The sequence below is a fragment of the Nonomuraea antimicrobica genome, assembly GCF_039536965.1.
GTDB lineage: Bacteria > Actinomycetota > Actinomycetes > Streptosporangiales > Streptosporangiaceae > Nonomuraea > Nonomuraea antimicrobica.
In genome coordinates this window covers 1-57,671 of sequence record NZ_BAAAZP010000232.1, presented here as the reverse complement: position 1 = coordinate 57,671, position 57,671 = coordinate 1, and the positions used below count along the sequence as shown (strand labels likewise).

Genomic DNA, 57,671 nt, shown 5'->3' with positions numbered 1-57,671 from the left:
CCGCTCACGATGACGGTGCAGCCCGAGCCCGTCCACGCCAGGGCGAGCGCGATCGCGCCCACCGCCGCCAGCCGCCTAGTCCTCGTCATGCCCGACCCCATGTCCGGCGCCGTGCCCGGCCCCATGTGCCGCACCGTGCCCTGCACCGTGTCCTGCCCCATGTCCGGCCCCGTGTCCTGCGCCGTCTCCCGAGGCCGGCAGCAGCACGGGCGTCATGGCGGTCCGCCAGGTGCGGCGCATCTCGATCTCGGGCGGCACCAGCGACAGCGGCGAGCCCTTAAGGTCGGCCCCCGCCCTCCTCGGCAGCGTCAGCCTGAACTGCGAGCCCTCGCCCGGCTGCCCCCACGCCTGCAGCCAGCCGCCGTGCAGCGTGGCGTCCTCGCGCGAGATGGCCAGCCCGAGCCCGGTGCCGCCGATGGTCCTGGCCCGTGACGGGTCGGCCCGCCAGAACCGGTCGAACACCATCGTCTCCTCGCCCGGCTTGAGCCCGATGCCGTGGTCGCGTACGGCGACCGCCACGGCGTCGCGGTCGACGCCGACGGTGACCACGACCTCCCTGCCCTCGCCGTGCTCGATGGCGTTGAACAGCAGGTTGCGCAGGATGCGCTCGACCCTGCGGTTGTCGACCTCCACCATGCACGGCTCGTGCGGGATCCTGATGTCGAAGCGGGTCGTGTGCCGCTCGGCCAGCGCGGCGGAGTCGGCGATGGCGCGGTCCACGACGTCGCGCATGTCCACCGAGTCGATGTCGAGCGTGGCGGCGCCGGCGTCGTAGCGGCTGATCTCCAGCAGGTCGGCCAGCATCGACTCGAACCGTTCGAGCTGGGCCTGCATCAACTCGGCCGAGCGGGCGGCCATGGGGTCGAAGTCCTCGCGGGCGTCGTAGAGCAGGTCGGCGGCCATGCGCACGGTGGTCAGCGGCGTGCGCAGCTCGTGGGAGACGTCGGAGACGAACTGCCGCTGGACCTGGGAGAGCTCCTCCAGTTGGTGGATCTTCAGCGCGAGGTTGGCGGCCATCTCGTTGAACGAGTTCGCCAGGCGGGCCAGGTCGTCCTCGCCGCGCACCTTGAGCCGTTCGTCCAGCTTGCCGGAGGCCAGGCGCTCGGCGGCCTGGCGCGCGAGCCGTACGGGGGTCACGACCTGCCGGGCGACCAGGTACGCGATGGCGGCCAGCAGCAGCACGAGCCCGAGGCCGACCACGACGATGGCCAGCCTGACGTTGGTCAGCAGGTCCTCTTCGTCGTTGAACGGGAAGAAGTGGTAGACCTCGTAGTCCTGGCCGGTGGCGGGCACGTGGACGACGCCCCCGACCACGTACGTGAGGCTGGCCTGGCCCTCGCCGGGAAACCTGATCGACTGCGTGAACCCGATCGCCTTGTCGAACTTGGACTCGCGGATGTTGCGCCGCAGGTTGAGCTGCAGCGCCGTCGGGATGTTCCCTGGCACCACGCTGCCCGACGCCCGCGACTCACCGGGGGTGTTCAGGTTGAGCACCAGCACGTCGTAGCGCTTCTCCGAGCCGCCCTGACCCGAGCCGGTGACGGTGCCCATCACCTCGTCGAGCCGGTTGGCGGCGCCCTTCTTGCCGCCCTCGGCCGCCAGGGTCTGCTCGTCGGCCTCGGGGGTCAGCGCGTCGGCGATCTGCAGCCGGTCGGCGAGCGCTTCGCTGGCGGAGGACGACTGGCTCTTCTCGACGACCGACTTGCTGATCTGGCCGAACAGGAACGTGCCGAGCACCACCACCACGATCACCGAGATCACCAGCGTGCTGGTGACCACCTGGAGCTGGAGCGAGCGCCGCCACACGCTGCGCGCCCTGCGCACCGCACGCCGCGCCCTCCGGCGGACGCCACCGAGAATCTGGCGGAACGTCCGTCGGCGGAAGCTCTTCTTCGTCGGGGGCATGGCGGGGCGGCGCGGGGGTCAGGCTGGGCCGGCTTTGTAGCCCACGCCCCGGACCGTGACGACGATCTCGGGGTGCTCGGGGTCCTTCTCGATCTTGGCCCGGAGCCGCTGCACGTGGACGTTGACCAGCCGCGTGTCGGCGGCGTGGCGGTAGCCCCACACCTGCTCGAGCAGGACCTCGCGGGTGAACACCTGGCGCGGCTTGCGGGCCAGCGCGACCAGCAGGTCGAACTCCAGCGGCGTGAGGTTGATGGTCTCGTCGCCGCGCTTGACCGAGTGCCCGGCCACGTCGATGGTGATGTCGCCGATCTGCAGGATCTCGGGGGTCGGCTCGTCGGTACGGCGCAGCCGCGCCCGCACCCTGGCCACCAGTTCCTTCGGCTTGAACGGCTTGACGATGTAGTCGTCGGCCCCCGACTCGAGACCGAGGACGACGTCGATCGTGTCGCTCTTCGCCGTGAGCATGACGATGGGGACCCCCGACTCGGCCCTGATCCTGCGCGCGACGTCGATGCCGTCGGCCCCCGGCAGCATCAGGTCGAGCAGGACCAGGTCCGGGCGTGTATCCCGGAACGCGTCGAGGGCCTTGTCGCCGTCGGAGACAAATGACGGCTCGAAGCCTTCTCCCCGCAGCACGATCCCCAGCATCTCGGCGAGAGCGGCGTCGTCGTCGACGACCAGCACGCGACCTTTCATGGCCCCTCATTCGTTCTACGCATTGTGGGACATACCCGCACGATCGCTGAAGGTTACCCTTGGTTGACCCATGGGTGTGACGTGAGCCCTGCAAAAGGCGAATTTTAGGTCCGCCCCCCGCGACCGCAATATCAGTCTGCGGTAACAGAGCAACTTTCGGCCATCCCTGGAGAGGAACCTTGCCCTGATTCGTCGGCGAATGTGGGCAAGATGCGACGGCGAATCCCCTCTGTGACACCAATGACCCGTTCAGCGTGCCAGGATTGGGGACATGTCAGACGGTCACGGTCCCCCGCCCGAGACGCCATCAGGCTGGTCGGCCGAGCAGCCCCCGCCCTACAGCGCCCCGCCGGCCTCTCCGTGGACCGCGCCAGGCTCGGAGCAACAGGTGCCTTACGGGCAGCCCTACGGCCGGCCCCCGCAGCAGCAGACCCCCCACGGGCCCGGGCCCCAAACACCATACCCGCCCCATCCACAACAACCGCCACCCGCGCAGCCCGGCCTCGGCCCGGGATACGGGCCGGGGTATGGCTACACGCCGCACCCGCCCGCGCTGCGGCCGGGCATCATCCCGCTGCGGCCCCTCGCCCTCGGCGACCTGCTCGACGGCACGATCAAGCTGATCCGCTCCAACCCCAAGGCCGTGCTCGGGCTCTCGGCCGTGGCCGCCCTGCTCGCCGCGATACCGCTGGCCGTGGGCCAGGCGTTCATGCTCGACTCCGTGGGCGGCGCGCTCGCCGACCCCGAGAGCGCGGCGGCCGCCGAGCAGGAGCTCTCCAGCATGTACGGCGTCATCGGCCAGTACGGCCCCACGCTGATCTCCTACGTGGTGCAGTTCGTCGTCGTGACCCTGCTGACCGGCGTGCTCACCCGCATACTCGGCCGGGCCGTCTTCGGCGGCAACCTGACCGCGGGCGAGGCCTGGGGCCTGGTCAAGGGCCGCATGCCGGCGCTCTTCGGCGTGGTGGGCCTGATGGCCGTCATCATGCTGGTGCCGCTGCTCGTCTTCGCGCTGCTCATGTTCGCGATCGCGGCCAGCGCGTCGGCCGACTCGGTCGGCATGGTCATTGGGCTGACGCTGCTGTTCATCGTCGCGTACTTCGCCTACTACCTGTTCTTCCGCACCCGCTTCGCCTTCGCCTCGTCGGTCGTGGTGCTGGAGGGCCGGGGCCCGCTCGACGCCATGCGGCGCTCGTGGCACCTGGTGACCGGCGACTTCTGGCGGGTGCTCGGCATCCTGCTGCTGACGTCGCTGCTCGTCGGGCTCGTGGCCGGGCTGCTGACAGTGCCGTTCACGCTGGCGGGGACCATGTTCGGCATGTTCGGCGCGGGCGCGCTGTCCACGACGATCGTGTCGGCCGTGCTGATCGCGATCGGCGGCACGCTCGGGGCGATGCTCACCTACCCGTTCGAGGCGGGCGTCGCCGGCCTGCTGTACGCCGACCGCCGGATGCGCAGCGAGGCGTTCGACCTGGTGCTGCAGACGGCGGCCATCGAGCAGCAGCGCCAGGGCTGGGTGCACGCCTCGGCCGACGAGCTGTGGCACCCGTCCAACTCGGCCAGGCCGTGAGCCCTGTCGACAGAGGGGAGGCCGCGGGCGAGGCCGCGAGAGAGCTCCTCAAAGCCGAATACCAGCGCGAACCACTGCTCGACCTGATCTACCGCCGGGTCACGCAGTTCCTCGGCGACCTCACGGACGCGGCCGTGGGCGGCGGCAGGACGGGCGGGATCATCGCCTCCATCCTCATCGTCGCGATCCTGCTCGGCGTGATCGGGCTGGTCGCGTGGCGGTTGCGCCGGACGGCGCGCAAGAAGGCGCTGCGGGTCGGCGGGCTGTTCGGGGCGCGGGCCATGACCGCGGCCGAGCACCGGCAGGCCGCGGAACGGCTGGCCAGGGAAGGGCAATGGACCCCGGCCGTCCAGGAACGGCTGCGGGCCATCGCGCGTGACCTGGAGGAGCGGGCGCTCGTCGACGGCATGCCGGGGCGCACGGCGCACGAGTTGGCGGCCGAGGCGGCGGTGGCGCTGCCCGCCTTCGCCGGGGAACTGTCGGCGGCGGCCCGGTCGTTCGACGACGTGACGTACGGCGGGGTGACGGGCACGAGGGAGGCGTACGAGGCGATGACGTCTCTCGACGAACGCCTGCGCCAGGCCCGCCCGGCCCCGCTCGTCCCGGCCGGAGGTGCGCAGGCATGAGCGTCGCCACGCGACCGGAGGCCGGGCCGGGCGAGTCCTACTCCACCTCGCCCACCGCCCGCTCCGCCTGGCGTTCCAGTCGCATGATCGTGCTGCTGGGCGTCCTCGTCGTGCTCGTCGCCGTCGTGGGGGTCCTCATCGGCCGCGACCCGGCCCCGGCCCGCCCGCTCGACCCCGACGACACCTCGCTCGCGGGCTCCAAGGCCCTGGCCGAGCTGCTGCGCGACCGGGGCGTCACCGTCGACCGGGTCGACTCCGCCGAGGCCGCCGCCGCCAAGGCCGCCACGGGCGACCGGCTACTGCTGATCACCGACACCATGTACGTCGACGAGTTCGCCCTGGCCAGGATCCCCGGCGACCGCCTGATCGTCGGCGGCCTCGTCGACCTGAGCCTGCTCGCCCCCGGTGTCCGCGAAGACGCCATCTCGGCCCGTACCCGCTCGCGCGAGCCCGAATGCGGGCTGCCCGCCGCGACCGCCGCGGGCAGCGCGTACCTGGGCGGGGCCACGCTGCTCGGCGCGTCGGGCTCGACCGGCTGCTACCCGGCGGGCGAGGGGCACGCGCTGGTCACCTTCCCGTACGGCGGTGGCGTCATCACGGTGGTCGGCGACGGCGGCTTCATGACCAACCAGCGCCTGGCCGAGGACGGCAACGCGGCGCTGGCGCTCAACCTCATCGGCACCGGCAAGCCCGTCACCTGGCTGGTACGCCCCGACGACCCGCCCGCCCTCGACCTCCCCGGCGAGAGCGGCCGGTCGATGTACGACCTCATGCCCGACAGCATCCGCTGGGCCGTCTATATGTCGATCATCGCCGTGGCCGCCGCCGCGTTCTGGCGGGGCCGGCGCCTCGGGCCCGTGGTGGCGGAGCGGCTGCCCGTCATCGTCCGGGCCTCCGAGACGGTCGAGGGGCGCGGCCGCCTCTACCGGGCCAGGCGGGCCCGTGACCGCGCGGCCGACTCGCTGCGCGCCGGCACGATCGACCGGCTGACCCCGAGACTCGGGCTCGCCTCCGGCGCGGGCGGACACGAGATCGTCGCGGCGCTCGCCGCCCGTACCGGGCAGGACGCGCACCAGGTGGGGGCCGCCCTCTACGGCCCGCCGCCGGGTGACGACGCGGGGCTCGTCAAGCTGGCCGGATATCTGGACTTCATCGAAAGGCAGGTCAATGAACGTTGAGGAGACCTTCCGCGTCCCGGCCTCGGCCGACTCGGCCAGGGAGGCGCTCGCCGCGCTGCGGACCGAGGTGTCCAAGGCCGTGGTCGGGCAGGACGCGGTGGTCACGGGGCTGGTCATCGCGCTGCTCTGCAGGGGGCACGTGCTGCTCGAAGGCGTGCCGGGCGTGGCCAAGACGCTGATGGCCCGTACGCTGGCGGCGGCGCTGGCGCTCGACTTCAAGCGCGTGCAGTTCACCCCCGACCTGATGCCGGGCGACGTGACGGGATCGTTGATCTACGACACGAAGACCGCGGAGTTCGAGTTCCGCGAGGGCCCGGTGTTCACGAACCTGCTGCTCGCCGACGAGATCAACCGCACCCCGCCGAAGACGCAGGCGGCGCTGCTGGAGGCCATGGAGGAGCGTCAGGTCAGCGTGGAGGGCTCGGCCCGCGAGCTGCCCGACCCGTTCGTGGTGTGCGCGACCCAGAACCCCGTCGAGTACGAGGGCACCTACCAGCTCCCCGAGGCCCAGCTCGACCGGTTCCTGCTCAAGCTGACCGTGCCGCTGCCCCCGCGCGAGCAGGAGATCTCCGTGCTCGACCGGCACGCCCGCGGCTTCGACCCGCGCGACCTGACGGAGATCAAGGCCGTCGCCTCGGCCGGTGACCTGGCGGCGGGCCGCCAGGCGGTCGCCACGGTGCACGTGGCGCCCGAGGTGCTCGGCTACATCGTGGACGTGGCCCGCGCCACCAGGAACTCGCCGTCGCTCCAGCTCGGCGTCTCCCCGCGCGGCGCGACCGCGCTGCTGGCCGCCTCGCGGGCGTGGGCGTGGCTGTCCGGGCGCCCGTACGTCACGCCCGACGACGTGAAGGCGCTGGCCAGGCCCGCGCTGCGGCACCGCGTCCAGCTCCGGCCCGAGGCCGAGCTGGAGGGTGCGACCGCCGACGGCCTCCTCGACGGCATCCTGGCCTCGGTCCCGGTCCCGCGCTGATGCCCGTGACGCGACGCACAGGACGGGTGGACCGATGGCTCTGACGGGACGCGCCGGGCTCGTCGCGGCGGTCGGGATCGTGGCGGTGCTGCTCGCGCCGCAGCCCGCCGCCGCGCTGGCCGGGGTATGCCTGCTGCTGGCCGCCGGGATCGTCGTGGACCTGGTCTTCGCCGGTGCCGTACGCCCGCTGCGCCTGCACCGCTCCGGCGACACGCTGATCCGGCTCGGCCAGCAGGCCACCGTGGAGCTGCTGGTCGAGAACCCGGGCGGCCGGCGCGTACGCGGCGTGCTCAGGGACGCCTGGCCGCCGTCCGCGGGCGTGGATCCGCGGGTCGCCGCGCTCGACGTGCCCGCCGGTGAGCGCCGCAAGATCGTCCTCACGCTCACGCCGACCAGGCGCGGCGACCGCTCCTCCGTGGGCGTCACCGTGCGCTCGGTCGGGCCGCTCGGCCTGGCCGCCCGCCAGGGCGCGCATCAGGCGCCGTGGACGGTCCGGGTGCTGCCGCCGTTCCTGTCGCGCAAGCACCTGCCCGCCAAGCTGGCCCGGCTCAGAGAGCTCGACGGGCAGCACCCGGCGCTGGTGCGCGGTCAGGGCACCGAGTTCGACTCCCTGCGCGAGTACGTGGTGGGCGACGACGTGCGCTCCATCGACTGGCGGGCCTCCGCGCGCCGCAACGACGTGGTCGTCCGCACCTGGCGGCCCGAACGCGACCGCCGCGTGCTGATCGTGCTCGACACCGGCCGCACGTCTGCGGGGCGGGTGGGCGCCGCGCCGATCCCCCTGGCCGGGGCCGCGCCGGGTGGCGGCGGGCTGCTCGTGCGGCCCGATCTCCGCCCGGCGCCGGGCTGGCCGCGCCTCGACTGGTCGATGGACGCCGCGCTGCTGCTGGCCGCGCTGGCCGCCAGAGCCGGTGACCAGGTGGACTTCCTGGCCTACGACCGGGGCGTACGCGCCTGGGTGGGCGGGGCGTCCCGGACGGAGCTGTTGTCGTCGCTGGTCAACGTGATGGCACCGATCGAGGCGGAGCTGGTCGAGGCCGACTCGCAGGGCATGGTGGCGGCCATCCTGTCGCGGGCCAAACGGCGTTGCCTGGTGGTGCTGCTCACCGACCTGAACCCGGCGGCCATGGACGAGGGGCTCATGCCGGTGCTGCCGCAGCTCTCCTCGCGGCACCTGGTGCTGGTGGCCGGGGTGTCCGACCCGAGCGTGGCGGCCATGGCGGGCATGCGGGGGTCGGTCGAGGAGGTGTACGACGCCGCGGCGGCCGAGCAGGCCCAGCTCGGGCGCAGGCGCATCACGGCCAGGCTGCGGCGGCACGGGGTCGAGGTCGTGGACGCGCCCCCGGACGACATCGCCCCGGCGCTGGCGGACGCGTATTTGGCGTTGAAGGCCCAGGGACGCCTCTAGGCGGTCGGGGCGACGTCGGGGGCGCGCTCGATGTCGCCGGTCTCGTTCCTGAGCAGGGCACGGCGGCCGAAGACGATCACGTACGCGAGGAAGGCCACCTCGGCGAGCACCCCGATGCCCACCCGCGCCCACGTGGGCAGCCCCGACGGCGTCACGAACGCCTCGATCAGCCCCGACACGAACAGCACCACGACCAGGCCCAGCGCCACGCTCATCACCGCCCGGCCCTGCTCGGCCAGCACGTCGAGCCGCCTGCGCGGGCCGGGGGCGATGACCGTCCAGCCCAGGCGCATGCCCACGGCCGCGGCCAGGAACACGGCGGTCAGCTCCAGCAGGCCGTGCGGGAGGATCAGGCCGAAGAAGATGTCCAGCTTGTCCCTGGAGGCCATCAGGCCGGCGGAGACGGCGACGTTCTCGGCGTTGGCGTAGAGCGCGTACGGGATGGGCAGCCCCAGGAGCACCGCGTAAATGATCATCTGGGCGGCGATCCACGCGTTGTTCGTCCAGACGCGGCCGGCGAAGGAGGCGGCCGGGTGCTCGGAGTAGTAGTCGGCGAAATCCTCATTGACGAGTTGCGTGATCTGGTCCGGGCTCGCGATCGACGCCTGGACCTCCGGATTGGCCGCCACCCACGCCGCGATCACCCACGAGACCGCCACGAACGCCACCGAGGCGGCCAGCCACCACCACCTCGCCCGGTAGGCCACCACGGGGAAGGACACCGTGAAGAAGCGCGTCAGCTCCCGCCAGGCGGGCGTGTGCGCGCCGGTCACCGCGGACCTGGCCCTGGCCACCAGCGCCGACAGCCGCCCGACGAGCATCGCGTCCGTGGACGACGACCGGACGATGGACAGATGCGTGGCCACCCGCTGGTAGAGCTCCACCAACTCGTCCACCTCGGTGCCCGTCAGCGACGAACGGCGCTTGACCAGGTGGTCGAGCCGGTCCCAGACCGGGCGGTGTGCTGTGACGAACGCATCGATGTCCACCCGAACATTCTGGCCGCTCAATCAGGGGAACATAGCCGTTAGGCTCCACATATGTCAGAGGTTGTGACCGGCGATGCCGTCGTCCTCGATGTACGGGTGGCGCAGGTGCCCACCCGCGCGCTGGCGACCGTCATCGACCTGGCCGTGCAGTTCACGGTGCTGGTGGGGGCCTACCTGCTGTTAGGCGCGTTCGCCCCCGTCACCGACTTCGCCATGTTCGCCACCGTCATGCTCGTGCTGATGGTGCTGGTGATGGTGGGCTATCCGGTGATGTTCGAGACCTTCAGCAGGGGGCGCAGCCTCGGCAAGCTGGCGCTCGGGCTGCGGGTGGTCGGCGACGACGGGAGCCCTGAGCGCTTCCGCCAGGCGTTGTTCCGCGGGCTGGCGGGGGTGCTGGAGTTCTGGCTGCTGTCGGGCGCTCCGGCGCTGATCTCGTCGCTGGTCTCGCAGCGCGGCAAGCGACTCGGCGACGTGTTCGCGGGCACCATCGTGATCTCCGAACGGGCGCCGCGCGACAGGGCAAACGCGATCATGATGCCGCCGCAGCTCGTGGGCTGGGCGGCCACGCTGGAGCTCTCCCAGCTTCCCGACGAGGTGGCGCAGGCCGCCAGACAATATCTGTCGCGTTGGCACGACCTGTCACCCCAGGTGCAGTACGAGATGGGCGTGCGCATCGCGACCCAGATGGCGGCCTACGTGTCGCCCGCCGCCCCCGCCGGGGTCCCTGCCCACGCGTACCTCAGCGCCGTCCTGGCCGAGCGGCGGCGGCGGGAGCAGGCGCGTTTCGCCCAGCGGATGGGAAAGGCGGACGTGCGGCAGCCCGTGCAGAGCGTGCCTCCTCCGCGGGGGCCCGCCTACCCGCTTCCCCCGCCGAATGTCCCGCAGGGGGCGCCGTACGCGCCGCCGCCTCCCTACGTGCCCCCGGCGCCCGCGCCGGAGCCGCCGAGGGCGACTCCGGGCGGGTTCGCGCCACCGCAGTAGAGCCTCGGTAGAGCGCGTTCACGGGGACGCCGTCACCTCAGTGGCGTCCCCACTCGCGGTACGACTCCTGCGTCTGCACGTTCAACCGGTCGGTACGAACGTTCCTGGCGCCGTCCGTCAGCCGATCGCTGATCTTGATGACGTCGAGGCCCTCGTTGAAGTCGGCCGCGTAGATGTAGCCGTTGTAGTAGTAGGCGGACCAGACGCCGCCGCCACCGCCCGCCGCGCGGGGACCGCGCTCGAAGAAGCCGATCTCCCTCGGGTTGGCGGCGTCGGTGAAGTCCCAGATCGACACCCCGCCCATGTACCACGCCTGCACCATGATGTCGCGGCCCTTGACCGGGATCAGCGAGCCGTTGTGGGCCACGCAGTTCTCGCTGTCGGCCTGGTACCGCGAGATCTTGAAGTAGCTCTTGAACACGAGCTGCCCGTTCACGATCTCGTAGATCGCGTCCGCCCCGCGGTTCGGCCCGGTCGCCTCGTTGCAGGTGGCCGCGCCGCCGCCGCCGAGCTCGTCGGTGAAGACGACCTTCTTGGCGTCGTTGGTGAAGGTGGCCGAGTGCCAGAACGCGAAGTTCGGGTCCGTGGTCCTGGCGGTGACCTTCGGGTTCAGCCGGTCGGAGATGTCGAACAGCACGCCGTCACCCATGCACGCGCCCGCCGCGAGGTCCTTCTCGGCGAACATGGTGATGTCGTGGCAGCCGCTGGTCGGCACCAGCAGCCCCGGCTGGGTCTCGTTGCCGCCGTCGGGGAAGACGACCGGCGTGGCGGCGACCGCGGCGGCGCCCGGGTCCCGCAGCGGCACCTTGATGATCGAGATCTTGTCGTGCGGCGGCGCGCAGTCGGGGAAGTTCGCGGCCGGCAGATACGACGACACGTAGATGTAGACGTTCTTGTTCCGGTCGCGGCCCTTGCCCGGCACCAGGGTCAGGGTGTGGGAGCCGCAGTTGGTCTCGACCGACTTGATGTACTTCGGGTTGGCCTTGTCGGAGACGTCGAAGATGCGGACGCCCTCCCACGACTCCTTGATCGCCGCGCTCTGCGAGGTGCTGTTGCACGAGTCGTCGCTGCGCGAGGAGTCCACGGCGGTGAACAGCAGGTCACCGTAGACGCTCACGTCCATCTGGCTGCCGGGGCAGACGACCGAGCTGACGGGCTTGGCCTTCTTGGGGTTGCGGATGTCGTAGATCGAGAAGCCGCCGTAGTTGCCGACGTAGGCGTAGTCGCCCTGGAAGGCGATGTCGGTGTTGATGTTGGCGGCGATCGGGGCGGGCTTGGGGATGTTCAGTACGTGGCTCACGTTGGGGCTGGTGACCACGGTGTCGGGCGGCGGGATGTCGGCGGCCAGCGCGGGCACACCCGCCAGCGCTAAGACGGCGGCCGCCGCCGCCACGATCAGAGAACGGCGCGGTGAGGACACTCGGGAGCCTCCTTGAGCAGGTTTGTCCGTTGGGAACCTGGGAAAACGGGAACGACGGGGACCCGCTCGGGGTCCCCGTCGTGTGGCCGGTCAGTATTCGTGGCCGTGCCCGCGCTCGGGGTACGACGCCTGCGTCTGCGCGTTCAGCGAGCGCATCTTGACGCCGTTGGCCTTGTTCGTCCGCGAGTCGTTGATCTTCAGCACATCGAGGCCGAGGTTGAAGTCGGAGCCGTAGATGTAGCCGTTGTAGTAGTAGGCCGACCAGAAGCCGCCGGACAGCGCCGGAGCGGTGTTGTCGGGGCCGCGCTCGAAGTAGGCGATCTCCTGCGGGTTCGCGGAGTCGGTGAAGTCGACCACCGAGATCCCGCCCTGGTACCACGCCTGCACCATGATGTCGCGGCCCTTGACCGGGATCAGCGAGCCGTTGTGGGCCACGCAGTTCTCGGTGTCGGCCTGGTGCCGGGCGATCTTGAAGTAGCCCTTGAACACGAACTGCCCGTCGACGATGTCGTAGTACGCGTTCGCGCCCTTGACGGGACCGATGGCCTCGTTGCAGGTCGCCCTGGTGCCGCCGCCCAGCTCGTCGGTGAAGATGACCTTCGTGCCCTCGTTGTTGAACGTGGCCGAGTGCCAGAAGGCGAAGTTGGCCTCGTCGCGGGCGGTCGCGGTGACCTTGGGCCGTTCGGGGTCGCGGATGTCGAGCAGAATGCCCTCACCCATGCAGGCTCCGGCGGCGATGCCCTTCTCCGGGTAGGCCGTGATGTCGTGGCAGCCCGTGGTGGCGGACTTGCCGTTCGGGTACGACCCCGGCACGCCAGGGAACCCGCCGTCGGGGAACAGGTTCGGCGTGGCCACGACCGAGGCGGCCGTCGGGTTCTTCAGCGGCACCTTGACGATGGAGATGAGGTCGTGCGGCGTCTTGCAGTCGGGGAAGGTGTCACTCGGCGAGTAGGACGAGATGTAGATGTAGACGTTCTCACGCCTGCGGTCGGGCACCAGCGTGTTGGTGTGGGAGCCGCAGTTCGTCTCGACCGACTTGATGTACTTCGGGTTGGCCTTGTCGGAGACGTCGAAGATGCGGATGCCCTCCCACGACTCCTTGACCGTGGCGCTCTGCGAGGTGCTGCTGCACGAGTCGTTGTTGCGCGAGGAGTCGACGGATCCGAACAGCAGGTTGCCGTAGACGGTCACGTCCATCTGACCACCGGGGCAGACGACCGAGCTGACCAGCGACGTCTTCTTCGGGTTCTTGATGTCGTAGATCGAGAAGCCGTAGTAGTTGCCGACGTACGCGTAGTCGCCCTGGAAGGCGATGTCGGTGTTGATGTCGGCAAGAGCCTCGGGCTTGGGCACGTTGGTGACGTGCTTGATGTTGGGGCTCATGACGATCTCGCCGGGAGCGGGGATGTCCGCAGCCTGGGCAGGAGCCACTAAGCCCGCAAGCGCGATGAGCGCCGCGCCCAGGACGAGGGCTCTGCGGGGGGTGAACACTCGGGGTCCTCCTATAAAGGGGGCATAAACCTAAGCAATCCTCACCTTTCTTCGCATTGGAGGCCAGCGTCCAACGTGTCAAATTTTGTTCCTGTTCGCCCCCTTTTCATCCGACCCCAAATCACCTAAAGTGCGCATTCTCTACCGAAGTCAGCACAGGAGGCTGAGTGCGCGCTGCACTCGTCGTCGTCATGGGCCTGGTCGTCGCCCTGTCCGGCTGCAGCTCCAGCACGACGCCGCAGGCCCCGCGGGCCGACTCGACGGCGCCCGTGATCGCGCCCGGACGTCCGGGTGAGCAGGCCAAGACGTTGTCACCGGCGGAGGCCGCCACTGCCGTGCCGTCCGCCCCGCCCAACGCCGCGGACGTCAAGTACGTCCAGGACATGGTCGTGCACCATCGGCAGGCCATGGACATGGCGCTACTCGCCCCCAACCGGGCCGAATCCGCCCAGCTCAAGACCCTGGCCGACCGGATCCAGGCGGCGCAGGGCCCGGAGATCCAGTTCATGTCCACGTGGCTGCGGGAGGAGGAGCAGAAGGTGCCCGAGCACCACGCGGCGCACGAGGGTATGCCGGGGATGGCCACGCCGGAGCAGATGGAGGCGCTGAAGGCGGCCAAGGGCAAGGACTTCGACCGGCTGTTCCTCGAACTCATGATCAACCACCACCTGGGCGCGATCAAGATGTCGGAGCAGGTGCTGACCCACGGGTCGCACATCCGGATCGAGGAACTGGCGAGCGACGTCAGCGTGACCCAGACGGCGGAGATCCGCCGCATGCAGGAACTCCAGAAGGCGCTGTAACCCGCTTCGCAGGCCGCGGGACGAGCCTCATGCCGTCCGTGACGGGGCTCGCCGCGCGGGGCGTGCCCGCGCCTGCGCGAAGGACGGCGGTCGCGTGGTCAGGAGCCGACTCTCCAGGAGTGGAGATAGTCCTCCTGCTCGGGCGTGAGCAGGTCGATGCCGATGCCCGCGGCGGCGAGCTTGAGCCTGGCCACCTCGTGGTCGATCTCCTCGGGCACGTCGTAGACCCCGGGGACGAGGTTCGCGCGCTCACCGGCGAGCCACGCCACGGCGAGGGCCTGGGCCGAGAACGACATGTCCATGACGGCCGCGGGATGCCCCTCGGCGACCGTGAGGTTGACCAGCCGGCCCTCGGCGAGCAGCAGGAGCCGCCGGCCGTCGGGCAGGACGTACTCGTCGGTGCTCGGCCTCACGCCCCGGTGCACCTCGTGGGCCAGCTCGTCCAGCGCCCGTACGTCGATCTCCACGTCGAAGTGCCCCGCGTTGGCCAGGATCGCGCCATCCTTCATGACCGAAAGGTGCTCGGCCCTGATCACGTCGCGGTTGCCCGTCACGGTGACGAACAGGTCGCCGAGCAGCGCGGCCTGCGCCATCGGGCGCACCTCGTAGCCTTGCAGGGTGGCGTCGAGCGCCTTGACGGCGTCGATCTCGGTCACGATCACCCGGGCCCCGAAGCCCTTGGCCCGCTCGGCCACGCCCCGCCCGCAGAACCCGAACCCCGCCACCACCACCGTACGCCCGGCCAGCAGGGTGTTGGTGGCCCGCATGATGCCGTCGAGCGTGGACTGGCCGGTGCCGTACCGGTTGTCGAACATGCGCTTGGTCCGCGTGTCGTTCACGGCCACGACCGGGAAGCGCAGCGCGTTCTCGGCCGCCATCTGGCGCAGCCTGATGATGCCGGTCGTGGTCTCCTCGCACCCGCCGCTCACCTGTTCGAGCAGGTCGACCCGCTCGGTGTGCAGGATGTTGACGAGGTCGCAGCCGTCGTCCAGCACGAGGTCGGGCTCGACGTCGAGCGCCTGGTGGATGTGCCGGTAGTAGGTGGCCCGGTCGACCCCGGCCCGCGCGTGCACCCCGATCCCGTACGCGCGCAGCGCCTGCGCCACGTCGTCCTGCGTGGACAGGGGGTTGGAGGCGGCCAGGGCGATCTCCGCGCCGCCCGCCTTCAGCGCGCCCATGAGCACGGCCGTCTCGGCGGTGACGTGCAGGCAGGCCGCGATCCTCAGCCCGTCGAGCGGCCGTTCGAGCGCGAACCGCTCGCCGATCGCCGTCAGGACGGGCATCGCACGGGCGGCCCAGGAGATCTGCCGTTCGCCGCTTTCACTGAGGTCCATCGCCAGCCTTCACCGAAGAGCACCGGGCAAGGGCCCCGGGAGGCGGGTGCCCGCCCCCGGAGCCGCCAGAACGATCTAGTAGCGGTAGTGGTCCGACTTGTACGGGCCCTCGACGTGGACGCCGATGTAGCCTGCCTGCTCCTTGGTCAGCTCGGTGAGCTTGACGCCCAGGGCGTCGAGGTGCAGGCGGGCGACCTTCTCGTCCAGGTGCTTGGGCAGCGTGTAGACGCCGATCGGGTATTCGGCGGTCTTGGTGAACAGCTCGATCTGCGCGATCACCTGGTTGGTGAACGAGTTGGACATGACGAAGCTGGGGTGGCCCGTCGCGCAGCCCAGGTTCATCAGGCGGCCCTCGGCCAGCACGATGATCGAGTGCCCGTCGGCGAACACCCACTCGTCGACCTGCGGCTTGATGTTGCGCTTGGCGACCCCGGGCAGCTTGGCCAGGCCGGCCATGTCGATCTCGTTGTCGAAGTGGCCGATGTTGGACACGATCGCCTGGTGCTTCATCCGCGCCATGTGGTCGGCGGTGATGATGTTGAAGTTGCCGGTGGCGGTGACGAAGATGTCGGCGATGCCGACGACCTCGTCGAGCGTGGTCACCTGGAAGCCGTCCATGGCCGCCTGGAGGGCGCAGATCGGGTCGATCTCGGTGACGATCACGCGGGCGCCCTGGCCGCGCAGCGCGTCGGCGCAGCCCTTGCCGACGTCGCCGTAACCGCAGACCACGGCCACCTTGCCGCCGATCAGCACGTCGGTGGCGCGGTTGAGGCCGTCGATGACGGAGTGGCGGCAGCCGTACTTGTTGTCGAACTTCGACTTGGTGACCGAGTCGTTGACGTTGATCGCCGGGAAGAAGAGCTGGCCGTTCTTGTGCATCTCGTAGAGGCGGTGCACACCGGTGGTGGTCTCCTCGGTGACGCCCTTGACGCTCTCGGCGATCTTGGTCCACTTCTGGTCGGCGCCGACCGTGCGGGTGAGCAGGTCGACGATGACGTGCCACTCCTCCGGGTCGTCGGCGGTGGCCGGGGGCACGGCGCCGGCCTTCTCGTACTCGGCGCCCTTGTGGACGAGGAGCGTGGCGTCGCCGCCGTCGTCGAGGATCATGTTGGGGGCGGTGCCGTCGGGCCAGGTGAGCGCCTGCTCGGTGCACCACCAGTATTCCTCCAGCGTCTCGCCCTTCCAGGCGAACACCGGCACGCCGCGCGGGTCTTCGACCGTGCCGTCGGGGCCGACGACCGCCGCGGCGGCGGCGTGGTCCTGGGTGGAGAAGATGTTGCAGCTCACCCAGCGTACTTCGGCGCCGAGGGCCACCAGCGTCTCGATGAGGACGGCGGTCTGGATCGTCATGTGCAGGGAGCCCATGATCTTCGCGCCGCGAAGGGGCTGGGAGGCCGCGTATTCCTTGCGGATTGCCATGAGACCGGGCATCTCGTGCTCGGCGAGCCGGATCTCCTTGCGGCCGAAGTCGGCAAGTGAAAGGTCTGCGACCTTGAAGTCCATCGGGTTTCCCCTCGCGTCACGGATGGTTGTCGCGGACGAGTCTAGGCGGGGCTCGTACGGGGACGCATCACGCGAACGGGGAAACTGACGTAAGAATGTAAGAATGCGGATCACGGAAGCGGCCAAGCGGCTCGGCATGTCCCCGCGAATGCTCCGATACCGGGAAGCGCTCGGCCTGTTGCCGCCGGTTCGGGAGCAGGGGGCGCACCGGCGCTTCGGGCCCGAGGAGCTGGCCGCGGTGGCTCAGGGCGTGGAGCTGGAGAAACGGTTCGACGTGTCACCGGCGGAGCTGGCGTTCGCGCTGCGCATACTCAGCGAGCCCGCGGTGGCGTCGGCCGTACGCGACCTCGGGGTCCGGATCGGCCGCATCCAGGTGCCCCGCCGAGCCCTCGACTTCGAGAAGGAGAAGGCCCTGCGCCTCCTCCGCCCCAACCCCACCCCCCAGGCCACACCACGCCGCCCCCGCCCCTGATCCTCTCCCTCCAAGGACGGCACTACGGAAGGCCGCCGCCCCTCACTTCCCCTGAAAGGGCGGCACCCCGGACGGCGGGAAACCCTCCCCACAAGCGCCACCCCTCACTTCCCCGAAAAGGACGGCACCCCGGACGGCGGAAACCCTCCCCGCAAGCGCCACCCCCCGCTTCCCCCAAAAGGACGGCACCCCGGACGGTGGGAAACCGCCGGGGTGCGGGCCTGGTGCAGAGGGCGTCAGGTGGAGGCCGGTGCGCTCCTGAGCCGGTCGAGGTCGGGTTCGAGGTAGATCACCCGCGCGATCGGCACCGCCTCCCGGATGCGCCGCTCGGCCTCGTTGATCCCGTGGGCCACATCGGCCGCCGTTTCGTCGTGCTCGACCGCGATCTTCGCCGCGACCAGCAGCTCCTCCGGCCCCAGGTGCAGCGTCCGCATGTGGATGACCCGCGTCACCTCGGGCGCGTTCTCAAGGGCGGCCCGGATCTGGTCCTCCATCTCCGGCGAGGCACCCTCGCCGACGAGCAGCGACTTCGTCTCGATGGCCAGCACGATCGCGATCACCGCCAGCAGCACACCGATCATCAGGGTGCCGACGCCGTCCCAGACGCCGTCGCCGGTGACCACCGCCATCGTCACGCCGAACAGCGCGAAGATCAGACCGAGCAGGGCCCCGAGGTCCTCCAGCAGGATGACGGGCAGCTCGGGCGACTTCGACCGCCGGATGAACGCGATCCACGACTGCTTCCCGCGTACGTGGTTCGACTCCTGAATCGCCGTACGGAACGAGAACGACTCGGCGATGATCGCGAAGATCAGCACCGCGAACGCCCAGATCGGCGACTCCACCTTGTGCGGGTCGGAGATCTTGTGGATGCCCTCGTAAAGCGAGAACGCCGCACCGATCGTGAACAGCACCACCGCCACCACGAAGGCGTAGAAGTAGCGCTCGCGACCATAGCCGAACGGATGCTCCCTGGTGCTGGCCCTGGCCGCGCGCTTGCCGCCCACCAGCAGCAGCACCTGGTTGCCCGAGTCGGCGACGGAGTGGATGCCCTCCGCCAGCATCGAGGACGAGCCGGTGAAGAACGCGGCCACGAACTTGGCCACGGCGATCGCCAGGTTCGCGGTCAAGGCCGCGATGATTGCTTTGGTTCCGCCGCTCGCGCTCACCGATCTTCTCCACTCATAAAGACCACTACAAAGACCCGACACGGGATCCTATTGCGAAATTCTGGCCTTCACCTCAGTGATCGCTGACACAGGGGTCGGATCGATGTCGTATCCCAGCGCCAGATAGGTGCTGGCGAAGTCGCCGAGCCCGATGAGAGAGGCCATCCGCTCCAGCGGATGCACGCCCTCGGCCGCCAGCTCGGTGACGGGCACGTCGCGCTCGCCCGCCAGCCGGAGCGACGCCTCACGCCGCCGCGTCACCTGGGGGTGCTCCTCGACGTCGCGCAGGACGACGAGCCTGAGCGTGCGCCCGGCGGTGTCGGCGAAGATGTCGCGCTCGGCCAGCGGCCCGTCGAGCGCCGCCACCTGGTGGTGCCCGGCCTCGGGCAGCTCGCCGTGGATCGCGGGGTATTTCGCGTTCGCGTTGAGCTGGGAGGCCAGCCGGTGCGCGGCCACGGCCGCCACCGGCGACGACCCCCAGATCATCGGTACGGTCTCGGCCAGGTCCATCGCGAGCGACTTGCCGGGATTGATGAACGACTCACTCGACGGCCGGCACCGGTGGGCGATGTCCTCCAGGGACTTGGCCACCCGTTCGAACAGGTCGGCGTCGGCCTGCACCAGCCGCAGCGCGGCGGCGGCCACGATCGGGGGCACGCTCAGCAGCCACAGGTTGGCCCTGGACTGGCCGGTGACCGGCACCGGCACGTACATCGCCGACGCCTGGACGGCGACGGCCTCCAACGGGGAGTCGGGGGCACCCACGCCGAGCAGCGTGCAGCCGCGCCGCACGGCCTGCGTCGCCAGGGCGAGCGTCTCCTCGGTGGCGCCCGAGCCGGAGACGGCGATGACCAGGTCGGTGGCCCCCACCCAGCCGGGGAGCAGGTAGGAGCGCACGGTCACGATCGGCAGCGGGGAGCCGTTGCCGACCACGGCCGCCAGGATGTCACCGGCGATGCCGGCGCCGCCCATGCCCGCGACCACGATGGCCCGCGGGCGGCTGCCGGCCAGGCGGTCGACGCGCGCCTCGACGGCGTTGCGGTAGCCGGTGCGTATGTGAGCCGCGGAGGCGGCCACGGCCGGGAGCATGCCGCCAGGATCGGCCTCGCTGAGGTGACGCTGGTCGTCGAGCCGCTCCGGCTCCCAGGTCACGGCTTCCTGGCCTCGTCGACGAGCAGGACCGGAATGTCATCCCTGACCGGGTAGATCAGCCCGCAGCCGGTGCATGCCAGCTCGTCGGACTCGCTCTCGGCCCGCAGCGGCGCCTTGCACGCCGGGCAGGCCAGGATCTCCAGCAGCCAGTCGTCGATCTTCACTCTGACACCTTTCCCACGATGGCGAGAACCTCGTCGGTGATCGCCGTCATCTTGCCTTCGTCGGCCGCCTCGGCGTTCAGCCTGAGCAGCGGCTCGGTGTTGGAGGCCCGCAGGTTGAACCACCAGCCGGACCCGCTCACGGTCAGCCCGTCGAGCTCCTCGAACTCCCCGCGCCCCGCGAACGCCTCCCGCACCCGCCGCAGCGCCTCCGCCTGGTCGGACACCGCACTGTTGATCTCTCCGGAGCAGTGGTAGCGCGAGTAGCCCCCGACGACCTCCGACAGCGGCCGGTCCTGCTCTCCCAGGGCGGCCAGCACGTGCATGGCGGCCAGCATCCCCGAGTCGGCGAACCAGAAGTCTCTGAAGTAGTAGTGGGCGGAGTGCTCGCCACCGAAGACGGCCCCGGTGCGCGCCATCTCGGCCTTGATGAACGAGTGCCCCACCCGCGTGCGCACCGGTACGCCACCGTGCTCGCGCACGATCTCCGGCACGGCCATGGACGTGATCAGGTTGTGGATGACCGTCGCCCCGGGGTGTTTGGCCAGCTCGCGCACCGCCACCAGCGCCGTGACCGAGGACGGCGAGACCGACTCGCCGCGCTCGTCGATCACCCAGCACCGGTCGGCGTCGCCGTCGAAGGCCAGCCCGAGGTCGGCGCCGCTCTCGGTGACCGCCCGCTGCAGGTCGACCAGGTTCTGTGGCTCCAGGGGGTTGGCCTCGTGGTTGGGGAAGCTCCCGTCGAGCTCGAAGTAGAGGGGGACGAGGTCGATCGGCAGCCCGCCGAACACCGCGGGAACTGTGTGCCCGCCCATGCCGTTGCCCGCGTCGACGACCACCTTCAGCGGCCGGATCGCGCTCAGGTCGACCAGGGAGCGCAGGTGGTCGGCGTAGTCCGGAAGGAGGTCTTTCTCGATCAGCGAACCGCCCGACTGGGCAGCGTTCCCTGTCGTGGCCCCGACCAGCTCGGCCGCCCTGTCGCGGATCTCCGTCAGCCCCGTGTCGCCGCCGATCGGCACCGCACCGGACCTGCACATCTTCATGCCGTTGTAGCGGGCGGGATTGTGGCTGGCGGTGAACATCACCCCGGGCAGCCCCAGGCTGCCGCTGGCGTAGTAGAGCAGGTCGGTCGAGCCCAGCCCGGCGTGCACGACGTCGGCACGGCGCGAACGGGCCCCGCGAATGAACGCCTCGGCCAGCGGCGGGGACGACTCGCGCATGTCATGCGCCACCACGACCGACTCGGCCCCGGTCACCTCGACGAAGGCCGCCCCCACCGCCTCGGCGGTCGGCTCGTCGAGCTCGTCGGGAACCACGCCGCGAACGTCGTACGCTTTGAAGATCTTGGCGAGATCGCCCACTCTCCAGCTCCGCCCTAGGTCGTTTCCGCCTGACAGGACGAGCCTACCGGTCGCGGTGCTGCTGGGCCGATCTCAGAACGCGCAGGTGCCCGCGACGGCCGACCTCGACGCCTTGGCCGACCGGCTCGCCGCCACCGGACGGGCTGGGCCGCGCGGCCTCCCGCACCGCGTTGGCCAGCGCCTCTAGGTCGTCGGAACTGGGGGACGCGCCGTCCGTCGGCAGTCGCACCACCTCCCAGCCGCGGGGGGCGGTCAGTCGCTCGGCGTGTTCGGCGCACAGGTCATAGCAGTGTGGCTCCGCGTACGTCGCCAGGGGGCCGAGAACAGCGGTCGAGTCGGCGTATACGTACGTGAGCGTGAAGACGGCAGGCTGGCTGCAGGCGGTGCGGGAACAGCGGCGGACGGGGCTCACGGAGGGACCGTATCTGGTAAGAGTGCGAGACGCCACTACCTGAGCGCTCTTAACGAGCGTGTCGCCACAATTCGGACACCTGTCGCAGCCTTTCCACCCACATGCCCCAAAGTCTCCGTCCCTTCCCCCGCATCTCTCACACCGGCCTCTGCCGCATCTCCCACCCCGGCTCTCCCCGGCGCCCCACCAGCCCAATCCCGCACCGAACCATGATCTTCACCGCTTTTCGCAACCACTCGGCCAACCTTCCCTTCGAAACCCCCACATCTCTTCCCAAACCCATCGCCTTCCGTCCCGGTGCCGCTCCGCGACCACGGCCCTGCCGATCCCCCTCCCGACCTGCGTGCCGATGCCGATCCCTGGGATGACGGCGGCGGCCCCGTACACTTGCTGACGTGACTCAGAAGCGCGGTCCCAGACGGCGCGATCGCCACGGTCGCGGCCTCCGCGGCCCGCTCGCCCCCTCCCACATCCCCATGGCCAAGTCCCGCAGCGAACGCTTCGACGACCTGGTGCTCGACGCCGTCGACCGGCTCAGGCCCCGCTGGGAGAGGCAGCTCTCGGCGGTGGAGTTCGCGGTGGAGGACGTGCCGCCGCTGAGCGAGCTGGGTGACGGCCCGCGGCTCAACTCCGAGCCGATCCCCTTCGGCCGCGCCGACGCCGCCACCGGCCAGTCACCGGCCTCGATCGTCGTCTACCGCCGCCCGCTGGAGGCGCGGGCCAGAGACCGCGACACCTTGGGGGCGATGGTCCACGACACCGTGGTGGAGCAGGTGGCCACGCTGCTGGGCCTGGCCCCGGAGACCGTCGACCCGGGCTACGACGACCGCTGATCCCCCGTCACCGGTCGCCCCCATCACCGGTTGACCCGTTCTCGGCGCCGGGGCGGCGATGAGTTTCGCGGTGCCCACGTGTCCAACTGGATTGAGCAGATGGACAGGAGGCCCGAGGTGGGCGAGCGAGCGAACACCGCGATCACCGGCATCAGGACCGTCGGCGTGCCGGTCACCGACCAGGACCGCGCCGTGGCGTTCTATGTCGGCGTCCTCGGTCTGGACAAGCGTCTGGACGCCCCGGTCGAGCAGCTCGGCGGGAGGTGGATCGAGGTGGCGCCGTCGGGGGCCGCGACCACGATCGCCCTCGTGCCGACGGCCCCGGGCGCGACGGCCGGGGCCGAGACGGGGATCCGGCTCACCGTGCCGGACGCGGCGGCGCTGCACGAGGAGCTGACCGAGCGCGGGGTCGACGTGGGCGAGTTGCTGCGGTGGGAGGGCGTGCCGCCGATGTTCGCCCTCCGGGACCCGGACGGCAACGGGCTCGAGATCGTCGAATAACGGGAAGCAGAGCGCCCCGGCGGGCAGGAGGGGAGCCCGCCGGGCTCAGCCCGGGACGGCCCGGGCGGCGTCTCGCAGAGGCGGCGCCCGTTGGAGGCGGCGGTCAGAGCGGGGAGCGCCGTCCGCAGGCAGGCCGGTCGGGGGATGCGAAAAGGGTCACACGGCTCCCCGCGTGACCCCTTCCCCCCTTATACCTATACGGCCTGGCGCTTGATCCGTCTGCGCTCCCGCTCGGACAGCCCACCCCAGATGCCGAAGCGCTCATCGTGCTCGAGTGCGTATTCCAGGCACTCCGCACGGACCTCGCACGATCGGCAGACCTTCTTGGCCTCTCGGGTGGAGCCGCCCTTCTCCGGGAAGAACGCCTCCGGATCCGTCTGCGCGCACAACGCACGCTCCTGCCAGCCGAGTTCTTCAGCGTCAAGCTGATCCTGTGCGATGACCGGATCGGTCACTGCACACCTCCCTGCCGCCCGCCCGCAATGGAGCCCCCCATGGACGCCTTCCTTAGTACCCACCCACGGGAAGGCGTAACAACATGGTTGTAATTACACGCGCGTGCTGTACGTGGCGTCAAGCGGCATGCAGGTATCCGGGGAAAGACCAGATCTCGCCCCGGTGTGCTCGGCATGTGATGTTCGCACCCGGCCGAACGCCCTACGCGCATGGCATCGGCCTGGCTCGTTCAACGCTCTCAGCGGTCGGAACCGTACCAGGGCGGGATAGACAGCCGCCCGTGGCCCACCTTCTCTCTAGCCGTTCATTGCCGGTCCGTTACCTGCGTGGCTCATTGGGGGTGTATATGGCGGTCGGGTCGATCGGGTCGTCTCCGGGACGGCGCTGGTCGCCGCCGAAGCCGCTCCCTCCCCCGTACTGCGTGGGGTCGAGCCGCATCGTCGAATCGCCCTGCACGTCGGGCCAGCCCGGCGCGGCCTGGTGGGTGGGCTGGTACTGGCCCTGCTGGGGCTCGTACCCACTGCTGTGCTGAGGGGCGCCGTGCTGAGGGGCGGGGTACTGCTGCGGGCCCGGCTGCTGAGGGCCCGGGTGCTGCGGCGGCTGCGGGTGCTGCTGGGCGGAGTGCTGCGGGTGGCCGAAGGGGTCGTCGTACTGCCTGCCCGGCTGGCCCGTCTGCTGGCCCGCGTAGTCGGGGACGCGCAGCTCGGGCTGGGTGCCGACGTTCGACTGGTACGTCTCCGCCTGCTGGTAGGCGTCCATGAGCTGCTGGGAGCGCGGGTCCACGGGCAGGTCGGGCTCCTGGTACGCGGAGTCCTGGTAGGCGGGCTCGCGGTACGCCGGCTCCTGGGACGAGGCCTCCTGGTACGTGGGCGGGGCGGTGTACTCGTGACCCGAGTAGCCGGTGAACGGCTGCCCGCCCTGCTGCGACTGGTCGAACGCGCTCTGCCCGAAGTACGGCTGCTGCTGCCCGAACGAGGGCTGCTCGCTCTGCGGGTACTGGACGTTCGGGCTGGTGTCGGCCGGAGGGTAGGCCGGGTCGGCCGGGGGCGCGTACGGATTGCCCTGCTGCTCCCCGGCCGGGGCGTACGGGTTGGGCTGGTCGTTCGCGGGCGGCGCGTACGGGTTAGGGCTGGGCTCGCCGAAGACGTCCGGCTGACTGTCCGCCGCGACGTACGGGGCCGGGGTGTACTCGCCGACCGGCGGGGTGGAGTACTCCTGGACCGGAGGGGCGGAAGGAGCCGAGGGGGCGGTGTCGGCCGGGGCGTATGCCTGCTGGCCGAAGCTCTGAGGGGCGTAGGCGGCCTGGGAGTCCTGCTGTTCCGGCTGGCGCTGGTCGGAGGGAGCGGCCGGGAGCGCTCCCCTGATCGGCGGATACGCCTCCGGCGCGGGCGGGGTGTAAGCCGCCGCCTGGGCGTCGGGCTGCCCGGCCTGACCGCCGAAGCCGGGCGCCTGCTGGCCGTAGCCGGGCGTGGAGTGGGGCTGCTGGGCGTAGCCGGGGGTGGACGGGGGCTGCTGACCGTAGCCGGGGGTGGACGGGGGCTGCTGACCGTAGCCGGGGGTGGACGGGGGCTGCTGACCGTAGCCGGGGCTCGACGGGAGCTGCTGGAGGTGGCCGGGCTGCTGCCCGGACAGAGGCTGCTGGGCGTAGCCGGGCGTGGAGTGGGGCTGCTGGGCGTAGCTGGGGGTGGACGGGGGCTGCTGGCCGTAGCCCGGCTGCTGGCCGGACTGGGGCTCCTGGGCGTACGCGGCGGGCTGCTGCTGGTCGTGAGGACCGCCGAAGCCGGGCTGGGCCGCCGGGGGCTGCTGGCCGTAACCCGGCTGCTGGCCGGAGGGCGACTGCTGGGCGTGCGCGGCGGGCTGCTGGTCGTGGAGACCGCCATAGCCGGGCTGCTGGTCGTGGGGGCCGCCGTAGCCGGGCTGCTGGGCCGCCGGGGGCTGCTGGGCGAAGCCGGGCTGCCCGTAGCCGGGCTGGGGCTGGTCGGGCTGCCCGTAGCCGGGGCCCGCCTGCGGCTGGTCGTACGCCTGCTGGGGCTGGTTGCCGAAGAAGCCGGGCTGCGGGCCGAACTGGCCGTGGTACACCTGGGCGGCCGGGCGTTCCGGCAGCACCTGCGGGAGCAGATAGACCAGGGCGACGGCGGTCAGGGCGAGGGTGGGCACCCCGAGGAGCAGATACTCGATCGTGCCACGGGCACCGGCTCCCGCGAACAGGCCGGCCAGCAGCGCCAGCAGGCCGAACACCGTGGCGAGCAGCAGGCCAGCCGCCGCGCCGTACGTGATCGGCTTGGCCTTGGGCGACGGCCGGCCCACCTGGGTGACCAGCAGCACCGAGCCGAGCAGCAGCGCCGTCACGACCGGGCTCGTCACGCTCCAGAAGCCGTTCATCGCGCGCTCCGCGAAGGACGACGACATGGACGAGCCGATCAGGATGCGACCGACCGCCAGCACCACGGTCATCAACCCGGTGACGACCATGATCCAGGCGGCCGGCTCCTTCAGCCGGGCGACGTCAAGTTTGCTCACAACTACCCCCATCGGACCCTTTGGCCCGAAGGGAGTTTGCCACATGACTGACCCAGCCGCCGGGAGTCCCAGGAACCACTTCCATATCAAATGCCCAAATACCTGGACGTACCGCGCAGACAAATGTCGGAAACCCGAGCCAGGGATGGGATTGTCAGAGCCCGGTGAAAGACTGGGCCGCATGCACATCGTGTCACTCGCCGGGGGCATCGGGGGCGCCCGGTTCCTGCGCGGACTGCGGGCCACCGCACCGCAAGCCTCGATCACCGTCATCGGCAACACCGGTGACGACATCACCCTGTTCGGCCTGCGGGTCTGCCCCGACCTCGACACCGTGATGTACACCCTGGGCAACGGCATCGACGAGGAGCAGGGCTGGGGCCGGGCCAAGGAGACCCACGTCGTCAAGGAGGAGCTGGCCGCGTACGGCGTCGAGCCGCAGTGGTTCGGCCTGGGCGACCGCGACTTCGCCACCCACATCGTGCGCTCGCAGATGCTGGAGGCGGGCTATCCGCTCTCGCAGATCACCCAGGCGCTCTGCACGCGCTGGCAGCCGGGCGTGCGGCTGCTGCCGATGACCGACGACCGCTGCGAGACCCACGTCGTGATCGAGGACGAGCACGGCAAGCGGGCGATCCACTTCCAGGAGTGGTGGGTGCGCCTGCGCGCGTCGGTGCCCGCGCAGTCGTTCGCGCTGATCGGGGTCGACACCGCCAAGCCCGCGCCGGGCGTGCTGGAGGCCATCGAGCAGGCCGACGTGGTCGTCCTGCCGCCGTCCAACCCGGTGGTGAGCATCGGGACGATCCTCCAGGTTCCCGGCATCCGCGAGGCCCTGCTGCCCAAGACCGTCGTGGGCGTCTCGCCGATCATCGGCGGCGCCCCGGTCAGGGGCATGGCCGACGCCTGCCTGACGGCCATCGGGGTGGAGACGACCGCGCAGGCCGTGCTCGACCTGTACGGGCCCGAGCTGATCGACGGCTGGCTGGTGGCCGAGGAAGACTCCGGCGTCGCCCTCGACGGCGTACGCGTGGTGGCCCGGCCGATCCTCATGCACGATGCCGAGGCCGCGGCCGACATCGCCCGCACCGCGCTCGACCTGGCCCAGGAGCTGGCCCGATGACCACCGACTCCCCCGCGCCCACTTCCCCTGAGCCCGGCTCCCCGCAACCCGCCGCGCCTGACGCCCCTCCGTCTCAGCCCGGCTCCCCGCAGACCCGCTCCCCGCAGCCCGGCTCCCCTCAGACCCGCTCCCCCCAGACGGGCTCCCCGCAGCCCGGCTCTCACCCGGTCGCCTCCGCTCAGCGCGTCGAGGTGATCGCCGTGACCGGCATCGGCGAGGTGCGGGCGGGTGACGACGTGGCGGCGTTGCTGTCCGGCGCGGATCTGCGCGACGGCGACATCGTCGTGGTCACCTCCAAGATCGTGAGCAAGGCCGAGGGCCGGACCCGCCACGCGCCCGACCGCACCGAGGCGATCGCGGCGGAGACCGAGCGCGTGGTCGCCAGGCGCGGCGACACCGTGATCGCCCAGACCCGGCACGGCTTCGTCATGGCCGCCGCCGGGGTCGACGCCTCCAACACCGAGCCCGGCACCGTGCTGCTCCTCCCCGAAGACCCCGACGCCTCGGCCCGGCGCATCAGGGCGGGGCTGGCCGGCCGGCGGGTCGGGGTGATCGTGTCCGACACGTTCGGGCGGCCCTGGCGCAACGGGCTCACCGACGTGGCCATCGGGGTGGCCGGCGTACGCCCTCTCGACGACTTCCGCGGCGTCTCCGACTCCTACGGCAACCAGCTCAACGCCACGGTCACCGCGCTGGCCGACGAGATCGCGAGCGCGGCCGAGCTGGTCAAGGGCAAGCTCGACGGCGTCCCCGTGGCGATCGTGCGCGGGCTGTCCCACCTGGTGACCGGCGACGACGGGCCCGGGGTGCGGCCACTGGTGCGGGTGGCCGACGACGACCTGTTCCGTTACGGGTCGCGTGACGTGGTGTTCGCCCGCCGTACGATCAGGGAGTTCGCCGACCGGCCCGTCGATCCCGAGGCGGTCCGCAGGGCGGTCGCGGCGGGCATCGCGGCGCCCGCGCCGCACCACACGACGCCGTGGCGGTTCGTGTTGCTGGAGTCACCGGAGACCAGGGTCAAGCTGCTCGACGCCATGCGCGAGGCGTGGATCGCCGACCTGCGCGGCGACGGGTTCACCGAGCAGTCGATCACCAAGCGGGTCAGGCGCGGCGACGTGCTGCGCAACGCGCCCTACCTGGTCGTGCCGTGCCTGGTGATGGAGGGCTCGCACACCTACCGCGACGATCGGCGCAACGCGTCGGAGCGGGAGATGTTCGTCGTGGCCACCGGCGCCGGGGTGGAGAACTTCCTCATCCAGCTCGCCGTCGAGGGGCTCGGCTCGGCGTGGGTGTCGTCCACGATGTTCTGCCGTCCGGTGGTGCGCGAGGTGCTCGACCTGCCCGATTCGTGGGACCCGATGGGCTGCGTGGCCGTCGGCCATGCCGCCGCGCCGCCGCGCGACCGGGCTCCGCGCGACCCCGGGGATTTCATCGTCACGCGCTGACTGGGGTTCCAACTACGGTCAACCAGCGGTTTACCGTTAGGAAAGTTTCCTTTACATTTGAACCAACCCCCCGTGTAAAGGAGCCACTTTCATGAGAAGGACGCTCACGTTACTGGCCGTGGTGGTGATCGCGGTCGCCACCACGGTGTTCAACACCACGCCGGCGTTCGCGCACGGCTACATCAACTCACCGCCCAGCCGCCAGGCCAACTGCGCGCAGGGCAAGGTCCCCAACTGCGGCAACATCATCTACGAGCCGCAGAGCGTGGAAGGCCCGAAGGGGCTGCGTAACTGCCATGCCAACCTCGGGCAGTTCGCGCAGCTCAGCGACGAGAGCAAGCCGTGGCCCGTGGCCTCGGTGGGCAGCACCGTCACCTTCAACTGGGTGTTCACGGCCAGGCACGCCACGCTCAACTACGAGTACTACATCGGCAACACGCGGGTGGCCGTGTTCAACGGCAACGGCCAGCAGCCCCCGGCGACCGTGCAGCACACGGTCAACTTCTCCGGCTTCTCGGGCCGGCAGAAGGTCCTGGCCATCTGGAACATCTCCGACACGGCCAACGCCTTCTACTCGTGTGTCGACCTGAACTTCGGCGGCGGTGGCGGCAACCCGGCCCCGACGCCCACGCCGACGCCGACCCCGACGCCGACCCCGACCACGCCTTCGGGCACCTGGCAGACCGGTGCGGCGTACAGCCCCGGCAACACCGTCACCTACAACGGCGCCTCGTACCGGTGCCTCCAGTCGCACACCTCGATCTCCGGCTGGGAGCCGCCGAACGTCCCGGCGCTCTGGCAGCGCGTCTAGCGCCGCCCGAACGGTCCAACGCGTCGAGGGGACGCCGCCCGGCGTCCCCTCACGTCGTGGGCTTGCACGTCGGATGGCACAGCCGCCGCGCCAGGGCCGTCAGGAACACGTCGATGATCTCCCCGGGCTCCTGGGCCTCGTGCAGTGAGCCGTTGGTTGCGGCGGTGACCTGCGACAGGCTGGCCCGGTCCACGTCCTTCCCGAAGGCGATGACGATGATCTGCACGGGTTTGTCCGGGTCCCACTCCCGCCGCAGCCCGTCGAGGAGACCCGCCAGGTCCGTACCCTTCCCGTCGTCCCGCCCCGCCGTGATCACCAGGAGCGCGTTGTTCATCTCCGCGCGGTACTCCTCGGTGACCTCGCGGAAGCCGCCGAGGATCGCGTCGTAAAGGGAGCTGTCCCGCTTGGGATGGGCGGTGATCGTGCTGGTCAGCTCGTCCAGCCGGCTCCTGCGGATGACCTGGCCGGTCTCCGGTTCGGTGATCGGGCCTAGGCCGACCAGCTCGCGGTGGCCCCGGCTGCCGCCGAGCCCGTCCGCGAACTCCCACATCCCCATGTGCGTGGAGTCGGGGAAGAGCCGCAGCCCCGTCCTGGCCGCGTCCAGCGCCACGTTCGCCCTGGTCCTGCCGTTCAGCGGGGCGGCCATGTGCTTGGAGGTGTCGGTCAGCACGAGGAGGTTGGTGGGCGGCGCCAGCCGGCTCCAGGCGCGCAGTGCCTCGTCGATGTCCTGGGGCGACACCGACGTCCTGGTCTTCGGCGGCGCGGAGGGGAGCTGCGGGCCCGGCGAGAGCGGCCCCTGGGAGCCGTCGCCCGACCTGAACCCGGCCCGCCGTACGATCTCCTGCGCCTGGGGGCCCGTCAGCCAGTTGGCGAAGGCGGTGGACGCCTCGGCGACCGACGGGTCGGCGGCGGTGACGACGTACGGGTAGTCGAGGTTGATCGTGCCCTCGCGCGGGTGCAGGGCCACGACCGGGTCGGCGGAGGGCCGCAGGTTGTGCTGCCACACCGACTGCTCGGGCACGATCACCACCGGACGCTGCCAGAACGTACGGTCGTCCACGGCCGCCAGCATGCTGCGGTAGTCGGGCGCAGAACCGGCCTGCGCCCACCGGACGAACGCGGTCAGCGCCTTGTCGGCCTCGGGCCCGGCGCCGACCACGTCCCGGGCGGCGGCCATGGTCGCGATGCCCGCCCCGGCCAGCGACGGATCGGGCACGCGTACGACGTCGGGCTCGTCGGAGTTGGGCGTCAGCCGCCCGCGCACGGTCGAGGGGAAGACCATGCGCCAGTTCATCTCGGTCCTGCCCACCGAGAAGCGCTGGGCCAGCGACGACCGGGTCGCGAACACCAGCGGCGAGGTGGCCACCACGCTCTCCCCCGCGGGCAGCGCGCTCGCGCCCTGCTGGCGGGCCAGCCTGATCCAGGCCGAGGAGTCGGCGATCCACCCGTCGGGCCGCTCGCGCAGCACGCCGGCCCGGTCGCCGATCAGCGTGCGCAGGACCGTGGCCGGCGGCTGCTCGGTCACCTGGACCAGCACGCACCGGCCGCCCACGGCCGTGTCGCTCTCGTTGAACCGGCCCGCCGCCTCCATGACGGCCGGGGCCACGTCGACCGCGGCGGCCACGTTGACCAGAACAGGCTCTCGCGTGGTGCACAACAGGCCGCCGCCGCCGAAGACCACGACCAGGCCGGCCGCGACGATGGCCACGGCCGTCAGGCCCGCCAGCATGCCGCGCCGGAGCGCCTTCCTGCGTCGCTGCTCGGGGGACAGCGCAGAGCGGTGTCGACCCAGCCGCACGGTGAACCTCTCTCCCAGGGGAGTGACGATTCTCCCAGTGCCTCCCATAGCGGGCGCAAGTCTTGCTAGAACATGTTGCAGCTAGACCAGCGGCAGGACCCTCCTGACGCTCTGGCAGACGCCGTCGCTGGCCGCCGAGGCCGCCAGCCGCTCCTCGCTGGGGACGCCGTACTCGGTGGTGCGCTGCCTGACCGGCCGCCCGGTGACCTCGACCATCTCGCGCAGCTCGCTGATGGTCTTGTAGGAGCCGTTCTCCGACCCGGCCATCCGGCTGATCGTCTCCTCCATGAGCGTGCCGCCGAGGTCGTTCACCCCGCCCTGGAGCACCTGGCGGCACAGGTCGTCGCGGAGCTTGACCCACGAGCACTGGATGTTCGCGATCGCGCCGTGCAGCAGGATCCTGGCCAGCGCGTGCACGGCCCGGTTCTCCTGGGCGGTGGGGCCGGGCCTGGCCACGCCCGCCAGGTAGATGGGGGCGCTGGTGTGCACGAACGGCAGCAGCACGAACTCCGAGAAGCCGCCGCTCTCCTCCTGCATCCGGCGGATGAGCTTGATGTGCCTGACCCAGTGCAGGTGGTTGTCGACGTGCCCGTACATCATGGTCGAGGTGGTCGGGAGGCCGACCTGGTGGGCCGTCGTGATGACCTCGATCCACTCCTTCGCCGGGAGTTTGCCCTTGGTCAGCACCCAGCGCACGTCGTCGTCGAGGATCTCGGCGGCCGTGCCAGGGAGCGAGTCCACGCCCGCCTCCTTGGCGGCCTCCAGCCAGTCGCGGACGGACAGGTTCGTGCGGCTGGCGCCGTTGATGACCTCCATCGGGGAGAACGCGTGCACGTGCATGCCGGGCGTGCGCGCCTTCACGGCCCTGGCGATCTCGAAGTACGCGGTGCCGGGCAGGTCGGGATGGATGCCGCCCTGCATGCACACCTCGGTCGCGCCCGCCGCCCACGCCTCCTCGGCCCGGTCGGCGACCTGGTCGAGGCTGAGCGTGTAGGCATCGGCGTCGGTCCTGCGCTGGGCGAAGGCGCAGAAGCGGCAGCCGGTGTAGCAGACGTTGGTGAAGTTGATGTTCCGGTTGACCACGTAGGTGACCTCGTCGCCCACCGCCTCCGCGCGCAGGGCGTCGGCGATGGCGGCCAGCTCGTCGAGTGCCTCGCCCTCGGCGCCGAGCAGGGCGACGGACTCGGCTTCCGTCAGCCCGGCCGGGTCGGCCTCGGCCCGGCGCAGGGCCTGGCGCACGTCGCTGGGCGTGGCGGCGGCGACCGTGCCGAGGCGTTCGCGCAGGGCGTCCCAGTCGCCGTAGACGTGGTCGAAGTCGTCGCGGCGGTCGTTCGTCCGGCCGCTGGTGTCCACCTCGACGTGCAGGTCCACCCGCCCGGACGCGGCGAACCCGCCGTCGGGCTCCTGCCAGGGCCGCCCCTCCGGTACGGCGTCCGCGCGGGCCAGCCCGGTCACCGGGTCGGCCAGGGCGCCGACGTGGGCAATCAGGCGGGGGTCGAGCCACGGCTCCCCGGCCAGCACGTACTCCGGGTAGATCGTCAGCCGCTCGCGCAGCCGGAACCCGGCCTCCTCCGTACGCGCGGCCAGCTCGTCGATCTGCGGCCACGGCCGCTCCGGGTTCACGTGGTCGGGCGTGAGCGGTGACACCCCGCCCCAGTCGTCGATCCCGGCCCGGATCATCAGCTCGTACTCGGCGTCCACCAGGTTGGGCGGCGCCTGGAGGCGTACGCGGGGGCCGAGCACCAGGCGGGCGACCGCGATCGTGGCGGCCAGCTCCTGGAGGTCGGCGTCCGGCAGGCCGCGCATGGCGGTGTCGGGCTTGGCGCGGAAGTTCTGGACGATGACCTCCTGGACGCCGCCGTACTCCCTGGCCACCCGCCGGATCGCGAAGATCGACTCGGCCCGGTCCTCGACGGTCTCGCCGATGCCGATGAGAATGCCCGTGGTGAACGGCACGTTCGTGCGGCCGGCGTCCTCCAGCACGCGCAGCCGTACGGCCGGGTCCTTGTCCGGCGAGCCGTAGTGCGCCTGCCCCTTCTCCTCGAACAACCGCCGCGACGTCGTCTCCAGCATCATCCCCATCGACGGCGCGACCGGCTTGAGCCGCTGGAAGTCACGCCAGCTCAGCACCCCGGGGTTGAGGTGCGGCAGCAACCCGGTCTCCTCCAGCACCCGGATCGCCATCGCCCGCACATAGGACAACGTGTCGTCATAGCCGTGCGCGTCGAGCCACTCCCTGGCCTGGTGCCAGCGGTCCTCCGGCCGGTCCCCCAGTGTGAACAGCGCCTCCTTGCACCCCATCGCCGCCCCCTGCCTGGCGATCTCCAGCACCTCGTCAGGGCTCAGGAACGGCGCCGGCAGCTTGTGCGGCGCGGTCGCGAACGTGCAATAGCCACAACGGTCCCGGCACAACCGGGTCAGCGGGATGAACACCTTGCGGCTGTAGGTGATGATCCCCTCGCGGCCGGCGGCCAGCAGTCCGGCGTCCCGTACGCGGGCCGCGTGCTCCAGGAGCGTGTCAAGATGCCCGTCGCGGGCGTGCAGCAGCACGGTCGCCTCGGTGACGTCGAGGGTCTTGCCGTCCCTGGCGCGGGCGAGGGCGCGGCGCAGCGCGGAATCAGAACTCATAGAGGCACAGTACGTCGGGCTGAGTTCGCCGTACGCACCCAGGGCGGAGTGTCAGAACGACCGGTAGTCGCGGGCCGCCATCCTGGGCCCCCTGGCGGGCGGGCGCAGGCCGGTGAGCCAGACGAGCACGGTGGCACGGTGTCGATGCCCGGTGTACGGCTCCAGCAGCCGCATCATCCCGTGATCGTCGGTCTTCTCCCCGGTCAGGACGTAGCCGACCAGCTTGGCCAGGTGGAAGTCACCGACGCTGACCGCGTCGGGGTCGCCGAAGGCGCGCTGGCGCACCTCGGCCGACGTCCACACCCCGATCCCGGGCAGCGCGCGCAGCAGCCGGTCGAGCTCCCGCGTGGTGGCGGCGGCCTCCAGCTTGGCGGCGTGCCAGGCGGCGCCCGCGATCGTCCGGGCGCGTACGGCCTCGGCGCCCGCACGGTGCCAGTGCCAGCTCGGGATCTGCCGCCACACGTCGGGCTCGGGGAAGACCCGCATGCCCTCGGGGGCCGGGCCGGGGGCGGGCTCGCCGTAGCGGGTGAGCAGCCAGCGCCAGGCCCGCCACGCCTCCCTGCCGACGACCTTCTGCTCCAGCACGGCCGGGACGAGCGCCTCCATGACCCGGCCGGAACGGCCGAGCCGCAGGCCAGGGTGCCGCCGGGCGGCCTGCGCCAGCACCTCGTGCCTGACGGTGAAGCCGGTGAGGTCGTCGCCGGCCCCCAGGAGCGCCGGCAGCGTCTCCAGCGCCCACTCCGCCCCCGGGCCCCACGCCTGCGCGTGCACGCCTCCGGCCTCGACGCCCACCCTGAGCGTGCACGGCCCGTCGGGGGTCCTGGAGGTGCGCCACACGGCGCCGTCGCCGGTCTGGCGCCAGGTGGGGTCGCCGCTGCCGCGCTTGTGGGGGGCCAGCGCCATCCCCACGTCGAGCGGCCACTCGGGGACCCACCTGCGCTCCGTCACGCGTACAGTCTGCCGCGCCCCCGCCCTCGTCAGGACCGCGGGGGGACCGGCGGCTCAGCCTTGAGAGCTCCGCGACCTCAGGGCCGGTCAGACGTCGCTGGAGTAACGCAGGGCCCGCTCGGGCAGCTCGATGCCGGGCCAGACGCGCACGCCGTTCTGCAGCTCGTTGCCCGAGCCCACGATGGCGGCGTCGCCGATCACCGCGTCGCGCACGACCGTGCCCGCGCAGACCCGCGCGCCCCGCCCCACGACGGAGTCGATCACGGTGGACCCGGCCTCGACGACGCAGTCGTCGCTCAGCACCGACCCGACCACCGTGGCCCCCGGCTCGACGACGGCCCGCGCGCCCACCGCCGTGCCGCCCCCCACCTTCGCCTCGGGCGAGACCCTGGCCCCGGGGAGCGCCAGGTATTCGCCCGTCGGGCCGGGCAGCGCGGGCGAGGCCAGCCGGCCCAGCACCAGGTCACGCGAGCCCTGGACAAAAGCGGCGGGCGTGCCCACGTCGAGCCAGTAGGTGCGGTCGGGGTAGCCCAGCACGAGCCGCCCCGACTCGATCAGCCCGGGGAACGTCTGGCGCTCGACCGAGACGACCTCGCCGCGCGGGATGGAGTCGATCACCGACCGGGTGAAGACGTAGCAGCCGGCGTTGATCCGGTTGGTCACCGGGTTGGGCGTCTTCTCCAGGAACGCGGTCACCCGCCCCGCCTCATCGGTCGGCACGCAGCCGAACCGGGTGGGGTCGTCGACCTCGGTCAGGTGGAGCGTCACCGCGGCCTCGCGCTCGCGATGCAGGTGGATCTGCTCGCCGATGTCGTGGCCGGACAGGATGTCGCCGTTGAGGATCAGCACCGGGTCGTCGGGACCCACCGTGAGCGCCTCGGCGGCGTTGCGGATCGCGCCGCCGGTGCCCAGCGGCGTCTCTTCTGTCATGTAGTGGAGGGAGAGCCCGAACGCGGCCCCGTCGCCGAAGGCGGGCTCGAACATCGACGCCTTGTACGAGGTCGCGAACACGATCCGGCGTACGCCGAAGGCTCGCGCGCGGGCCAGTTGGTGGGCCAGGAACGGCACCCCGGCGGTCGGCAGCAGTGGCTTGGGCGTGCCCAGTGTCAGCGGACGCAGGCGCGTGCCCTGCCCCCCGACCAGGAGGATCGCCTCGAGGTCTGGCAATGAGCTCTCCATCACTCCGTGAGGTTACCGAACTATTCGATCGCGCGTTGATAGGAGCTGAGGTGCGCCTCCGCCGAGGCGTCCCAGGTGAATTCGCGGGCCCGCGCCAGCCCGGCTTCCTGCAACTGCCGCCTGCGCTGGGGGGAGGCCAGCAGGTGGCCGAGCGCGGTGGCGATGCTGTCGGCGTCGGGCTCAGTGTAGGCGACGGCGTCGCCGCCCACCTCGGGCAGCGAGGTGCGGTGCGTCGTCAGGACCGGGGCGCCGCAGGCCATGGCCTCCAGCACCGGCAGCCCGAACCCCTCGCCGCGCGAGGGGAAGGCCACCACGAGCGCCCCGCCCAGGAAGCCGGGCAGATCGGACGCGCCGAGATAGCCGGGGCGGATGACCCTGACGGTGGCCTCGACCTCCCGGCAGGCGGCGTCCACGTCGTCGTCGTGCACGCCCCCGCCGATGACCAGCGCGGGCGGCCGCTCCTGCCGCTTGACCGCGGCGGCGAAGCCGCGGATGAGGTTGGGCACGTTTTTGCGGGGGTCGAGTGCGCCCAGGAACGCCACGTAGGGCCGGCCGTGCAGCCCGCACCTCATGGCGGCCCGGCGGATCTCCTCCTCGCTCGGCGGGTGGAACTGCGCCAGGTCGACGCCGTGGTAGGCGACGTCGATGCGGGTGGGGTCGGCGGACAGCACGCGTACCAGCTCGTCCCTGGTCGCCTTGGACGGGACGATCACGCGCCGGGCGTGCCGTACGGCGGTGCGCGTGGCCGCGCGGAAGAACGAGGCGCGCGGGCTCTGCTGGTCGGGCTCGGTGAACCAGGTGGCGTCGTGCACCGTCACGACGGTCGGCAGGCCCGAGCTGAGCGGGATCGAGTAGTAGGGGGCGTGGATCACGTCGGCCCCCGCCTGGCGGGCGAGCAACGGCAGGCCGGTCTGCTCCCATGCCAGCCTGGCGGCCCTGTTGGTGATCGCGACGGGCCCGGGGATCACCTGGGCCGAGGGCGCGAGTCGCCGGTATCGTTCGGCTTCGGCTCGCTGGCAGACCACGGACAGCTCGGCACCGGCCCGATCGAGGGCGGCCACCAGCCCGTCCACGTACCTGATCAACGCGCCGCGGTCCGCGGGGACCGCCGCCGCATCGACGAGCACTCGAGGCATACGAAGATCTTCTCCCCTCAAGATCAACGTGGGACGGGGTGTCCCCCTCTGAAACTTCAGCTTATGACCAGCCTCCCCTAAATCGTGGCCCAAATCACACTGAGTCGCGACGCGCGGCGATTCCCGCCAACCCCGCGCAGATCAGATCCCCCACGATGATGACAATGCGGGACGAAAGGGCCACCGCGATCGCGGAGCCCCGGTCGAGGTGAGGCGCGAGCACCGCGACCATGGCCACCTCCCTGACGCCCGCGCCCGCCGGCACCACGAAGGTCAGGATGCCCAGGCACCACGACAGCGCGAAGGCCCCGACCGCGAAGACCAGCCCGCCCTGGGGAGCGACGAAGTAGAGGTGCACGCCGTACGCGAGCCACCCGGCCAGCGCCCAGCCGAGCGCGGTCAGCATGCCGCGCCGGGAGAGTGGGCGTTCGAGCGGCTCGCGCCCGAGGCGGCGCAGGGCATAGCCGATGACGCCGTTGATCACCTTGGGTTCGAGCAGGACGAGCAGCAGCGGGACGAACAGCAGCAGCCACCCGTAACGGTCCCAGCCGAGCGTGCCGAGCGTGACCAGCAGGCCGGTGGCGAGCTGGATCGGCATCATCAGGAAGAACGCCGCCGCGCTGCGGGAACGCGGCACGCCGAGGTCGCGGCCCATCTCCATCTGGGCGAGCACGGGCCAGACCGCGCCAGGGATGTATTTCCCGAGCTGGCCCACGAAGAACACCTTGGCGGCCGGACGCGGCGGCAGCGGCGAGCCCAGGTCGGCCAGCAGCGTACGCCAGGTGAGCATGGCGCCGAGCAGCGCCGCCACCACGGCGACCAGCGCCCCGGCGAGCGCGAGCGGCGTGAGCCTGGAGAACCCGGCCACCACGGCGTCCCACTGCCCGGCCACCGTGTACGCGCCGAAGCCGAGCGCGACGGCCAGGAAGCCGTATCTGACCAGCCGGCGACCCATCGACCGCCGGGGCGCCGCCTGCTCCGTGGCGGCCTCGTCCGCGGTCACAGCGGGCGGACCCGCTCGGGCGGCCGCGGCAGCGTCACACCCACCGGCCGCCGCGGGCGCTTGGTGGCCACCCACAGGTACGTCGGCACCACCGGCAGCAGCAGCCTGAGCACCGCTCGCGGCACGCGCGACAACACGGCCGTGGCCGCCTTCCCCAGCACGCCGGGGAACAGCTCGCCCCCCGCGAACTTGGCCGGCGTGGCCAGCACCGGGAACGTGTAGTCCCACACGTGGAAGGCCCGGAGCATCCTGCGCAGTCCGCGCCGCGTCCTGAAGCGCTCGTAGTAGTGGTCGGCCCGGCCGGACGCGCGCACGTAGCGGTCGGCCAGCGCCGGCGGCAGGTAGGACAGGAACGGCAGCTTGTAGTGCGGCTCCATGACGCCCAGCCGGTTGCCGAGCCCGAGGTAGAGCAGCCCGTCGTCGGACAGCACCCGGTGCATCTCGGCCACCACCGCGTCGGGGTCGACCACGTGCTCGTAGATGTGGTTGAACACCAGCACGTCGACGGACCCGTCGGGGAACGGCAGCGCCGTGCCGTCGCCGCAGACGAACGTCACCCGCTCGCCGAACCGGTCGGCCGCCTTGCGCAGCCCCGGCACGTCGATGTCGACGCCCAGCGTGTGCCCGGCCCCGGCCAGCGCCAGCTCGTCGGCGATGAACCCGGCGGAGCAGCCCACGTCGCCCACGGTCAGCCCGTGGAGCGGCCCGTGGAAGTGCTCGATGACCGCGATGATCTTCGCCGCCTTCCGCCGGCGCTTCGCCTCGTCGAGCATGGCGGACTGGAACTCCGAGTATTCGAGCTGCGCGACCCGTTGTTTCCCCACGGTTCCCCACCGTACCGACCTCCGCACGGGCCTTCGCCCCGATCCGGGGTCGAACGGGCTCCGGTTCGGCGCGGGCACCCGGTACAGAGGCCCGGCGCTGGAGCCGATCCGGCGTGCGCGGACGTCTGGCTATAGCGGGCGCGCCACGCGTACCCTGAGCCAATGCTCCGCCGCCTGCTGCGCATCGTCCTCGCCCTCGTCGCGCTCGGCTTCCTCGGCTACGGCCTGGCCGCGAACTGGCACGAGACCACGACCGCCGTGGCGCGGATGTCGCCGTGGGCGCTGCTCGGGTCCCTGCTCGCGGTGCTGCTCGGGCAGTTCTTCATGCTGCTGGCCTGGCGGGAGATCCTGGCGGGGCTCGGCACGCGGGTGCCGGTGCGGGTCGCGGGGCGGATCATGTTCGTGGGGCAGCTCGGGAAATACATCCCGGGCGCGGTGTGGGCGTACGCGGCGATGATGGACCTCGGCCGCGACCACGGCAGCCCGCCGCGGCGCACGTTCGCGACGATCTCGCTCGGGTTGGTGATCAACCTCGGGGTGGCGATCTCGATCGCCGCGGCCACGCTGGGCACGCTGGAGGCGGTGCGGCAGGCGTGGTACCTGGTGCTGCTCGTTCCGGTGATCATCGTGTGCCTGCATCCCAAGGTGCTCACCTGGGGGCTCAACCTGGCGCTGCGCATCGCCCGCAAAGAGCCGCTGGAGAGCGTGCTGCCCGCCCGTACCGTGGTCGTGGCGGTGGCGTGGACGGCGCTGGGCTGGTTCGTGTACGGCCTGCACATCTGGCTGGTCGCCGGCCGCACCGACCTCTACGTCATCGCGACCGGGGCCTACGCCTTCGCCTGGGCGACCGGCATCCTGACCGTCGTGGTGCCGGCCGGGGTCGGTGTCAGGGAGGGCGCGCTGGTGCTCGTGCTCGCCCCGATCGTCGGCACGCCGACCGCGCTCGCGGTGGCGATCGTGTCGCGGGTGGCGTTCACGCTGGCCGACGCGGCGGCGGCGGGCATCTCGTTCGTCGCGGGCCGTCAGGCGCCGAGCAGCGCCCCCGCGTACGCCGACCAGAACGGCTCGGGGTCGACCGCCTTGACGCCCGACCGCAACCTCTCGGGCTCGCCGGAGGCGTAGAACCGCTCGATCGCCGCCCGCAGCGCCCCGGCGTCGCCCGGCTCGACGAGCAGCCCGTCGACGCCGTCGGTGACGTGCTCGGCCAGCGCGCCGACGCGGGTGGCGATCACCGGCACGCCGTGCTCGTGCCCGAGCCAGACATTCTGGCTTGCCGTGGCGCTGCGGTAGGGCAGCACGAGGGCGTCGGCGGCGGCGAACAACGCCGGCACGTCTCCTGCCGCCACGTATCCCGGCCGCAACTCCACCCGGTCACCGAGGCCCAGCTCGGCGATCAGCGCCTTCGTCTCGTCGAGGCCGCCCCAGAACTCCCCCGCGACGGTCAGCGAGACGCCCTCGGGCAGCGCCCGCAGCAGCAGGTCGAGCCCCTTGTACGGCCGCACGATCCCGAAGAACAGCAGCCTGCGGCGCACCCCTGCGGACTTCTCGGCCGTCGTCGAGGGCAGGTGCGGCGGCAGCCCGGCCACGGTGACCGGCCTGCCGGTGAGCCCGCGGGCCAGCCCGGCCTGCTGGTCGGAGTGGACCAGCACCCTGTCGACCCGCTTGAGCAGGGCCTTCATCAGCGGCTCGTCGTACGGCTTGCGCTCGTGCGGCAGCACGTTGTGGCAGAGGGCGACCGTGGGGACCCTTCGCCTGATCCCGTGCAGGATCCCCAGGTAGGCGGGGACCTGCACCGGGCTCAGCACCGCCAGCACCACCAGGTCGGCCGACCGCAGCCGCCGCCCGGCCGCCACCCACCCGTCGGGCCGCCGCCAGTCGAGCCGCCGCTCGGTCCGCGGGTAGGGCGTGCCCTCGGGCGCGGAGATCGTCTGCTGCCCCGGGTAGAGGAACGACGGGTATTGCGCCCGCCACGACTCGATGACCACGTCGTGGCCCAGGGCCGCCAGGCGGTGCGCCAGCTCGGTGGTGTGCTGCGCCCCGCCCCCCTTGTACGGATAGGTCGGGCCGACGATCGCGATCCGCAACGTCACTCTCCCCGCGAACGCACGATCAGGTCGGCGAGCAGCGCCACGGACCCGATGAGCAGCCCGGACAGGAAGATCATGACGGTGTTGGCCGGGAAGTAGAACGGTTTCTCGATCATGTCCCAGACGCCCTTCCCGAACCCGATGCCCACCAGCCACAACGCGGGCGGCATGAGCACCTTGAGCGGGTTGAAGTACATGACCATCCGCAGCACCTGCAGGATGTAGCGGTAGGCGTCGGAGACGAAGCCGAACTTCGACTTGCCGGCCCGCTTGGCGTACTCGATCGGCAGGTAGTAGACGTCGTGCTGGTTGGACAGGAACGACAGCGTGATCGTGGTCGTGCACGAGAACCCGGGGGGCAGCAGCCGCAGGTAGGGCCGGGCCACCGACTTGCGGAAGGCCCGCAGCCCCGAGTTGAGGTCGGGGATCCGCTGCCCGGCCAGCTTCTCCGCCACCTTGCGGATCACCCACTTGGCGGGCACCCGCAGCAGCTTGTGCGAGCCCTCCTCGCTGGTGCGCGCCCCGACCACCTGGTCGATGGCCTGGTCTTTCTCCAGGATCTGCACCAGGTCGGGGATGCGCTCGTTGGGGTAGGACATGTCGGCGTCGGTCCAGACGACGATCTCGCCCTTGGCCTCCTGTGAGCCGATCCGCCGCACGGTGCCGGAGCCGCCGTTGCGGTGGAAGGCGCGGATGCGCAGGTGGGGGTAGTGGGGCGCGGCCTCGCGCAGCTTGTCCAGGGTGGCGTCGGTGGAGCAGTCGTCGACGGCCAGGAGCTCGTACGTGTAGCCGCTGGAGTCCATCGCCTTGGTGATGCGCTCCACCTCGTCGATGACGTGATCCTGCTCGTTGTAGCAGGGCAGGACGATCGTGACGTACGGCGCTTCTTCCACGGCAATTCCACTCTTGGGGGTCTCAAGCGTGCTCACGGGGGTCGAGGGTACTCTGCCCGGCCGGACGACGAGTCCACATCCGGCCAGCGGGGACTCCCGTTTCGGTCTTCCACGCGATGGTCAATCGGGCCGTTCAACCACCATTTTGCCGCATTCCGCGCGCGGGGTCGCGTCGGCGCACACCACGGCCATCCACACGTCCATCCGCAGCGACCAGGTGCCGTTGGGCGCCTCGGTCAGCGAGCGCTCGTCCTGGCGGGTCACCAGCGCCATGACCTGCGAGGCCGGGCCGTAGGGGGCGACCTGCGACTCCTCGGCCCCCAGCACGACGGGCACCCGGCCGGCCGCGCGCACCCGCTCGGCCAGCCGCCGCACCTCGGACTCGGGGGCGGTGTCGGAGTTCGTCCTGGCCACCCGGGCCGCGGGCCGATCGCACATGCCGCGTACGACCTGGGTGAACCGGTCGCCGGTGACCCGCTCCACGAACAACACGGACGCGTCCGGCGGGATCCTGGCGCACATCGCCTCGACGGCCGCCGCCTCGCCCCGCTCGACCGGCGTGAACGCGGTGCCGATCGACGTCACGGCCGGGGGCACGAGCACGAGCAGCACGGCCGCCGCCGTCCCCCATCCGCGCACGCGCGGGCCGTGCCGGTCGAACGCGGCTCCCAGCCGGGCCAGCCCGTACGCGGCGAGCAGGATCAACCCGGGGATCACGACCGGCACCAGGCGGCGGGCGGCCCACGGATGGTCGGGGGTGATCTCGGGACGCAGCAGCGTCGTGACCGTCGTCCAGCCCACGACCGCGAGGGGCAGCAGCCACTCGAACGACCTGCCGTCACGCAGCAGGCGGCGGACGAGCACGGCGGCGGCGATCGTGGCCAGCACGACGACGGGGGCGCCGACGTACCAGACGACCCAGTGCAGGGAGTCCTCGAAGTAGAGGCGTTGCCCGTCGGGGGGCAGGCCGTTGGCGCGCTGGATCCCCTCGATCATCTCGGCCGTGCGCACGTCTTCCGAGGTGACCGGGACGCGGGTCACGGTCTGGAACCAGGGCCGGGCGTACAGGGCCGCCATCAGCAGCACGACCAGCGTGCCCCCGGCGGCGGGCGCCCACCCGGGCAGGCGGACGCGGGCCAGCGCGGGGGCGGCGGCCGTACCGATGAGGGTGAGGACGAGGACGGCGGCGCAGATGGCCAGCAGCGGCTGCACAGAGCCGGACAGATAAGAAAGGTAAGGACGGGCCAGCACATACGCCGCCGACATCCCGATGCCCGCGCCCACGACCAGCCCGGCCATCAGCCCGGGCCCCACCGCGCCCTGCGGCCGGCCGAAGCGCCGCATCGCGATCAGCAGCCCCGCGAACGCCAGCACCGGCAGCACGTCCCGCAGCCCGTCCACCCTGACCAGCACCGCCAGCCCGAACACCAGCCCGGCCAGCAGCCCCCTGCCCCAATGGGGCCGGGCCAGCGCGTCGTACGCCAGCGCCAGCCCGCCGAACAGCAGGATCAGCGACGGGATCTCGCTGAACGTGGTGCGCGAGGTGTAGAGGATCGGCAGGCTCACGGCCAGGGCCGTCGCCGCCACCACCGCCCACCTCGCCCCGGCCAGTCTGGCCACCACCCCGGCCAGCGTGAGCACGGCCAGCGCGCCCAGCACGGCGGGCACCGCGAACGGCGCCCCCAGCCAGTCACCGATCGCGAACAGCAGGGGCGGGCCCGGCATGAACTGGGGCACCACGGAGCCGTTCACGTCGTAGAAGCCCATGCTTCGGAAGACCAACCCGGGATCGGGGCCGCCGAACGCCTCGACGTCGGTGGAGACGGGCAGGGAGCCGTGGGCGGCGATCCAGGCGGTGTACTGGGCGTAGGTGGCCGGGTCACGCCGGACCGCGACCTGCTCGCTGTGCATGATCAGGTTGCTCACGCCGGACGCGACGGCCACCCCGACGACCCCGGCCACCGGCCACCACGCCCGCCAACCGCCGCGCTCGTGGAACGCCGCCTCGCGCCCGTCGCCCCCGTGCGGGTGGGACATGGCGGTGCCGACGCCCAGCCTCCGGGTGCCCACCCAGCACAACACTGCGGCCAGGGGCACGCCGAACAGCACGGCGGGCACGGGGGCGAACCGGCCGAGCAGCAGCAATGGCAGCCCGGCGAGCAGCCAGCCCGCCACGGCCAGGGCGGGCAGCACCGACAGCGCGGCGAGCACCCGGCCGGATCGAACGTGTTCCATCGCACAGCGAGCGTATCCAACCCGACGCCCCAACCGGCCCCAACCGGCCCACGACCGGCGGCGCGAGAACGTGGCGACCAGGCGCCGCGCCGAGGAGCGGCGGAGATCACGAAGGCACGGGGTCGTGGAAATCGCGGGTAGCGTACCGACGTGCCGGAGAAGTGGCCGGAGAAGCGGGAGGACATGCGCTTGACGTCGGAGGCTCGTGCCGGAGGCCCCGCCATGCCGGGCACCACCCCTGAAGGCGGCGCTCCCAGCGACAGCGCTCCCAAGGACGGGGCTCCCAACGACAGGGCTCCCAAGGACAGCGCTGCGGAGGGCCGGGGCCGCCGGCTCGCCGGGCTTCCTGGGCGCCGGGCGGCGGCCGGGGAGCCGGGCGGGTGGGTGCGGCGGCATCGCTGGTTCCTGGGCGTGCTGGCGCTCGGCACCCTGCTGCGGGCCCTGGCCATGCTGGGTTACCGCCCCGCCCTGTGGTTCCCCGACTCCTACACCTACATCGTCACCGTCTTCAGACCCCGCCCCGACCTGGTACGCCCGGCCGGCTACTCCCTGTTCCTCAAGCTGCTGGAGCCGCTGCACGCCTTCGGCGCGGTCACGGTGGCGCAGCACCTGCTCGGCCTGGCCACCGGCGTGCTCGTCTACCGGGCCGCCCGCCGGGCCCCCAGGTGGGCGGCGACGCTGGCGACCGTGCCGGTGCTGCTGGACGCGTACCAGGTCGAGCTGGAGCACCTGCTCGTCTCGGACACGCTGTTCATGTTCCTGGTGGTGGCCGCGGTGGCCCTGTGCGCCACACGGCGGCCCGCCACCGTCGCGGCCATCGGCCTGCTGCTGGCAGCCGTCACTCTCACCAGGACCGTCGGCCAGCCGCTCATCGTCGTGCTGGCCGCCTGGTTCGTGCTGCGCGGGCGGCTCAAGCTGACCGGCGTGCTGGTGGCCGCCGCGCTGGTGCCGATCCTCGCGTACGGCGCCTGGTTCTACGCCACCTACCAGCGTGTCGGCCTCGTCGGCGCGAACGGCGTCTTCCTGTACGCCCGCACGATGTCGTTCGCCGACTGCGCCAGGATGAATCCGCCGCCCGACCTGCGGGAGCTGTGCGACCCGCGCCCGCCCGACCTGCGCCCGCCCTCCCAGGAGTACGTCTGGGCCGCCGACTCCCCGCTGGTGCTGCGGCCGGGGATCACGTTCACGAAGGAGACCGACGACCTGGCGGCCAGGTTCGCGACGCTGGCGATCATCAGTCAGCCGCTCGACTACGCCGCGTCGGTGCTGACCGAGCTGGGCCGCACGTTCACCTGGGGCAGGCCGGTCTATCCCGACGCGGAGATCTACGGCTACTACGAGTTCCCCGCGACCCCGCCCGGACCACCTGGCCGCAATCCCGCACGGGTGGGCGCCGACTATGCCAGGCTCTACGAGCAGGGTGCGATCGGCACGGAGATCGTCGAGCCCTATGCCGGATGGCTGCGGGCCTACCAGGGCGTGGCGCGGCTGCCCGGCCCGGTGCTCCTGGGGATCCTGCTCGTGCCGCCGGTGGCGGCGCTGGCCCGCAGGCGTGCGGGCGCGCGTGCGACGGCCTCCTCGGCCTGGCTGGTGCCCTGGTCGGTGGCCGTGGTGCTGCTGGTCACACCGGCCGCGACCGCCGAGTTCGACTATCGGTACGTGTTGCCGGCCGTGCCCCTGGCCTGTTTGGCGGCGGCCCTGAGCGTCAGGCCAGACATGCGAGGACGTTCCGGTCGTGGAGAAAGAGTTTGGCAATGATATTCCACACAATGTCCAGCTCTGAGTATGCTTTGCCGCGGAAACGTCACGCCCGGGTCACGGCCGTTCCCCGCGATCATGATCTTGGGCACGCCGTACGTGACCTAGTCTCGTGGCGCGGAGCGACCAAGCCGACGGCGCATGGAGTGAGGCTAGGGGGCGTATGAGTGACTACAGGAGCGTGCCGGTAGTCGATTCGGGTCACGGCCATCGGGCGGCCCCCACCCAGCCCGGCAGCAGGATGGCGCGCAGAGCGGCGGCAGCGGCGGGCCCTCCCCCGCCCCCCGACGACCGGCCCCCGCGCGGCCACCGCACGGGCGGATCCGACGGCGGCCAGACCAAGATGCGCGTGCTGGCCTGGGTCAGCATCGGCATGACGACGGTGATGGTCGCGGGCGCGCTGACCGCGTACACCGTCTACCGCGACGCCTTCGGCAACATCAACGAGAAGAGCGTCAAGGAAGACATCATCAACCCGCGGCCCCCGGAGACGGGCGCGCTCAACGTGCTGCTCGTCGGCTCCGACACCCGCGCGGGCGACGGCAACGCGCAGTACGGCCAGGAGCTCGCCCGGACGGCCGACGCGGGCGGCAAGCGCACCGACACGATCATCCTCATGCACATCTCGCCCGACCGCGACAAGGCCCGCCTGATCAGCTTCCCGCGCGACTCGATGGTGGACATCCCCCGGTGCAAGAACGAGGCCACCAAACAGGAGATGGCCCCGCGCCGTGACATGATCAACTCGGCGTACAACTCCGGCGGCATCGCCTGCACGATCTCCACGATCGAGACCCTCACCGGCATCCGGGTCAACCACTTCGTCGAGGTCGACTTCAGCGGCTTCAAGAACATCGTCGACGCGCTCGGCGGCATCGAGATCTGCCTGAAGTCGGGCGTCAACGACAAAAGCTCCAAGCTGGTGTTGCCGCCCGGCAAGAGCCTGCTCAACGGCGAGAAGGCGCTCGGCTACGTACGCCTGCGCAAATACGGCGACGGCAGTGACATCCAGCGCATCAAGCGCCAGCAGATCTTCCTCAGCAAGGTCGTCGCCAAGGCCACGAGCAGCGAGCTGCTCACCGACGTGGGCCGGCTCAGAGACTTCATCGCCGCCGCGGCCGGCTCGGTCACCATGGACCCCGAGCTGGCCAACGACACCGAGCAGCTCATCCAGATCGCGACGAGCGCCAAGGAGATGACCGCGGGCGGCGTCAAGTTCACGACGGTGCCGTGGGGGCCCGACCCCGCGGACGCCAACCGCGTGGTCTGGAAGCAGCCGGACGCCAACGAGCTGTTCACCTCGATCAAGACCGACACCGAGGTGACCACCCCCGAGCCGAGCGCCAGCGCCAGCACGAGCGCCAAGCCCAAGGTCACCGTCAAGCCGGAGCAGGTGAAGGTCCAGGTGCTCAACGGCACCAAGACCTTCGGCAAGGCCCGCGAGGTCGCCGACGAGCTGGCCAAGCAGGGCTTCAACGTCGTCGGCCTGGGCAACTACACGGCCGCGGGCGGCGCGAGCCTGGCCAAGAGCGAGATCCACTACGGCAAGACGGCCGCGACGGCCCCCGACCACGCCGACACGCTGGCCGGTTCGGTGCTGCCGAAGCCGCAACCCGCGGCGGGCAAGGTGCCGGCCACCAACGCGCAGCAGTACACCGCGGCGACGGCCACCGCCCCCGCCACGACGGGTGCCGCGACGAAGGACGCCTCGGTGATCCAGCTCGTGGTCGGGGAGGACTTCGACTCGGTCAAGGTCACCAAGCTGCCCGACAGCGTCGACGAACAGACGATCACCGCGTCCGAACAGCAGAACGTCTGTACCTGATAATTCCCTGTGTAACCGGGTGTTCTGAACGTGTGGGCCGCGGGGGCGGGATAGTCTGTTGCGGGTCGGCGACGCAGCGCGACACGAGGCCGGACAGGCTCATCGCACGCGCTGTCGTCGTGTTCCCCGGCCCCGACTGAAACCGAGCGACCTCCCCCGTGTCTGACACCAGATCCTCTCGACCGGCCACGACTCCGCACCGTCCCGACGAAGCGGGGCCCAAGGAAGGGGGGCCCGCCGACACGGGAGCCCGGTGGCCGCTGCCGGAAGAGGCGTTCTGGAGCGAGGCCGCCGATCCCCACGGGGTCGCCCCCGGCGACCGCACCCAGCCCCAGCCGGCCGTGGCGCAGGCTCCGGCGGCCGGTGAGCAGCGGCAGCAACAACCCGAGGAGCAGCCGGAGCCCGAGCAGCCCAGGCGAAGGCGCGACCCGTTCCTCGACAACGTCAAGTTCGTCCTGATCGCGCTGGTGCCGATCGGCCACTCGCTGGTGCCGACCCTGGCGGCCGACTCGGCGAGGGCCGCCTACATCTTCATCTACACCTTCCACATGCCGCTGTTCGTGGTGATCAGCGGCTACCTGTCCAGAAACTTCTGGAACTCCAACGCGAAGACCAACAAGCTGGTCGACACGTTCCTCGTCCCCTATGTGATCGTCGAGGTCGGCTACGCCGCGCTGCGCTTCGCGCTGGGCCAGAAGTGGAGCCTGACGATCATCGATCCGGCCTGGCTCAACTGGTACCTGCTGGCGCTGCTGTTCTGGCGGTTGTCCACGCCGGTGTGGAAGCGGATGAAATATCCCGTGCCGGTGGCGATCGCGATCTACCTCTTCGCCGGGTTCTCCCAGATCTCGGGTGACTTCAGCATGGACCGCTTCTTCGGCCTGCTGCCGTTCTTCGTGCTCGGCCTGGTGCTCCAGCCCGAGCACTTCGAGCGGCTCAACCGGCGCTGGATCAAGATCGTCTCGGTGCTCACGCTCGCCGGCGCGGCGGCGGTGGCCATCTTCATCGCGCCCAAGGCGCCGCTCGGCCCCTTCTACTACAAGAACAGCTTCCAGGACCTCGACCTGTCCTGGTACATGGGCCTCGGCCTGCGCGTCGGCCTGCTCGTGTGCGCGCTGGCCATGTGCTTCGCCGTGCTGGCGCTGGTGCCCAGGCGCGAGACGTGGTTCACCGACCTCGGCACCCGCACGCTCTACTGCTACCTGCTCCACGGCATCCCCGTGCTGATCGCCAAGGAGATGGGCTGGCTGGAGTTCCCGTGGCTGTACGGGCCGCTGGGCGTGCTGGCGATCAGTTCGAGCTGCTTCGCGCTGGCCATCATCCTGTGCCTGCCGGCGACCCGGACGGTCTTCAAGTGGGTTCTTGAGCCTCGCTTGACCTGGCTCTATCGCCGCCCTTCCCGAAGTTAAGCAGCCGTTCGACCCGCATTAACGCCTTTGACCTGGTAAGCGCGGAGCATCGACACATGCGCGCATGTGTCGCCACGACCGTCCATCATCCCGAGGACGCCCGGATCATGCACCGGCAGATCCGGGCGCTGCTCGACGCGGGCCACGAGGTGACCTACGTCGCGCCATTCACCCATTTCAACGTGACCCCCGCCATGGGACTCACCGCGGTGGACGTCGCCCACCTGGCCTCGTACGGCCGGGCGCGCGGCGCCCTCAGACGCGGCCTGAGGGGGGCCGACCTGCTGATCGTCCACGACCACCGGATGCTGCAGGCGCTGCCCTACCGGCGCCCTCCGGTCGTCTGGGACCTCCGCGAGCACATCGCCCCCAGGCGACTCGCCCGGGCCCAGCGCCGCCACCAGGTGATCACGTCCGCCGTGGTTCCCGAAGCGACCCTGGTCGCGCCCAGCCCGCCTCCTCCCGGCGACACCAGGGTCGTGCACATCGGCCGCCTGTCGGCCGAACGCGGCGTGACGGAGCTGATCGGGCTGGCCGAGCGGCTGGTCCCGCACGGCGTCCGGCTGGACCTGATCGGGGCCGCCGCCCGCGACGTACGCCCCCTGCTGCGGGACGCGCAGCGGGTGGGCCTGCTCGACTGGTTCGGGTACGTCCCCAACCGGCACGCCCTGCGCATGGCCGAGGGCGCGCTGGCCGGGCTGTCGCTGGCCGACGCCACGGTGCGCACGCTGCCCACGAAGATCATGGACTACATGGGCCGGGGCCTGCCGGTGATCACGACCCCGCAGGGCGCCTCGCTGGTCGAGGAGACCGGGTGCGGGATGGTGGTGCCGCTGGAGGTGGACGCGGTGCTGAACGCCGTACTGGAGCTGAAGGAGGACCCGGTACGGCGGGCGCGGCTGGGCGCACAGGGGCACGCGGAGGCCCGCCTGCGCCACCACTGGCCCGACCACGCCGCGGCCTTCGTGGCCCGTGCCGAGACGTGGGCCGGGGTGACCGCGCACGCGCTGGCGGTCTAGAGAGCGCCAACACCACCGGGGTGGGAATGGCCACGCGGCGAGCGGATTGATGTACTGGGACCATGGCATCGCAACTCATCCAGGGCCGGCCGGTGGGCCTGCCCGTACGGGTGCGGGACGCCGAGGTGTGCACCGCCGTCTACCCGGTGCGTGCCGACGCCGCCCGGGCGGTGATCGCGTACTCCGGCCTCGACGTGGCCGAGATCCTGCCCGGCAAGGCCGCGTGCGTGCTGCTGTTCGCTGACTACCGCGACGGTGACCTCGACGCCTACCACGAGTTCGGCATGGCCTTCCTGGTGTGCCCGCCCGGCTTCTCCGGCTCCATGGGGCCGAGGGATCTCTGGCGGTCCGGGATCTTCGTGCACTGGCTGCCGGTGGACCAGGGGTTCACACTGGAGGCCGGGCGCACGCTGTGGGGGTTTCCCAAGGAGCTGGCCGACATCGAGCTGCGGCTGTCCTCGCCGTACAAGAGGTGTGTGCTGCGCAAGGACGGCCGGCTCGTGCTGGACCTGCTGATCAAGCCCGGTCTGCCCGTGCCGGGTGTGACGGCCATGGCGCCGCTCGCCGTCTACACGCACCGCGACGGGGTGACGCGGCGGGTGCCCTGGTCCGTACGCACCCGGGGGGCCAAGGTGCGTCCCAGCGGCGCGCTGATCCGCCTGGGCAACCATCCCATCGCCAAGGAGCTGAGCGAGCTGGGGCTGCCCAGGCGGGCGATGTTCAGCATGACGGCCACGCACGCCGCGATGAGCCTCGGGGCGGCACGCGAGACGTGACCCGCAGCGGGAGGGCGGCTCTCAGACGATGGGCGGGCGGCCGAGCTTGACCATGCGCCACGCGGTGCGCCAGGCCATCGGACGGCGCTCACCCGCCGGGCTGCGCAGCCCCTCGAAGAAGCCGGTGAACCACGCCTTGAGCGCGCCCCCGGAACGGCGCTCGCGGATCAGCGTGAGCACGACCCAGTTGGTGAGGTAGAGGGCCGCCAGCGGCCACGGCAGGTTGCGGCGGGCCAGCCACACCCGGTTGCGGGCGTTGAGCCGGTAGAACTCGGTGTGCCTGGTCGGCGGCACCTGCGGGTGGTACATCACCGTCTCGGCGTCGTATTCGATGCGGTAGCCCTCGCCGAGCAGCCGCCAGGCCAGGTCGGTCTCCTCGTGGGCGTAGAAGAACCGCTCGGGCAGGCCGCCCACCTGGAGGAAGGCCGAGCGCCTGATCGCCGAGGCGCCGCCGAGGAACGTGGTCACCGGGGACGAGCGTTGCGGGTCGCCCGCGCGCAGGCGCGGCACGTGGCGGCGCTGGCCGATGCCGCCGTCGGGGTCCATCACCCGGAAGGAGATCACGGCCAGATCGGGCTCGGTGGCGAAGCGGTCGCGCACGTGGGAGACGAGCTTCTGGTCGGCGTACCAGCCGTCGTCGTCGAGGAACAGCACGACGTCTCCCGAGCACTCCTCCACGCCCCGGTTTCGGCCGGCGGGAATGCCCGTGTTGCGGTCGAGCCGGATCGACTTCACGACCGCGGCCGACCCCACGGGTGGCGTCGCCGACACCTCGGGCACGTCGGCACCGTTGCCCACGATCACCACCTCGACGTCGCCGTCGATCTGGTTGAGCGCGGACTCGACCGCCCGGTTCAGCTCCGCGACCCGGTTGCCCATGGTGAGGATGACGCACGAGATCTTCAACGAATCATCGTCCTGACGCGTTGAAGAGCACGGGCGGAGCATACTTTCATGATCACCGAGTCTGCTGGTTGCATGGTCTGCTGGATGCTGAGGCTAAGCGTATCGGAATGGGCGGTGAACCCCCACCGAACAGCGGGCGTCCGATCAATACGACGGGCCGGGTGCCCTTGTGGTTCCGCCATGGGATCAGGCGAGCCGTCTCGACGCCATGATGCTGATCAGGTGCAGGACGGTCTGCACCCCGGCGGCGATCGCACAGGCCACCACCAGCACCCGCGTGGCCGTCATGTCGCCGGTGACCACGTCGATCACCGCGGTCGCGAGCGCCAGCAGCGACAGCTCGATCGGCTGCACGATCCGGTGGAACCTCGTCGCCGCCAGCACCCGCCGGCCCAGCCCCAGCAGCCCCGAGCGGAACTGCACCGCCGCCGCCTCGGTCGCGGCCCCCAGCCCGCCCTTGGCGCGGGCCACCTCCACCAGGTCGCTCTCCGCCTTGATGAGGATGGCGCCGAGCGCCCCGGCGAAGCCGAGCACGGTGTACCAGTCGGGCAGCACCGCCGAGGCGCGCCAGCCGAGCCCGGCCAGCACCGCGGCCTCGGCGAAGTACGCGCCGACCCGGTCGAGGTAGACGCCGGCCGACGAGGTCTTGCCCGTCCAGCGGGCCAGCTCGCCGTCGGAGCAGTCGAGCAGCAGGTAGACCTGGATGAGCAGGGCGGCCAGCACGGCCGCCCACAGCCCCGGCAGGGCCAGCACGAACCCGGCCGCCACCCCCGCCACCGTCATGATCCAGGTGAGCTGGTTGGGCGTGACGGGGGTCTTGGCCAGCAGCCAGGTGACGTAGATCGACAACCGGCGCATGTAGAGCACGCCCGCCCAGTGCTCGCCGTTCCTGCGGTCGAGGTGGCCTGGAGGCTGGGCCACCCGCCGGAAGTCAGCTACCGAAGGCCCGGACATAGTCACCCACCCGATCGCGGATCTCGGAGTCGGACATGCGCAGGTGCTCAAGGATCGTGTAACGGCCGGGACGGGTGGCCGGGGCCAGCGCGACGACCTCGGTGAACTCCTCGGCGCTCAGCCCGATGTCGCCGGGGACCACGGGCAGCTCGTGCCGGCGCAGGCAACCGACGACCTGCTTGACGCGGGCGTCGTCCTCCCTGAGGAAGAAGCAGAAGGCGGCACCGATGCCGGCGAGCTCACCGTGGTTGGAGGTGCCGGGAAAGAGCTGATCCACGGCATGAAGGATCTCATGATCTCCACCACTCGCGGGCCGCGACGAGCCCGCGACGACCATGGACATCCCGGACAGGATGAGCGACTCGGCCAGCACGGTGAGGAACGCGTCGGACTCGATGGAGTCGGTGCGCCCGATGAGCGCCTCGGCGGCCGTACGCGACATCGAGCAGGCCAGCCCGTCGATGGGCTCGCCGCGTTCGAGGTTGCCGAGCTGCCAGTCCTCGATGGCCGACAGGTTGCTCACCACGTCGCCCACGCCCGCCCTGACCAGCGACTGCGGCGCGTTGTGCACGAAGTCGAGGTCGACCAGGATGGCCAGCGGCATCGGCACCCCGAACGTGCCCTTGCCGCCCTCGTAGACGAGGGAGGCGGTGGGCGAGCAGATGCCGTCGTGGGAGAGGTTGGTGGCCACGGCGACCATCGGGATCCCGGCGAGCGAGGCGGCGTATTTCGTCGCGTCGATCGTCTTGCCGCCGCCGACGCCCACCACGACCTCGTAGGCGCCCTTGCGCAGGTCGGCGCCGAGCGAGACGGCCGCGTCGACCGATCCGTCGGCCACCCGGAACACCTCCGCCTCGCCCAGCGTGGGGGCGATGAGGGTCTCGATGTGGTCGCCCTGGCCGGGGCCGACCGCGACGGCGACCCGGCCGGAGGTCGCCACGCGGCTGTCGGCCAGCAGGGCGCCGAGCTCTGCGACCGCGCCGCGCCTGACGTCCATGGTCAGGGGCGCCGGCAGCATCCTCGCGAGAAGCGGCATGCGCGCCCCCTCAGTAGTGAACGGCTATGGCGCGAGCCTTGGCGAGGTCGTCGTGGTTGTCCACCTCGACCCAGTCGACCTCGCCGATGGGGGCGGCGTGGATCACCTCGCCGCGATCGACCATCTCCTGGTAACCGTCCTCGTAGTAGAGCTGCGGGTCGCGCTCGAACGTGGTCCTGAGCGCGTCGGCCAGCCGCTCGGCCGCGCCGGGACGGATGAGGGTGGCGCCGATGTACTCGCCGTACGCCTCGGCCGGATCCATCAGCTTGGTGATGCGGCGCAGCGACCCCTCCGGCGCGAGAGTGACCTTCATCTCCTCGTCGGCCAGCTTTTTCACGTCGTCGACGGCCAGCAGGACGTCACTCGTCTCTGGGGCCGCCAGCAGCGTCTTCTCGATCGACACGGGGTGCACGGTGTCACCGTTGACCAGCAGCACGCCCTGGGAGAAGTAGTCGCGGGCGCACCACAGGGAGTAGGCGTTGTTCCACTCCTCGGCCTTGTCGTTGTGCACGAGGGTGAGCTTGACGCCGTGCCGCCGTTCCAGGGCCTCCTTGCGCTCGTGTACGGCCCGCGCCGCGTAACCGACGACGACCACGACCTCCCGCAGGTCCACCTCGGCGAAATTACGCAGCGAGATGTCCATGATCGTGGTTTCGCCGTCGACCGGCACGAGCGCCTTGGGCAGCGTGTCGGTGTACGGCCGCAGGCGTCGTCCGGCCCCAGCGGCCAGAACCATTCCCAGCAACGTGCACTCCTCAGTCGAGCATGACTCCGTTGGCCCAAAGAGTATTCGCCTTTGGGCCCCGTGCGGGTAATCCGGCGTTAGTCTTGCGTTCCCGTATCGGTCGCCTCGACCCCGGATCGGGGCGCGGCGAGCCAGCACGTGAGGCTCTCCCAGCCGAACAGCCCCCACAGGTAGAGGGCGAGGAGCACATAGCCGCCGGTCAGCCAGCCCGAGAGGGCGGCCAGCGAGACCACCATCATCCGCCCGTCCCAGCCCAGCCCGAGCGTGGCCAGCCAGGGCGGCGGATAGACGCGCTGACGCAACCGGTAGACCAGATCGTAATGGTGAAATCCGAGTGCGGCGAGCAGCAGGAGGATCAGCACCGGGTGCACCTGGTGGGCGAACCCCACCGACGCGATGAAGATGTACTCGATGAGCCGCAGGATCGGCGGCACGAGCCAGTCGAGCCGGCCGTCGTGCGGGTGCGAGCTGCCCGGCCCGGCCAGCAGCAGCGTCACGGCGGGCGCGAACACGGCCAGCCCGTCGGAGCCGGCCACGCCGATCAGCAGCAGCACGCCCGTGACGAACGTGCCGGCGATCACCGGCGGCAGCGGCGGGAGCTGGCCGGACACGAGCAGGCCCATGGCGCGCGAGAGCGGCCCGTCGTCGCGGTAGGCCACGACGGTGCTGCTGGGCACGGGTGTCATGTGGACCGATATCACCTTGCCGACCTCGCGATCCGTCCGGCGAGCTGGTAGACGGCCGCCACGGTGCCCCAGCCCAGCAGCGACAGGAATGTGGCCCGCGCGCCCCAGACGGCCGCTGTGACGGCGATCAGCGCCGTACGCTCCCCGACGGGCAACACGATGATCTTCTTCAGCCAGCGGGCGATCGTGTCGCGTTCGAGCCGCCTGGCGAGCTTGAGCACGCCGCCCTCCTCGCGCCGGACGTCGTGCGACTCCAGCAGGGAGCGGGCGGGCCTGCCCCACTGGGCGCCGACGCGGTCGGCGTCGGCCATGGCCCCCGCGTAGGTGTAGTCGACGGCGTGCCTGACGACCTGCATGACCATCGCGGCCACGGCGAGGTACCAGATGCCGGTGCCGCCGAAGCCGATCGCCAGCCCGATGAAGACCGCGTACTCCTTGAGCCGGTCGGAGATCCCGTCGGCCCAGGCCCCGAGCGGGGAGAAGGTACGGGTGTAGCGGGCGAGCTGCCCGTCGAGACAGTCGAGCGCGAACGACAGGTAGAGCAGCACCGCCCCGGTCAGCCGCCCGCCCTGGGTGCCCGCCGAGAACCACACGGCGGCCAGTAGGGCCAGCGCCAACGAGACGCCGGTGACCGTGTTGGGGGTGAGCTTGAGCTGCACGGCGGGTTTGATCAGGTGGCGCGTCCACGTGGAGACGCAGAACGTGGTGAAGAAGCCGTCGTCGGCCTTGACGGAGGTGTCGAGCCTGACCTTGGCCTCGTCGACCTCCCCGAGCCGCTGGACGGCGACGTCGGCGGCGTTCTGGGCCGTGACCCGGTCGGCGTGCAGCGGCCCGATCGCGGCGGCGCGTACGCCCACGCCCGACCTGACCAGCCCGACCAGCAGCAGATCGACCGCCTCGACCGGGGTGACGGGGCCGAGCTTGCCCGTGTCGGCCAGCTCGGCCAGCTCGTCCGCGACGTCGGCCAGCGCGGCCAGGTCGGCCTCGCCCGCTTGCAAGACGCCCCTGAACGTGGCGTTCGCCTCGGGCACCAGGTGGAACGAGCTGCCCGCGGCGACGATCTTCCCGCCTTCGACGCGTACGGGCGGCCGCATGGGCGCGGTGGCCACGTCGTGCGACACCAGCGCGGCGGTGCTGCGGGCGGGATGTTCGAGCAGCAGCGCGAGCGCCTCGGTGTGGGCCACCAGGTCGGCGGGCAGCACGGCCACGGCCCCCGTGGAGATGCGCGCGATATTGGCGATGCCGCGCAGGTCGGCCGCGAGACCGTCACCGGCCGTCACCACCTGGATCTCGCGGACGGGCAGCGCGGCGAGCTGGTCGCCGAGCCGATCGAGCAGCGTGCCGTCACCGCTGAGCAGCCGGCACGCGGGTGTCGTGGCGAGCAGCACGGCCGACGTGGTCGTGCTTTCGCGGGTCAGTGAGTCGGGCAAAGCGCAGGTCTCCTCCCGGTCGGGGTGGAGTGCGTGGACTAGGGGGTACGTAGACACAGCGTAGCGACAGGTCAACGCGATATCACGGAACAGCACCGTTACGCTGCCACATATGGATTCACGGCTGCGGTCGGTTGGAGTGCTCCTCGCGGGCGGCGTGGGGCAGCGGGTCGGGCTTGGCGTGCCCAAGCAGCTCATCGAGGTCGCGGGAAAGACGATCATCGAGCATTCGCTGGCCGTTTTCGAGGGCGCGCCCGAGATCGACGAGATCGTGGTGCTGATGACGCCCGGATACGCCGACAGGGTGCGCGAGATCGTGGCCGACGGCGGATATCGCAAGGTCAGCAAGGTCGTGGAAGGTGGCGCGAGCCGTACCGAGAGCACGTGGCGGGCGCTGGGCGCGCTGGGCGCGGAAGAGTGCAACGTGCTGTTGCACGACGCCGTACGACCACTCCTGGAGCCCCGGATCATCACGGAGTGTGTCCGCGCGCTGGAGACCCACGAGGCCGTCAACGTGGCGATCCCCAGCTCCGACACGGTGCTGGTGGCGGTCCCCGGGCCGGACGGCGAGACGATCGGCGAGGTGCTCGACCGCTCGCGGCTACGGCGCAGCCAGACCCCGCAGTGCTTCCGGCTCTCGGTGATCCGCGAGGCGTACGAGCGGGCCATGGCCGACCCGGGCTTCGCCGCCCTGCCGGCCACCGACGACTGCGGCGTGCTGCTGCGTTACCTGCCCGAGGTGCCGATCCACCTGGTCAGGGGCAGCGAGCGCAACATCAAGGTCACCCATCCTGCCGACCTGCACATCGCCGAGCTGCTCTTCCGCCTGCCCGCCGAGGTGCCGGCCGGTGACAGGAGCGCTCTGGCCGGGCAGGTGGTCGTCGTGCTCGGCGAGTCCACGCCGACCGAATTGGCCAGGCAGGCCGGCGGCGCCGAGACGCGCGTGCTGACCAGGGCCGACGGGGTGCGCGTGGAGGACTTCGACTCGGTGTCCAAGGCGCTCGCCGACGTGGGCCCGGCCGACCACGTGGTGCTGGCGGCGGGCGCGGGCACGTACGGCGGGCTGGCGCGGGCGGGCGGCGAGGCCGTCTCCGACGCGGTCGCCGCCG

Annotated in this window: 51 protein-coding genes (1 of these 51 running past the window's edge); 20 read left to right on the top strand and 31 right to left on the bottom strand. The window is 71.2% G+C overall.

Translation table 11 applies throughout. The features are described 5' to 3' along the window. The 3 genes in view from ABD844_RS49085 to mtrA are tightly spaced (at most 18 nt apart) and all read right to left on the bottom strand, a layout consistent with a single transcriptional unit that may run on beyond the window. On the bottom strand, positions 1 to 89 hold the 5' portion of the coding sequence (locus ABD844_RS49085) for an LpqB family beta-propeller domain-containing protein (protein WP_344895747.1). It extends 1,633 nt beyond the left edge of the window; only the first 89 of its 1,722 coding nucleotides appear in the window; it begins with the start codon at positions 87 to 89; its stop codon lies beyond the left edge, outside the window. Then, positions 76 to 1,905 carry an MtrAB system histidine kinase MtrB gene (mtrB, locus tag ABD844_RS49080; protein ID WP_425568790.1) on the bottom strand — a complete coding sequence of 610 codons (1,830 nt, stop codon included), beginning with the start codon at positions 1,903 to 1,905 and terminating at the stop codon, positions 76 to 78. Before mtrB ends, ABD844_RS49085 begins: the two co-directional genes overlap by 14 nt. An 18-nt stretch (positions 1,906 to 1,923) precedes the next feature. Next, entirely contained in the window at positions 1,924 to 2,601 is a 678-nt protein-coding gene (mtrA, locus tag ABD844_RS49075) for an MtrAB system response regulator MtrA (RefSeq protein WP_090763607.1), read from the bottom strand. Between the two features lie 388 nt (positions 2,602 to 2,989). Between mtrA and ABD844_RS49070 the strand changes: the two genes are divergently transcribed. Genes ABD844_RS49070 through ABD844_RS49050 form a run of 5 tightly spaced genes read left to right on the top strand, consistent with a single transcriptional unit; the run spans position 2,990 to position 8,353 of the window. Continuing rightward, entirely contained in the window at positions 2,990 to 4,171 is a 1,182-nt protein-coding gene (locus ABD844_RS49070; RefSeq protein WP_344895733.1) for a DUF7847 domain-containing protein, read from the top strand. Continuing rightward, positions 4,168 to 4,797, top strand: a complete 630-nt coding sequence (locus ABD844_RS49065) for a DUF4129 domain-containing protein (protein WP_344895730.1) — start codon at positions 4,168 to 4,170, stop codon at positions 4,795 to 4,797. The genes ABD844_RS49070 and ABD844_RS49065 overlap by 4 nt, the downstream gene beginning before the upstream one ends. Then, complete coding sequence (locus ABD844_RS49060) at positions 4,794 to 5,975, top strand: DUF4350 domain-containing protein (RefSeq protein WP_344895727.1); 1,182 nt, start codon at positions 4,794 to 4,796, stop codon at positions 5,973 to 5,975. Before ABD844_RS49065 ends, ABD844_RS49060 begins: the two co-directional genes overlap by 4 nt. Beyond that, positions 5,965 to 6,945, top strand: a complete 981-nt coding sequence (locus ABD844_RS49055; protein WP_344895724.1) for an AAA family ATPase — start codon at positions 5,965 to 5,967, stop codon at positions 6,943 to 6,945. The genes ABD844_RS49060 and ABD844_RS49055 overlap by 11 nt, the downstream gene beginning before the upstream one ends. Before the next feature lie 34 nt (positions 6,946 to 6,979). After that, on the top strand, positions 6,980 to 8,353 hold the full coding sequence (locus ABD844_RS49050) for a DUF58 domain-containing protein (protein ID WP_344895721.1): 1,374 nt from the start codon (positions 6,980 to 6,982) through the stop codon (positions 8,351 to 8,353). Here ABD844_RS49050 and ABD844_RS49045 read toward each other — a convergent pair. Continuing rightward, complete coding sequence (locus ABD844_RS49045; RefSeq protein WP_344895718.1) at positions 8,350 to 9,342, bottom strand: stage II sporulation protein M; 993 nt, start codon at positions 9,340 to 9,342, stop codon at positions 8,350 to 8,352. The two genes, ABD844_RS49050 and ABD844_RS49045, sit on opposite strands and share 4 nt — an antisense overlap. Before the next feature lie 51 nt (positions 9,343 to 9,393). On the opposite strand from ABD844_RS49045, the gene ABD844_RS49040 reads away from it, so the two are divergent. Next, entirely contained in the window at positions 9,394 to 10,323 is a 930-nt protein-coding gene (locus tag ABD844_RS49040) for an RDD family protein (protein ID WP_344895715.1), read from the top strand. A 37-nt stretch (positions 10,324 to 10,360) separates the two neighbouring features. On the opposite strand, the gene ABD844_RS49035 is transcribed toward ABD844_RS49040, so the two are convergent. Both ABD844_RS49035 and ABD844_RS49030 read right to left on the bottom strand, forming a co-directional pair. Next, complete coding sequence (locus ABD844_RS49035; protein ID WP_344895712.1) at positions 10,361 to 11,743, bottom strand: LVIVD repeat-containing protein; 1,383 nt, start codon at positions 11,741 to 11,743, stop codon at positions 10,361 to 10,363. 90 nt (positions 11,744 to 11,833) lie between these two features. Then, on the bottom strand, positions 11,834 to 13,234 hold the full coding sequence (locus ABD844_RS49030) for an LVIVD repeat-containing protein (protein WP_344895709.1): 1,401 nt from the start codon (positions 13,232 to 13,234) through the stop codon (positions 11,834 to 11,836). A 167-nt stretch (positions 13,235 to 13,401) separates the two neighbouring features. Here ABD844_RS49030 and ABD844_RS49025 point away from each other — a divergent pair, with 167 nt between their 5' ends. After that, positions 13,402 to 14,037: a DUF305 domain-containing protein gene (locus ABD844_RS49025; RefSeq protein ID WP_344895706.1), complete on the top strand. Its 636-nt coding sequence runs from the start codon at positions 13,402 to 13,404 to the stop codon at positions 14,035 to 14,037. Positions 14,038 to 14,135: 98 nt separating this feature from the next. Here the strand turns inward: ABD844_RS49025 and ABD844_RS49020 are convergent, their stop codons facing one another. Beyond that, positions 14,136 to 15,371 (bottom strand): adenosylhomocysteinase, encoded by a 1,236-nt coding sequence (locus ABD844_RS49020; RefSeq protein ID WP_344895703.1) that lies wholly within the window; start codon positions 15,369 to 15,371, stop codon positions 14,136 to 14,138. A 75-nt stretch (positions 15,372 to 15,446) separates the two neighbouring features. Beyond that, a complete protein-coding gene (ahcY, locus tag ABD844_RS49015) occupies positions 15,447 to 16,874 on the bottom strand; it encodes an adenosylhomocysteinase (RefSeq protein ID WP_344895700.1) in 1,428 nt (475 codons plus the stop codon). A gap of 103 nt (positions 16,875 to 16,977) precedes the next feature. Between ahcY and ABD844_RS49010 the strand changes: the two genes are divergently transcribed. Next, complete coding sequence (locus tag ABD844_RS49010) at positions 16,978 to 17,346, top strand: MerR family transcriptional regulator (protein ID WP_344895697.1); 369 nt, start codon at positions 16,978 to 16,980, stop codon at positions 17,344 to 17,346. Positions 17,347 to 17,582: 236 nt separating this feature from the next. Here the strand turns inward: ABD844_RS49010 and ABD844_RS49005 are convergent, their stop codons facing one another. Genes ABD844_RS49005 through ABD844_RS48985 form a run of 5 tightly spaced genes read right to left on the bottom strand, consistent with a single transcriptional unit; the run spans position 17,583 to position 21,601 of the window. Next, positions 17,583 to 18,515: a cation diffusion facilitator family transporter gene (locus tag ABD844_RS49005; RefSeq protein ID WP_344895694.1), complete on the bottom strand. Its 933-nt coding sequence runs from the start codon at positions 18,513 to 18,515 to the stop codon at positions 17,583 to 17,585. Positions 18,516 to 18,563: 48 nt separating this feature from the next. Continuing rightward, complete coding sequence (locus ABD844_RS49000) at positions 18,564 to 19,667, bottom strand: SIS domain-containing protein (RefSeq protein ID WP_344895692.1); 1,104 nt, start codon at positions 19,665 to 19,667, stop codon at positions 18,564 to 18,566. Then, positions 19,664 to 19,831: a Trm112 family protein gene (locus ABD844_RS48995; RefSeq protein WP_344895689.1), complete on the bottom strand. Its 168-nt coding sequence runs from the start codon at positions 19,829 to 19,831 to the stop codon at positions 19,664 to 19,666. Before ABD844_RS48995 ends, ABD844_RS49000 begins: the two co-directional genes overlap by 4 nt. Then, positions 19,828 to 21,189 (bottom strand): phosphomannomutase/phosphoglucomutase, encoded by a 1,362-nt coding sequence (locus ABD844_RS48990; RefSeq protein WP_344895686.1) that lies wholly within the window; start codon positions 21,187 to 21,189, stop codon positions 19,828 to 19,830. The genes ABD844_RS48995 and ABD844_RS48990 overlap by 4 nt, the downstream gene beginning before the upstream one ends. A 43-nt stretch (positions 21,190 to 21,232) precedes the next feature. After that, on the bottom strand, positions 21,233 to 21,601 hold the full coding sequence (locus tag ABD844_RS48985; RefSeq protein ID WP_132337802.1) for a DUF3499 domain-containing protein: 369 nt from the start codon (positions 21,599 to 21,601) through the stop codon (positions 21,233 to 21,235). Between the two features lie 395 nt (positions 21,602 to 21,996). Between ABD844_RS48985 and ABD844_RS48980 the strand changes: the two genes are divergently transcribed. Both ABD844_RS48980 and ABD844_RS48975 read left to right on the top strand, forming a co-directional pair. Then, the gene (locus ABD844_RS48980) at positions 21,997 to 22,434 is read left to right on the top strand and encodes a metallopeptidase family protein (RefSeq protein ID WP_344895677.1); all 438 of its coding nucleotides are present in this window, start codon (positions 21,997 to 21,999) and stop codon (positions 22,432 to 22,434) included. A 78-nt stretch (positions 22,435 to 22,512) separates the two neighbouring features. After that, positions 22,513 to 22,935, top strand: coding sequence for a VOC family protein (locus ABD844_RS48975; protein WP_344895674.1), 423 nt, complete (start codon positions 22,513 to 22,515; stop codon positions 22,933 to 22,935). A 194-nt stretch (positions 22,936 to 23,129) separates the two neighbouring features. Here ABD844_RS48975 and ABD844_RS48970 read toward each other — a convergent pair whose 3' ends face one another. Next, the gene (locus ABD844_RS48970; protein ID WP_020546325.1) at positions 23,130 to 23,390 is read right to left on the bottom strand and encodes a WhiB family transcriptional regulator; all 261 of its coding nucleotides are present in this window, start codon (positions 23,388 to 23,390) and stop codon (positions 23,130 to 23,132) included. Positions 23,391 to 23,709: 319 nt separating this feature from the next. After that, positions 23,710 to 25,911, bottom strand: coding sequence for a hypothetical protein (locus ABD844_RS48965; RefSeq protein ID WP_344895671.1), 2,202 nt, complete (start codon positions 25,909 to 25,911; stop codon positions 23,710 to 23,712). 181 nt (positions 25,912 to 26,092) lie between these two features. Between ABD844_RS48965 and cofD the strand changes: the two genes are divergently transcribed. The 3 genes from cofD (at position 26,093) to ABD844_RS48950 (ending at position 29,287) form a co-directional block, all read left to right on the top strand. Then, positions 26,093 to 27,031: a 2-phospho-L-lactate transferase gene (cofD, locus tag ABD844_RS48960; RefSeq protein ID WP_344895668.1), complete on the top strand. Its 939-nt coding sequence runs from the start codon at positions 26,093 to 26,095 to the stop codon at positions 27,029 to 27,031. Then, entirely contained in the window at positions 27,028 to 28,476 is a 1,449-nt protein-coding gene (locus ABD844_RS48955; RefSeq protein ID WP_344895665.1) for a coenzyme F420-0:L-glutamate ligase, read from the top strand. Before cofD ends, ABD844_RS48955 begins: the two co-directional genes overlap by 4 nt. A gap of 91 nt (positions 28,477 to 28,567) precedes the next feature. After that, positions 28,568 to 29,287, top strand: a complete 720-nt coding sequence (locus ABD844_RS48950; RefSeq protein WP_344895662.1) for a lytic polysaccharide monooxygenase — start codon at positions 28,568 to 28,570, stop codon at positions 29,285 to 29,287. Between the two features lie 49 nt (positions 29,288 to 29,336). Here ABD844_RS48950 and ABD844_RS48945 read toward each other — a convergent pair whose 3' ends face one another. The 7 genes from ABD844_RS48945 to ABD844_RS48915 all read right to left on the bottom strand — a co-directional run bounded on the left by ABD844_RS48945 (position 29,337) and on the right by ABD844_RS48915 (position 38,803). Further along, positions 29,337 to 31,085, bottom strand: a complete 1,749-nt coding sequence (locus tag ABD844_RS48945) for a substrate-binding and VWA domain-containing protein (protein WP_344895659.1) — start codon at positions 31,083 to 31,085, stop codon at positions 29,337 to 29,339. Between the two features lie 81 nt (positions 31,086 to 31,166). Continuing rightward, positions 31,167 to 33,713 carry a bifunctional FO biosynthesis protein CofGH gene (locus ABD844_RS48940; protein WP_344895656.1) on the bottom strand — a complete coding sequence of 849 codons (2,547 nt, stop codon included), beginning with the start codon at positions 33,711 to 33,713 and terminating at the stop codon, positions 31,167 to 31,169. Positions 33,714 to 33,764: 51 nt separating this feature from the next. Continuing rightward, a complete protein-coding gene (locus ABD844_RS48935) occupies positions 33,765 to 34,661 on the bottom strand; it encodes a DNA-3-methyladenine glycosylase family protein (RefSeq protein WP_344895653.1) in 897 nt (298 codons plus the stop codon). Positions 34,662 to 34,748: 87 nt separating this feature from the next. Continuing rightward, positions 34,749 to 35,828 (bottom strand): mannose-1-phosphate guanylyltransferase, encoded by a 1,080-nt coding sequence (gene manB, locus ABD844_RS48930; RefSeq protein ID WP_425568789.1) that lies wholly within the window; start codon positions 35,826 to 35,828, stop codon positions 34,749 to 34,751. Positions 35,829 to 35,860: 32 nt separating this feature from the next. Beyond that, positions 35,861 to 36,976, bottom strand: coding sequence for a glycosyltransferase family 4 protein (locus ABD844_RS48925; RefSeq protein ID WP_344895646.1), 1,116 nt, complete (start codon positions 36,974 to 36,976; stop codon positions 35,861 to 35,863). Positions 36,977 to 37,070: 94 nt separating this feature from the next. Next, positions 37,071 to 37,979, bottom strand: coding sequence for a lysylphosphatidylglycerol synthase domain-containing protein (locus tag ABD844_RS48920; protein ID WP_344895642.1), 909 nt, complete (start codon positions 37,977 to 37,979; stop codon positions 37,071 to 37,073). After that, positions 37,976 to 38,803: a class I SAM-dependent methyltransferase gene (locus ABD844_RS48915; RefSeq protein ID WP_344895639.1), complete on the bottom strand. Its 828-nt coding sequence runs from the start codon at positions 38,801 to 38,803 to the stop codon at positions 37,976 to 37,978. Before ABD844_RS48915 ends, ABD844_RS48920 begins: the two co-directional genes overlap by 4 nt. 162 nt (positions 38,804 to 38,965) lie before the next feature. Between ABD844_RS48915 and ABD844_RS48910 the strand changes: the two genes are divergently transcribed. After that, positions 38,966 to 39,925, top strand: coding sequence for a lysylphosphatidylglycerol synthase domain-containing protein (locus ABD844_RS48910; protein WP_344895636.1), 960 nt, complete (start codon positions 38,966 to 38,968; stop codon positions 39,923 to 39,925). On the opposite strand, the gene ABD844_RS48905 is transcribed toward ABD844_RS48910, so the two are convergent. The 3 genes from ABD844_RS48905 to ABD844_RS48895 form a co-directional block, all read right to left on the bottom strand. Beyond that, positions 39,826 to 40,887, bottom strand: a complete 1,062-nt coding sequence (locus ABD844_RS48905; RefSeq protein ID WP_344895633.1) for a glycosyltransferase family 4 protein — start codon at positions 40,885 to 40,887, stop codon at positions 39,826 to 39,828. The genes ABD844_RS48910 and ABD844_RS48905 overlap by 100 nt on opposite strands. A gap of 2 nt (positions 40,888 to 40,889) precedes the next feature. Next, positions 40,890 to 41,819, bottom strand: coding sequence for a glycosyltransferase family 2 protein (locus ABD844_RS48900; protein ID WP_344895630.1), 930 nt, complete (start codon positions 41,817 to 41,819; stop codon positions 40,890 to 40,892). A gap of 84 nt (positions 41,820 to 41,903) precedes the next feature. Further along, positions 41,904 to 44,018 carry a glycosyltransferase family 39 protein gene (locus ABD844_RS48895; protein ID WP_344895627.1) on the bottom strand — a complete coding sequence of 705 codons (2,115 nt, stop codon included), beginning with the start codon at positions 44,016 to 44,018 and terminating at the stop codon, positions 41,904 to 41,906. 150 nt (positions 44,019 to 44,168) lie between these two features. Between ABD844_RS48895 and ABD844_RS48890 the strand changes: the two genes are divergently transcribed. The 5 genes from ABD844_RS48890 to ABD844_RS48870 all read left to right on the top strand — a co-directional run bounded on the left by ABD844_RS48890 (position 44,169) and on the right by ABD844_RS48870 (position 50,805). Further along, entirely contained in the window at positions 44,169 to 45,776 is a 1,608-nt protein-coding gene (locus ABD844_RS48890) for a hypothetical protein (protein ID WP_344895624.1), read from the top strand. Between the two features lie 163 nt (positions 45,777 to 45,939). Beyond that, positions 45,940 to 47,601 (top strand): LCP family protein, encoded by a 1,662-nt coding sequence (locus tag ABD844_RS48885; protein WP_344895621.1) that lies wholly within the window; start codon positions 45,940 to 45,942, stop codon positions 47,599 to 47,601. A gap of 158 nt (positions 47,602 to 47,759) precedes the next feature. Continuing rightward, positions 47,760 to 49,010, top strand: coding sequence for an acyltransferase family protein (locus tag ABD844_RS48880; protein WP_344895618.1), 1,251 nt, complete (start codon positions 47,760 to 47,762; stop codon positions 49,008 to 49,010). Between the two features lie 56 nt (positions 49,011 to 49,066). After that, a complete protein-coding gene (locus ABD844_RS48875) occupies positions 49,067 to 50,029 on the top strand; it encodes a glycosyltransferase (protein WP_344895615.1) in 963 nt (320 codons plus the stop codon). 62 nt (positions 50,030 to 50,091) lie between these two features. Then, the gene (locus ABD844_RS48870; protein ID WP_344895612.1) at positions 50,092 to 50,805 is read left to right on the top strand and encodes an acetoacetate decarboxylase family protein; all 714 of its coding nucleotides are present in this window, start codon (positions 50,092 to 50,094) and stop codon (positions 50,803 to 50,805) included. Positions 50,806 to 50,826: 21 nt separating this feature from the next. Here ABD844_RS48870 and ABD844_RS48865 read toward each other — a convergent pair whose 3' ends face one another. From ABD844_RS48865 to ABD844_RS48840, 6 genes are all read right to left on the bottom strand, one after another. Next, on the bottom strand, positions 50,827 to 51,711 hold the full coding sequence (locus tag ABD844_RS48865; RefSeq protein ID WP_344895609.1) for a glycosyltransferase family 2 protein: 885 nt from the start codon (positions 51,709 to 51,711) through the stop codon (positions 50,827 to 50,829). Between the two features lie 186 nt (positions 51,712 to 51,897). Continuing rightward, positions 51,898 to 52,665 (bottom strand): CDP-alcohol phosphatidyltransferase family protein, encoded by a 768-nt coding sequence (locus ABD844_RS48860; protein WP_344895606.1) that lies wholly within the window; start codon positions 52,663 to 52,665, stop codon positions 51,898 to 51,900. After that, positions 52,643 to 53,683, bottom strand: a complete 1,041-nt coding sequence (locus tag ABD844_RS48855) for an iron-containing alcohol dehydrogenase family protein (RefSeq protein WP_344895750.1) — start codon at positions 53,681 to 53,683, stop codon at positions 52,643 to 52,645. Before ABD844_RS48855 ends, ABD844_RS48860 begins: the two co-directional genes overlap by 23 nt. A 28-nt stretch (positions 53,684 to 53,711) precedes the next feature. Beyond that, positions 53,712 to 54,446, bottom strand: coding sequence for a phosphocholine cytidylyltransferase family protein (locus tag ABD844_RS48850; protein WP_344895603.1), 735 nt, complete (start codon positions 54,444 to 54,446; stop codon positions 53,712 to 53,714). A 77-nt stretch (positions 54,447 to 54,523) separates the two neighbouring features. Further along, positions 54,524 to 55,132: a DUF5941 domain-containing protein gene (locus ABD844_RS48845; protein ID WP_344895600.1), complete on the bottom strand. Its 609-nt coding sequence runs from the start codon at positions 55,130 to 55,132 to the stop codon at positions 54,524 to 54,526. Positions 55,133 to 55,143: 11 nt separating this feature from the next. Then, positions 55,144 to 56,562 carry a CDP-alcohol phosphatidyltransferase family protein gene (locus ABD844_RS48840; RefSeq protein WP_344895597.1) on the bottom strand — a complete coding sequence of 473 codons (1,419 nt, stop codon included), beginning with the start codon at positions 56,560 to 56,562 and terminating at the stop codon, positions 55,144 to 55,146. A gap of 112 nt (positions 56,563 to 56,674) precedes the next feature. Between ABD844_RS48840 and ABD844_RS48835 the strand changes: the two genes are divergently transcribed. Continuing rightward, positions 56,675 to 57,671, top strand: a 997-nt coding sequence (locus ABD844_RS48835; protein WP_344895595.1) for an IspD/TarI family cytidylyltransferase, incomplete at its 3' end; no start/stop codon positions are given.

Coding starts and splice junctions, on each gene's coding strand:
- mtrB (WP_425568790.1), bottom strand. CDS start 1,905: ATGCCCCCGACGAAGAAGAGCTTCCGCCGACGGACGTTCCGCCAGATT.
- mtrA (WP_090763607.1), bottom strand. CDS start 2,601: ATGAAAGGTCGCGTGCTGGTCGTCGACGACGACGCCGCTCTCGCCGAG.
- ABD844_RS49060 (WP_344895727.1), top strand. CDS start 4,794: ATGAGCGTCGCCACGCGACCGGAGGCCGGGCCGGGCGAGTCCTACTCC.
- ABD844_RS49055 (WP_344895724.1), top strand. CDS start 5,965: ATGAACGTTGAGGAGACCTTCCGCGTCCCGGCCTCGGCCGACTCGGCC.
- ABD844_RS49050 (WP_344895721.1), top strand. CDS start 6,980: ATGGCTCTGACGGGACGCGCCGGGCTCGTCGCGGCGGTCGGGATCGTG.
- ABD844_RS49040 (WP_344895715.1), top strand. CDS start 9,394: ATGTCAGAGGTTGTGACCGGCGATGCCGTCGTCCTCGATGTACGGGTG.
- ABD844_RS49020 (WP_344895703.1), bottom strand. CDS start 15,371: ATGGACCTCAGTGAAAGCGGCGAACGGCAGATCTCCTGGGCCGCCCGT.
- ahcY (WP_344895700.1), bottom strand. CDS start 16,874: ATGGACTTCAAGGTCGCAGACCTTTCACTTGCCGACTTCGGCCGCAAG.
- ABD844_RS49010 (WP_344895697.1), top strand. CDS start 16,978: ATGCGGATCACGGAAGCGGCCAAGCGGCTCGGCATGTCCCCGCGAATG.
- cofD (WP_344895668.1), top strand. CDS start 26,093: ATGCACATCGTGTCACTCGCCGGGGGCATCGGGGGCGCCCGGTTCCTG.
- ABD844_RS48955 (WP_344895665.1), top strand. CDS start 27,028: ATGACCACCGACTCCCCCGCGCCCACTTCCCCTGAGCCCGGCTCCCCG.
- ABD844_RS48950 (WP_344895662.1), top strand. CDS start 28,568: ATGAGAAGGACGCTCACGTTACTGGCCGTGGTGGTGATCGCGGTCGCC.
- ABD844_RS48940 (WP_344895656.1), bottom strand. CDS start 33,713: ATGAGTTCTGATTCCGCGCTGCGCCGCGCCCTCGCCCGCGCCAGGGAC.
- ABD844_RS48925 (WP_344895646.1), bottom strand. CDS start 36,976: ATGCCTCGAGTGCTCGTCGATGCGGCGGCGGTCCCCGCGGACCGCGGC.
- ABD844_RS48910 (WP_344895636.1), top strand. CDS start 38,966: ATGCTCCGCCGCCTGCTGCGCATCGTCCTCGCCCTCGTCGCGCTCGGC.
- ABD844_RS48895 (WP_344895627.1), bottom strand. CDS start 44,018: ATGGAACACGTTCGATCCGGCCGGGTGCTCGCCGCGCTGTCGGTGCTG.
- ABD844_RS48885 (WP_344895621.1), top strand. CDS start 45,940: ATGAGTGACTACAGGAGCGTGCCGGTAGTCGATTCGGGTCACGGCCAT.
- ABD844_RS48875 (WP_344895615.1), top strand. CDS start 49,067: ATGCGCGCATGTGTCGCCACGACCGTCCATCATCCCGAGGACGCCCGG.
- ABD844_RS48870 (WP_344895612.1), top strand. CDS start 50,092: ATGGCATCGCAACTCATCCAGGGCCGGCCGGTGGGCCTGCCCGTACGG.
- ABD844_RS48860 (WP_344895606.1), bottom strand. CDS start 52,665: ATGTCCGGGCCTTCGGTAGCTGACTTCCGGCGGGTGGCCCAGCCTCCA.
- ABD844_RS48855 (WP_344895750.1), bottom strand. CDS start 53,683: ATGCTGCCGGCGCCCCTGACCATGGACGTCAGGCGCGGCGCGGTCGCA.
- ABD844_RS48845 (WP_344895600.1), bottom strand. CDS start 55,132: ATGACACCCGTGCCCAGCAGCACCGTCGTGGCCTACCGCGACGACGGG.